Source organism: Desulfobaculum xiamenense (assembly GCF_011927665.1).
GTDB classification, from domain to species: domain Bacteria; phylum Desulfobacterota; class Desulfovibrionia; order Desulfovibrionales; family Desulfovibrionaceae; genus Desulfobaculum; species Desulfobaculum xiamenense.
Genome location: NZ_JAATJA010000002.1, coordinates 1 through 56,557, shown reverse-complemented (window position 1 = coordinate 56,557; position 56,557 = coordinate 1). Strand labels below are relative to the sequence as shown.

At 64.3% G+C, this 56,557-nt stretch carries 51 protein-coding genes (1 of these 51 cut by a window edge); 24 read left to right on the top strand and 27 right to left on the bottom strand.

What is annotated here, in order from left to right:
• Positions 1 to 224, top strand: partial view of a DsrE family protein gene (locus GGQ74_RS08205; RefSeq protein ID WP_167941092.1) — the 3' portion only. 169 nt of this gene lie to the left of the window's left edge; 224 of the gene's 393 nt are visible here — the last part of the coding sequence; its start codon lies beyond the left edge, outside the window; it ends in the stop codon at positions 222 to 224.
• 13 nt (positions 225 to 237) lie between these two features.
• Positions 238 to 576 carry a DsrE family protein gene (locus tag GGQ74_RS08200; protein ID WP_167941091.1) on the top strand — a complete coding sequence of 113 codons (339 nt, stop codon included), beginning with the start codon at positions 238 to 240 and terminating at the stop codon, positions 574 to 576.
• 610 nt (positions 577 to 1,186) lie between these two features.
• Here the strand turns inward: GGQ74_RS08200 and rfaE1 are convergent.
• Together rfaE1 and GGQ74_RS08190 are read right to left on the bottom strand one after the other, a co-directional pair.
• On the bottom strand, positions 1,187 to 2,236 hold the full coding sequence (gene rfaE1, locus GGQ74_RS08195; RefSeq protein WP_167941090.1) for a D-glycero-beta-D-manno-heptose-7-phosphate kinase: 1,050 nt from the start codon (positions 2,234 to 2,236) through the stop codon (positions 1,187 to 1,189).
• A 69-nt stretch (positions 2,237 to 2,305) separates the two neighbouring features.
• A complete protein-coding gene (locus GGQ74_RS08190) occupies positions 2,306 to 3,214 on the bottom strand; it encodes a ParB/RepB/Spo0J family partition protein (protein ID WP_167941089.1) in 909 nt (302 codons plus the stop codon).
• A gap of 92 nt (positions 3,215 to 3,306) precedes the next feature.
• On the opposite strand from GGQ74_RS08190, the gene GGQ74_RS08185 reads away from it, so the two are divergent.
• Complete coding sequence (locus GGQ74_RS08185) at positions 3,307 to 3,720, top strand: hypothetical protein (RefSeq protein ID WP_167941088.1); 414 nt, start codon at positions 3,307 to 3,309, stop codon at positions 3,718 to 3,720.
• A 96-nt stretch (positions 3,721 to 3,816) separates the two neighbouring features.
• Here the strand turns inward: GGQ74_RS08185 and GGQ74_RS08180 are convergent, their stop codons facing one another.
• The 8 genes from GGQ74_RS08180 to GGQ74_RS08145 form a co-directional block, all read right to left on the bottom strand.
• The gene (locus tag GGQ74_RS08180; RefSeq protein ID WP_167941087.1) at positions 3,817 to 4,587 is read right to left on the bottom strand and encodes an AAA family ATPase; all 771 of its coding nucleotides are present in this window, start codon (positions 4,585 to 4,587) and stop codon (positions 3,817 to 3,819) included.
• 54 nt (positions 4,588 to 4,641) lie between these two features.
• On the bottom strand, positions 4,642 to 4,932 hold the full coding sequence (locus GGQ74_RS08175; RefSeq protein ID WP_167941086.1) for a GAK system XXXCH domain-containing protein: 291 nt from the start codon (positions 4,930 to 4,932) through the stop codon (positions 4,642 to 4,644).
• Between the two features lie 92 nt (positions 4,933 to 5,024).
• Positions 5,025 to 6,032, bottom strand: coding sequence for an NAD-dependent epimerase (locus GGQ74_RS08170; RefSeq protein ID WP_167941085.1), 1,008 nt, complete (start codon positions 6,030 to 6,032; stop codon positions 5,025 to 5,027).
• Between the two features lie 143 nt (positions 6,033 to 6,175).
• Complete coding sequence (locus tag GGQ74_RS08165) at positions 6,176 to 6,934, bottom strand: slipin family protein (protein ID WP_167941084.1); 759 nt, start codon at positions 6,932 to 6,934, stop codon at positions 6,176 to 6,178.
• Between the two features lie 241 nt (positions 6,935 to 7,175).
• A complete protein-coding gene (locus tag GGQ74_RS08160; RefSeq protein ID WP_167941083.1) occupies positions 7,176 to 8,504 on the bottom strand; it encodes an NfeD family protein in 1,329 nt (442 codons plus the stop codon).
• Between the two features lie 675 nt (positions 8,505 to 9,179).
• Positions 9,180 to 9,968 carry a hypothetical protein gene (locus GGQ74_RS08155; protein WP_167941082.1) on the bottom strand — a complete coding sequence of 263 codons (789 nt, stop codon included), beginning with the start codon at positions 9,966 to 9,968 and terminating at the stop codon, positions 9,180 to 9,182.
• Positions 9,944 to 11,155, bottom strand: a complete 1,212-nt coding sequence (coaBC, locus tag GGQ74_RS08150) for a bifunctional phosphopantothenoylcysteine decarboxylase/phosphopantothenate--cysteine ligase CoaBC (protein WP_167941081.1) — start codon at positions 11,153 to 11,155, stop codon at positions 9,944 to 9,946. Before coaBC ends, GGQ74_RS08155 begins: the two co-directional genes overlap by 25 nt.
• 12 nt (positions 11,156 to 11,167) lie before the next feature.
• Positions 11,168 to 11,665 carry a hypothetical protein gene (locus tag GGQ74_RS08145; protein WP_167941080.1) on the bottom strand — a complete coding sequence of 166 codons (498 nt, stop codon included), beginning with the start codon at positions 11,663 to 11,665 and terminating at the stop codon, positions 11,168 to 11,170.
• Between the two features lie 222 nt (positions 11,666 to 11,887).
• Here GGQ74_RS08145 and queA point away from each other — a divergent pair, with 222 nt between their 5' ends.
• The 17 genes from queA (at position 11,888) to GGQ74_RS08060 (ending at position 32,211) form a co-directional block, all read left to right on the top strand.
• Positions 11,888 to 12,982: a tRNA preQ1(34) S-adenosylmethionine ribosyltransferase-isomerase QueA gene (gene queA / locus GGQ74_RS08140; RefSeq protein ID WP_167941079.1), complete on the top strand. Its 1,095-nt coding sequence runs from the start codon at positions 11,888 to 11,890 to the stop codon at positions 12,980 to 12,982.
• Positions 12,983 to 13,064: 82 nt separating this feature from the next.
• Complete coding sequence (locus GGQ74_RS08135; RefSeq protein WP_167941078.1) at positions 13,065 to 13,298, top strand: 4Fe-4S binding protein; 234 nt, start codon at positions 13,065 to 13,067, stop codon at positions 13,296 to 13,298.
• Between the two features lie 3 nt (positions 13,299 to 13,301).
• Positions 13,302 to 14,369: a 3-methyl-2-oxobutanoate dehydrogenase subunit VorB gene (locus tag GGQ74_RS08130; protein WP_167941077.1), complete on the top strand. Its 1,068-nt coding sequence runs from the start codon at positions 13,302 to 13,304 to the stop codon at positions 14,367 to 14,369.
• Position 14,370: 1 nt separating this feature from the next.
• Positions 14,371 to 15,132 carry a thiamine pyrophosphate-dependent enzyme gene (locus GGQ74_RS08125; protein ID WP_167941076.1) on the top strand — a complete coding sequence of 254 codons (762 nt, stop codon included), beginning with the start codon at positions 14,371 to 14,373 and terminating at the stop codon, positions 15,130 to 15,132.
• Positions 15,133 to 15,142: 10 nt separating this feature from the next.
• Positions 15,143 to 15,697: a 2-oxoacid:ferredoxin oxidoreductase subunit gamma family protein gene (locus GGQ74_RS08120; protein ID WP_167941075.1), complete on the top strand. Its 555-nt coding sequence runs from the start codon at positions 15,143 to 15,145 to the stop codon at positions 15,695 to 15,697.
• A gap of 404 nt (positions 15,698 to 16,101) precedes the next feature.
• Positions 16,102 to 16,938, top strand: coding sequence for a shikimate dehydrogenase (gene aroE, locus GGQ74_RS08115; protein ID WP_167941074.1), 837 nt, complete (start codon positions 16,102 to 16,104; stop codon positions 16,936 to 16,938).
• A 142-nt stretch (positions 16,939 to 17,080) separates the two neighbouring features.
• The gene (gene ftsE, locus GGQ74_RS08110) at positions 17,081 to 17,806 is read left to right on the top strand and encodes a cell division ATP-binding protein FtsE (protein WP_167941943.1); all 726 of its coding nucleotides are present in this window, start codon (positions 17,081 to 17,083) and stop codon (positions 17,804 to 17,806) included.
• The gene (locus GGQ74_RS08105) at positions 17,803 to 18,678 is read left to right on the top strand and encodes a cell division protein FtsX (protein ID WP_167941073.1); all 876 of its coding nucleotides are present in this window, start codon (positions 17,803 to 17,805) and stop codon (positions 18,676 to 18,678) included. The genes ftsE and GGQ74_RS08105 overlap by 4 nt, the downstream gene beginning before the upstream one ends.
• Before the next feature lie 375 nt (positions 18,679 to 19,053).
• Complete coding sequence (ilvD, locus tag GGQ74_RS08100; protein WP_167941072.1) at positions 19,054 to 20,718, top strand: dihydroxy-acid dehydratase; 1,665 nt, start codon at positions 19,054 to 19,056, stop codon at positions 20,716 to 20,718.
• 173 nt (positions 20,719 to 20,891) lie between these two features.
• Complete coding sequence (locus GGQ74_RS08095; RefSeq protein ID WP_167941071.1) at positions 20,892 to 21,641, top strand: class I SAM-dependent methyltransferase; 750 nt, start codon at positions 20,892 to 20,894, stop codon at positions 21,639 to 21,641.
• Between the two features lie 182 nt (positions 21,642 to 21,823).
• Entirely contained in the window at positions 21,824 to 23,074 is a 1,251-nt protein-coding gene (gene hisS / locus GGQ74_RS08090; protein ID WP_167941070.1) for a histidine--tRNA ligase, read from the top strand.
• Between the two features lie 77 nt (positions 23,075 to 23,151).
• Positions 23,152 to 24,969 carry an aspartate--tRNA ligase gene (aspS, locus tag GGQ74_RS08085; RefSeq protein WP_245168218.1) on the top strand — a complete coding sequence of 606 codons (1,818 nt, stop codon included), beginning with the start codon at positions 23,152 to 23,154 and terminating at the stop codon, positions 24,967 to 24,969.
• A 79-nt stretch (positions 24,970 to 25,048) separates the two neighbouring features.
• A complete protein-coding gene (gene def, locus GGQ74_RS08080) occupies positions 25,049 to 25,567 on the top strand; it encodes a peptide deformylase (protein WP_167941069.1) in 519 nt (172 codons plus the stop codon).
• The gene (gene fmt, locus GGQ74_RS08075) at positions 25,534 to 26,508 is read left to right on the top strand and encodes a methionyl-tRNA formyltransferase (protein ID WP_167941068.1); all 975 of its coding nucleotides are present in this window, start codon (positions 25,534 to 25,536) and stop codon (positions 26,506 to 26,508) included. The genes def and fmt overlap by 34 nt, the downstream gene beginning before the upstream one ends.
• Positions 26,509 to 26,614: 106 nt before the next feature.
• Entirely contained in the window at positions 26,615 to 27,475 is an 861-nt protein-coding gene (locus tag GGQ74_RS08070) for a DUF116 domain-containing protein (RefSeq protein WP_167941067.1), read from the top strand.
• Between the two features lie 10 nt (positions 27,476 to 27,485).
• Complete coding sequence (locus GGQ74_RS08065) at positions 27,486 to 28,817, top strand: RsmB/NOP family class I SAM-dependent RNA methyltransferase (RefSeq protein ID WP_167941066.1); 1,332 nt, start codon at positions 27,486 to 27,488, stop codon at positions 28,815 to 28,817.
• A 391-nt stretch (positions 28,818 to 29,208) separates the two neighbouring features.
• Positions 29,209 to 32,211, top strand: coding sequence for a DEAD/DEAH box helicase (locus tag GGQ74_RS08060; protein WP_167941065.1), 3,003 nt, complete (start codon positions 29,209 to 29,211; stop codon positions 32,209 to 32,211).
• Between the two features lie 236 nt (positions 32,212 to 32,447).
• Here the strand turns inward: GGQ74_RS08060 and GGQ74_RS08055 are convergent, their stop codons facing one another.
• The 7 genes from GGQ74_RS08055 to GGQ74_RS08025 all read right to left on the bottom strand — a co-directional run bounded on the left by GGQ74_RS08055 (position 32,448) and on the right by GGQ74_RS08025 (position 42,166).
• Positions 32,448 to 35,156: a sensor domain-containing protein gene (locus GGQ74_RS08055; protein ID WP_167941064.1), complete on the bottom strand. Its 2,709-nt coding sequence runs from the start codon at positions 35,154 to 35,156 to the stop codon at positions 32,448 to 32,450.
• A gap of 214 nt (positions 35,157 to 35,370) precedes the next feature.
• Complete coding sequence (locus GGQ74_RS08050) at positions 35,371 to 37,608, bottom strand: vitamin B12-dependent ribonucleotide reductase (protein ID WP_167941063.1); 2,238 nt, start codon at positions 37,606 to 37,608, stop codon at positions 35,371 to 35,373.
• A gap of 219 nt (positions 37,609 to 37,827) precedes the next feature.
• Positions 37,828 to 38,289: a DUF2721 domain-containing protein gene (locus tag GGQ74_RS08045; protein ID WP_209280137.1), complete on the bottom strand. Its 462-nt coding sequence runs from the start codon at positions 38,287 to 38,289 to the stop codon at positions 37,828 to 37,830.
• Entirely contained in the window at positions 38,280 to 38,951 is a 672-nt protein-coding gene (locus tag GGQ74_RS08040) for a CatB-related O-acetyltransferase (protein WP_167941062.1), read from the bottom strand. The genes GGQ74_RS08045 and GGQ74_RS08040 overlap by 10 nt, the downstream gene beginning before the upstream one ends.
• Positions 38,952 to 38,967: 16 nt before the next feature.
• Entirely contained in the window at positions 38,968 to 40,644 is a 1,677-nt protein-coding gene (locus GGQ74_RS08035; protein ID WP_167941061.1) for a hydantoinase/oxoprolinase family protein, read from the bottom strand.
• A gap of 98 nt (positions 40,645 to 40,742) precedes the next feature.
• Complete coding sequence (locus GGQ74_RS08030) at positions 40,743 to 41,492, bottom strand: hypothetical protein (RefSeq protein ID WP_167941060.1); 750 nt, start codon at positions 41,490 to 41,492, stop codon at positions 40,743 to 40,745.
• Entirely contained in the window at positions 41,489 to 42,166 is a 678-nt protein-coding gene (locus GGQ74_RS08025) for an acylneuraminate cytidylyltransferase family protein (protein WP_209280136.1), read from the bottom strand. The genes GGQ74_RS08030 and GGQ74_RS08025 overlap by 4 nt, the downstream gene beginning before the upstream one ends.
• Before the next feature lie 195 nt (positions 42,167 to 42,361).
• On the opposite strand from GGQ74_RS08025, the gene GGQ74_RS08020 reads away from it, so the two are divergent.
• From GGQ74_RS08020 to GGQ74_RS08010, 3 genes are all read left to right on the top strand, one after another.
• On the top strand, positions 42,362 to 43,594 hold the full coding sequence (locus tag GGQ74_RS08020; protein ID WP_167941059.1) for a glycosyltransferase family 2 protein: 1,233 nt from the start codon (positions 42,362 to 42,364) through the stop codon (positions 43,592 to 43,594).
• Positions 43,594 to 45,237 (top strand): glycosyltransferase family 2 protein, encoded by a 1,644-nt coding sequence (locus GGQ74_RS08015; RefSeq protein ID WP_167941058.1) that lies wholly within the window; start codon positions 43,594 to 43,596, stop codon positions 45,235 to 45,237. Before GGQ74_RS08020 ends, GGQ74_RS08015 begins: the two co-directional genes overlap by 1 nt.
• Before the next feature lie 123 nt (positions 45,238 to 45,360).
• The gene (locus GGQ74_RS08010) at positions 45,361 to 46,680 is read left to right on the top strand and encodes a histone deacetylase family protein (protein ID WP_167941057.1); all 1,320 of its coding nucleotides are present in this window, start codon (positions 45,361 to 45,363) and stop codon (positions 46,678 to 46,680) included.
• Positions 46,681 to 46,757: 77 nt separating this feature from the next.
• Here GGQ74_RS08010 and fliQ read toward each other — a convergent pair whose 3' ends face one another.
• The 10 genes from fliQ to era form a co-directional block, all read right to left on the bottom strand.
• A complete protein-coding gene (fliQ, locus tag GGQ74_RS08005; protein WP_167941056.1) occupies positions 46,758 to 47,027 on the bottom strand; it encodes a flagellar biosynthesis protein FliQ in 270 nt (89 codons plus the stop codon).
• Positions 47,028 to 47,041: 14 nt separating this feature from the next.
• Positions 47,042 to 47,839 (bottom strand): flagellar type III secretion system pore protein FliP, encoded by a 798-nt coding sequence (fliP, locus tag GGQ74_RS08000; protein ID WP_167941055.1) that lies wholly within the window; start codon positions 47,837 to 47,839, stop codon positions 47,042 to 47,044.
• Positions 47,778 to 48,218 carry a flagellar biosynthetic protein FliO gene (fliO, locus tag GGQ74_RS07995; RefSeq protein ID WP_167941054.1) on the bottom strand — a complete coding sequence of 147 codons (441 nt, stop codon included), beginning with the start codon at positions 48,216 to 48,218 and terminating at the stop codon, positions 47,778 to 47,780. The genes fliP and fliO overlap by 62 nt, the downstream gene beginning before the upstream one ends.
• Positions 48,219 to 48,222: 4 nt before the next feature.
• Positions 48,223 to 48,747, bottom strand: coding sequence for a flagellar motor switch protein FliN (gene fliN / locus GGQ74_RS07990; protein WP_167941053.1), 525 nt, complete (start codon positions 48,745 to 48,747; stop codon positions 48,223 to 48,225).
• A gap of 49 nt (positions 48,748 to 48,796) precedes the next feature.
• Positions 48,797 to 49,312, bottom strand: a complete 516-nt coding sequence (locus tag GGQ74_RS07985) for a flagellar basal body-associated FliL family protein (RefSeq protein ID WP_342448601.1) — start codon at positions 49,310 to 49,312, stop codon at positions 48,797 to 48,799.
• A 27-nt stretch (positions 49,313 to 49,339) separates the two neighbouring features.
• Entirely contained in the window at positions 49,340 to 50,074 is a 735-nt protein-coding gene (locus tag GGQ74_RS07980) for an OmpA/MotB family protein (RefSeq protein WP_167941052.1), read from the bottom strand.
• Positions 50,075 to 50,086: 12 nt separating this feature from the next.
• Positions 50,087 to 50,911 (bottom strand): OmpA/MotB family protein, encoded by an 825-nt coding sequence (locus tag GGQ74_RS07975; protein WP_167941051.1) that lies wholly within the window; start codon positions 50,909 to 50,911, stop codon positions 50,087 to 50,089.
• A 22-nt stretch (positions 50,912 to 50,933) separates the two neighbouring features.
• A complete protein-coding gene (locus tag GGQ74_RS07970) occupies positions 50,934 to 51,695 on the bottom strand; it encodes a motility protein A (protein ID WP_167941050.1) in 762 nt (253 codons plus the stop codon).
• Positions 51,696 to 51,710: 15 nt separating this feature from the next.
• A complete protein-coding gene (locus GGQ74_RS07965) occupies positions 51,711 to 52,427 on the bottom strand; it encodes a YggS family pyridoxal phosphate-dependent enzyme (protein WP_167941049.1) in 717 nt (238 codons plus the stop codon).
• Between the two features lie 161 nt (positions 52,428 to 52,588).
• Positions 52,589 to 53,506 (bottom strand): GTPase Era, encoded by a 918-nt coding sequence (gene era / locus GGQ74_RS07960; RefSeq protein WP_167941048.1) that lies wholly within the window; start codon positions 53,504 to 53,506, stop codon positions 52,589 to 52,591.
• A 194-nt stretch (positions 53,507 to 53,700) separates the two neighbouring features.
• Here era and topA point away from each other — a divergent pair, with 194 nt between their 5' ends.
• A complete protein-coding gene (gene topA / locus GGQ74_RS07955) occupies positions 53,701 to 55,983 on the top strand; it encodes a type I DNA topoisomerase (RefSeq protein ID WP_167941047.1) in 2,283 nt (760 codons plus the stop codon).
• Positions 55,984 to 56,557: the final 574 nt, after the last annotated feature.

Genomic DNA, 56,557 nt, shown 5'->3' with positions numbered 1-56,557 from the left:
AGGGCATCACCGAAGCCCTCGGTGCCCATATGGACGCCTCGCGCATGGCGGACCGCATCGCTGCGCTGGCCGCTCGTGGCGCATCGATTCACACCTGTCACACCACGGAATACGGCCGCGGCACCGAAGGCTGCGATTACCTCGATGGCGTGGCGCGCGGCAATGTCGGCGTGTCCCTCATGAAATTCTGGATGACCTCCGACGTCGCCTTCACTCTGGGCTAATGGGGAATCAATCATGATCAGCACCGCTACCATCATCGTGAAGCAGCCCATGGGCAACGAACGCGCCACCCTCGGCATCCGCACCGCGTACGCCGCGCAGGTCGGCGGCTACGAGACCACCCTCGTGTTCATGGACAAGGGCGTCTACAACCTCGTAGGCTCCCAGCCTGACTACCTCGGCAAGATGGTCTCCATGTTCGCCGAGAACGAGGGACGTATCGTCTGCCTCGACAAGTGTCTTGAAATGCGCGGCATCGACGCCGACAGCCTCAACGCAGAAAGCGTCGAAGTCGTCGACGCCGACGAGATCGCCGACATCATCGACGAGTGCGATTCCGTCAATATATTCTAGGGCAACAGTGAGATAGACAGAATCCTCCTCTGTCTGCCGGTCCGCCAGGTCCGGCGTGCGCGAGGGATGAGTCACCGTCATCCCTCGCGCTCACCCTTTTCTCCGTATCCAGCCGTTTCGTTCGTCTCCCTATGCAAACCGTAGGCTTCGCCGACCAAGGGGCCGCTGGCCCCCTGGACCCCCGATATGCGATGGGCGTGGGTGCCCTTGGCGTGTCTCGCGGCTTTTTGCGACGAAGCCCTCGTGAGGATTATCAAGGGGGCACCCCCTTGATCGGGTCCGGGCAGCCCTCGGCCGCCGGAGGCTCCTCCCCGCCCTTTTCCCTGTCATCCGTCTTAAAGCCCCTGAAAAAGCGTCCTTCATAAATCGCTTCTGCCGCGTTTTTAAGGCAAATCCGGGCCGTGGTTCATCAAGAAGATGAAAATCGCTCTGCGGTGGCATTCTGCGCGAAATTTGCCGTGTGCCTTCGCGTCGGCATGTGCGTCCCTTGGATGGGCCGGTGGCGTGGTCGGGCGGTGGCGTTTGGAACTGTGGTGGGATGAAAAAAAGGGCCGGATTCCCGATGCGGGAGTCCGGCCTTTTTGGTGGCGTTGGAATGATGGTGTGCGGATCAGGCTGTGGCCGTTTCGTCGGCCCAGACTTCCACAGGCGTGTCCTGATAGTTTTCGAGTGCGGCGCGCAGCGCGTCGGCCTGCGCGGCGGCGGTGCCCACTTCGGCGACGACCATGCCTGCCGCGTAGTTGGCAAGCGCGCAGGAGGTCAGCAGGTCGAGCCCTGCCGACAGCGCGAGGCCGAGGGTGGCGATGACCGTGTCACCCGCACCGGTGACGTCGAAGACCTTTCGTGCCGCCGTGGGAATATGGCGGACGCGGTCCGGCCCCTCGAAGAGGGCCATGCCTTCGGCACCGAGGGTGACGAGCAGATTCCGGTTGCCGAGCCTGCGGAAGATTTCCTGCCCGGCGCGGATGATGTCGTCTCGGGTGGCGGAGATGGGCATGCCTGCGCCTTCGCCCGCTTCCTTGGTGTTGGGGGTCAGGAGGTCCACACCTGTGTAGAGGTGGAAATTCCGGACCTTGGGGTCCACGAGCACGAGGGGACGCTTTTCGAGGGCGGCCAGCTCCGTTTCGAGGTGGGGCATGAACTCTTCGGTGATGAGTCCCTTGCCGTAGTCCGAAAGGATGATGACGCCTGCGTCGACGGCCTCGGCCCGCACGAAGTCCATGACCTGCGCGAGCACGGCGTCCGTCACCGGATCGGAGTTTTCCCAGTCCACACGCACCACCTGTTGGTTCTGGGCGATGATGCGGGTCTTCTTGGTTGTGGGGCGCTTGTCGTCGCAGACGACGTGGGCGGTGATGCCGTCCTTGCGTAGCAGACGGGCCATGCGCTCGCCTTCGCGGTCGCGCCCGCAGATGCCGATGATGACGGGGCTTCCGCCGAGGGTCTTGACGTTGCGCGCGACGTTGCCCGCGCCGCCGAGGATGTGCCGTTCGTTGCCGACTTCCACGACGGGGACGGGGGCTTCGGGAGAAATGCGCCCCACGGTGCCCATGACGTAGTGGTCGAGCACGAGGTCGCCGATGATGAGCACCTTCTTGCCCGCCATGGAATCAAGGGCGTGGACGAGGCTTGCGGCGGAAAGGGTTGTGGTTCGTTTCATTGTCGTTTCGGCTTTCGGCCACGTGGTGGGCCGGTTAAATTCTTCGTCGTCGGTCCGATTCCGTGCGGTCTAGTCCAGCGTCACGCTCAGGCCGAGGCGGTTCATGAGGTTCAGGAACTCCGCCTGATCCTTGTAGGTGACGGTGAGTCTGCCCTGTTCGGTATCGCCCGTGATCTTTACCCGCAGGTTCAGGCTGTCCTGCAGGCGGGTGTTGAGTTCGGTGATGACGGGCAGAATCTCGCGCGGCGCGCCCTTCTTTCCTGTGGGACGCGGGCCGGTGCCGTTGTCCGGCAGGTGTCCGGTGCGCTTGAAGTATGCGGCGAGTGCCTCGCATTCGCGCACGGAAAGGCCTTCCTCAAGAATGCGTGCACGCAGGGTTTCCTGCGCATCGACATTGTCGATAGCCAGAAGAGCGCGGCCATGGCCGGCGCTCATGCGTCCAGTGCGGATGTCGTCGCGGACGTCGTCGGGCAGCTGCATGAGGCGCAGCGTGTTGGCGATGGCCGGACGGCTCTTGCCGACGCGGGTGGCGAGGTCTTCCTGCGTGAGGCTGAATTCGTCCTGAAGGCGCTTGAGACCCAGTGCCTCTTCGATGGGGTTCAGGTCCTCGCGCTGGAGGTTTTCGATGAGCGCGATGGCGAGGCTTTCCTCGTCGGAGAGGCGCTTGATGATCGCGGGGATGTCGGCCTGCCCGGCGAGCTGCGAGGCCCGCCAGCGGCGCTCTCCGGCGACGAGTTCGTACATGTGCGGGCCACCCTGAAGCGGCCGGACCAGTACGGGCTGGAGCACGCCGTTGGCCTTGATGGATGCGGCGAGGTCTTCCAGCGCGCCGTCGTCGAAGTCGCGACGGGGCTGATTGGGATTGGCGCGAATCTTCCCGATGGGAACGAGCACCACCTCCGGAGCTTCCAGATCATCCTGAAAACCGGAGAGCAATGCGTCCAGGCCGCGTCCGAGTCCTCTCTGTAGTGCCGCCATTCTCGTACTCCTTGACATTGCGGGTGTTGCAATTCATCTCTGGGCGGTAGCCGGAGAAATGTCCGGTCAAACCAGATCCCTATGGAGGAACCATGTCCCGACTTGATGACAATCTGAAATTTGTTTTCGACGCGAAGGGTGAGTGCCTTGGCGTCTGGATCAGTCCCGAACTGTGGAACCGTCTCGATTCGGACATCATGCCGCTCGTCGAGCGTATCTACCCCGGCTGCGTCGAGGAACCCGTAAAGCCCGAGCCGATCAAGGAATGGGAGACCCTCAAGCAATACTGGGATTTCCCCTACCCCATCGACACAATGGTTCACTGCGATCTGTGCGGTGCCTCCACCGAGGATTGGGAGGCGGACGAGCCCCGCGTGTTCCGTCTGAAGTCCGCGAATCTCGGCGGACTGGCCACCTTCGAGTGTCAGCACTGCAAGGCGCTGGTCACGAAGCGGCATTTCAAGGACAAGATCACGTTCGAGTTCAAGGCTGCCGTCAAGAAATGATGCCGATGTCCGTACACGTGGAGCGTCTTCCCGGAAGAGGCTCCATCAGAAAGCCCCCGCCGCAGGTGGGGGCTTTTCTTTTGGAATGCGTATTCGTTAGGCCTGCGGCCTGCGAAGCACGACTTCCTTGGCCAACTGGAGGTAGGCCTCGGCACCTTTGGATTTGATGTCGTACCCCACCACGGGCTTGCCGAAGCTCGGAGCCTCGGACAGGCGAATGTTTCGCGGAACGATGGTTTCCAGCAAGTGCTCGGGAAGCGTGTTGCGGATTTCGTTTCGAACCTGCCGGGAAAGGCGGTTGCGCGCGTCGTACATGGTGAGCACGACGCCAAGCAGCCGGATGCCCGGGTTGAGTCGACGCCGCACGAGGCCGTAGGTCTGGAGCAGCTTGGCGATGCCTTCCAGCGCGAAGTATTCGCACTGGAGCGGGATGAGCACTTCCTCGCCCACGCACATGGCGTTGAGGGTAAGCAGACCGAGCGACGGCGGGCAGTCGATGATGATGAAATCGTACTCGTCCTTGAGCGGGAGCAGCGCTTCGCGCAGGAAGTATTCCCGGGCGGGCTTGCTCACCAGCTCCAACTCCGCAGCAACTAGATCCTGATGTGCGGGGATGATGGACAGGTACGGAATGGACGTCTTCTGGATGGCGTCCCGCGCAGAGGACGGATCGAGCAGCACGCTGTACGTGCTGGCCTGAACGTCATCCTGATAGATGCCAACGCCACTGGACGCGTTGGCCTGCGGATCGCAATCCACGACGAGCACGTTCTTTTCCATCACGGCCAGACTGGCGGCAAGGTTGATGGACGTGGTCGTCTTGCCCACGCCACCCTTCTGGTTGGCGACAATTATGATACGCGACACGCGGATACTCTCCTCCCCGGTGTTTCACGGGAAACATAGCCTCGAAAAAACGGGCTACATGCTGAACGTGCGGTGGCAATAATCCTTGGCGGCGTCGAGCGAATCAACGATCATGACCGCTTCCTGGACGTTGCCCCTCTTGACTGCCTGCTGCAGTTTCACCGCGAGGTGGGCGAAATCCTCGGCTTCGGCATTCCAATCTTCTTCTGCCTGAATGTGCAGGGTCCGACAGAGTCGGACGAATTCGGCGACGACGTCTGAGCCGGGCAGTTCGCCGTGGGTCGTGCTGTCGAGGATGAGCGCAAAATTCGTGTCGAGATCGTGTTTGAGTGTCAAGAAGTCCATGTCGAGCCTCGAGGTTCCTCCGTTGTGTGACAAAACGAATACCATGCCTTCCAGTTGCGATACTGGAAGGCATGGTTGTCTGTCAATGCGAATTAGATGTTGTGATACTCCTTGTACCACTCCACAAACTTCGCAATACCCTCTTCAATCGGCGTATTCGGGCGGAAATCGACGTCCTTGATGAGGTCGTCAACATTGGCAAATGTGGCGGGAACATCGCCGGGCTGCATGTCCATGTAGTTCTTGACGGCCTTCTTTCCAAGGCACTCTTCAAGGACTTCAATGTAGCGGCCGAGTTCTACAACGTTGTTGTTGCCGATGTTGTAGATCTTGTACGGTGCGCAGGACGTGCCGGGATCGGGATTCGCGCCGTTCCACTCAGGGTTCGGGGCGGCAGTGTGCTTGGTCACGCGGACCACACCCTCGACGATGTCGTCGATGTAGGTGAAGTCGCGGCGCATCTTGCCGTGGTTGAACACGTTGATGGGCTTGCCTTCGAGGATGGCCTTGGTGAACAGGAACAGCGCCATGTCCGGACGGCCCCACGGGCCATACACGGTGAAGAAGCGCAGGCCGGTGCACGGCAGGCCGTAGAGGTAGGCGTAGGTGTGCGCCATCAGCTCGTTGGACTTCTTGGTCGCGGCGTACAGGCTGATGGGATGGTCCACATTGTCGTGAACGCTGAAGGGCATGGTGGTGTTCAGGCCGTACACGGAGCTGGACGACGCGAACACGAGATGCTCGACACCATTGTGGCGGCAGCCTTCAAGGATATGCAGGAAGCCGACCGTATTGGAGTTGATATAGGACTTGGGGTTTTCGATGGAGTACCGAACACCTGCCTGAGCGGCAAGGTTGATGACATGGGTGAACTTCTCGCGCTTGAAGAGTTCAGCCACACCCTGTTCGTCCTCAAGGTCCATCTGCGCAAGGGTGAAGTTCGGGTTGTCCTGGAAACGGGCCAGGCGGTCCTTCTTGAGCTGGACGGAATAATAGTCGTTCAGGTTGTCGAGGCCGACAACGGTGTGCCCTTCGGCAAGGAAGCGCATGCTGAGGTGGGAGCCGATGAAGCCGGCTGCACCTGTCACAAGAATTTTCATTGATGCGTCTCGCGTGGTTGTGTGGTGAACGGACGGATGAAGCTGTGTCCGTTCTCATCCTGTGTCGGACACGGCGCAGAGCCGCGCAGCGTGGCGCGTCGGTTTTGACGTGCCCGCATGTTTCCCGTGAAACATGCGGAGGGTCATTCGTCCTCGGAGCGGTTGCGAGACTTCCAGTTAAACGAAAAAAAATCAAGAGGCAGCGGAAGCACCGTGGATGCGTGACTTTCGGCGGCCATCTCGCGCATGGTTTGCAGGAATCGCAACTGGAGCGCTTCCGGATGCTTGCTGATGATCTCCGCAGCCTCGGCCAATCGATCCGCCGCCTGATATTCGCCCTCGGCGTTGATGACCTTGGCGCGGCGCTCGCGCTCGGCCTCGGCCTGCTTGGCCATGGCTCGCTGCATCTCCTGCGGGAGGTCTATGTGCTTCAGCTCAACCGTGCTGACCTTGATGCCCCACGGGTCCGTATGCTGGTCGAGGATGGACTGAATCTGGTTGTTCACCGTGTCCCGGTGCGACAGGATTTCGTCCAGCTCCACCCCGCCGCACACGCTGCGAAGCGTCGTCTGCGCCAACTGCGACGTCGCGAACAGGTAGTCCTCCACCTCAAGGATGGAGCGCACCGGGTCGACAACGCGGAAGTAGACCACGGCGTTGACCTTGATGCTGACATTGTCGCGCGTGATGACGTCCTGATTCGGAACGTCCAATGCGAGGATGCGCAGGCTGACCTTTGTCATGCGGTCAATGATCGGAATTAGGATGATCAGCCCCGGCCCCTTTGCGCCGATCACCCGCCCCAGCCGGAAGATCACTCCGCGCTCGTATTCGTTCAGGACACGAAGCGAGGCCAGCAGAATCAGCAGAATCAGTCCAATCGCCGGTAACGCTTGAAGCATCGTCTTTCCTCCATGTCTGTCGTTATGGCCGCAGTTGGCGGACCGTGTCGTTCATTGCTCCATGCAAGCCGTAGGCTCCGCCGGCCAAGGGGCCGCTGGCCCCCTGGACCCCCGACATGCGATGGCCGTGGGTGCCCTTTGAGCACCGTGCGGCTTTGAGCGACGAAGCCCTATTGAGGATTGTCAAGGGAATCATCCCCCTGACTGGGGTCCGGGGCAAAGCCCCGGCCGCCGGAGGCCATCATTCTTGTACGCCCTCGCCCTCTTCTCCCTTTGGTTCCACGATGAGCGTCAGACCGTCGAGGTCGACGACGGTGACGCGTTGGCCCGGCGGAAGATCCTGCGCGGACGCGGAATGTGCGCTCCAGATTTCGCCTCGGATGAGTATCTGCCCTTCCGTGCTGTGCCAGGTGCGCACGGTGCCTGTTTGTCCCTTCAGCGTCTGCGGTCCGAGTCGTGGAGCGAGGCGTTGCGCTCGGGCGATGAGATACAGGCCCGCGCCGATGATGATGCCTGCTCCGGCCACGGTGGAAATGATGGTTGCCATGGGTAGCCCCGTGAAGCCGTAGTCCACGCGGAAGAGAATGGTGGAGCCAAAAAACAGCGCCAGCAGCGCGGAAATCGAGAGCAGCCCGTAGCTGGTAACGAAGATTTCGAGGATGAAGAGAAGCATGGCGAAGAGAATGAGGAGGATGCCAGCCGCGTTGGTGGGCAGAACCGAGAGCGCATACAGCGCGAGGAGAAGACACAGCCCGCCGAAAACGCCGGGGAAGACCGCCCCCGGTGTCGTCATTTCGAAGAAGAGTCCGGCGAGGCCGCCCAGCAGGAGCAGATAGGCGATTTGAGGGTTGAGCAGCCACGAGAGGATGGTGTGCCGCGCGCCGGGTGTGAAAGTGATGATGTCGGTTCGCGCGGGGTCGAAGCGGATGGTGCGTCCCTCGTGGGGAATGCCGCGTGCCGCAACCTGAGCGATGAAGTCGTTCACGTCCGTGGCGGCGATTTCAACCACGCCCTTGAGGACGGCTTCCTCACCCGTGATGCTGACACTCTTCTCCACCGCCTCCTCGTACCACTCGACATTGCGCTTGCGCTGTGCCGCAATGCCGCGAATCAGGCTCAGGACGTCATTCTTGACCTTGGCGGCCATGGTGCCGTTCATGTCGCCACCGCCAATGGATACGGGGCTGGCCGCGCCGATGGTCGCCGTTGGTGCCATGCCCGCCACATGCGATGCCGCAACGAGAAACATCCCTGCCGAGGCGGCACGCGCGCCCGCCGGGCCGATCCATATGGCGACGGGGATTGGCGAGTTCAGAATGGCCTGAACCATTTCGCGCATGCTGTCCCCAAGGCCGCCCGGCGTATCCATGGTCAGTAGGAGAAGCCCGGCGCGCTTCAGCCCCGCCTCGCTCAACGCATCCTCCAGCAAATCGCGCTGCGCAGGATTGATGGTGCCCTCAATGCGGGCATGCAGGATGCGGAACGGCGCGCCGTTCGGGTGCGTCTCGTTCGCCCACAATGGCGGTGTGAAGACAAGCAGGAACAGAAGCGCGAAGACGGTTCGACGCATGGCTCCTCCCGTGCGTTGGGTGCGAATCCTGCGCTCAATCCTACCAGAGGACGCGTTGTGAACACAAACAGTTATGGTGCGTTTCCCGTCTGTGCGACGCCATGGAACGAGCCGCTGCGCGGGGCATGGCCTCCGGCGGCCGGGGCTTTGCCCCGGACCCCAGCCAAGGGGGTGACCCCCTTGACAATCCTCACCAGGGCTTCGTCGTGCAAAGCCGCACGACACGCCAAGGGCATCCACGTCTATCGCATATCGGGGGTCCAGGGGGCCAGCGGCCCCTTGGCCGGCGGAGCCTACGGCTTGCATATGGCAGTGAACGACCCGGCCGTCCACTGCGCCATCAGCGAGAAGCCGCTGCGCGGGGCATGGCCTCCGGCGGCCGGGGCTTTGCCCCGGACCCCAGTCAAGGGGGTGACCCCCTTGACAATCCTCACTAGGGCTTCGTCGCTCAAAGCCCCACGGTGCGCCAAGGGCACCCACGTTTATCGCATGTCGGGGGTCCAGGGGGCCAGCGGCCCCTTGGCCGGCGGAGCCATCGGCTTGCATGTGCCGTGACCGACCCGGCCGTCCACTGCGCCGGGGCTGCGCGCTGCGCGCTGTGCGCGACATCAGACGCAAAAAAAGGGAGGAGCGGCGTGCTCCTCCCCTTGTGTGTCGTTTGTCGTGGGGCTGTGGTCAGTCTGCGAAGTGGTAGCTTTTGAGGGCGGCCCATGCTGTGCGTTTGGCCTGCATGTCACCGTCGAGCATTTCGGCTGGGCCGGGCAGGATGTAGATGCTGACGCCGCCCTTCTCGCGGATGCCGAAGTTGTGCGGCTCGCCGGGGAAGAGGACGTCGAAAGCCTGCCTGCCGAAGCAGAAGACGGTTTCGGCCTGTGCCTCGCGCACACCGCGCCAGAAGTGGCCGACGTGGGGCAGCAGGATGCCCTGATGTTCGGCGGACAGCGGCCAGAAGGTAATGGAGCCGCCGGGCCAGCCGAGGTGCTTGATGATGTTTGCGAAGAGACCGCGACGCGGGGCGCTGGGGGCGCTGCCGAAGTCGGTGCCGAGTTCCCAGTAGGTCCACACTGTGCGGCACGGGACGCGTAGCCGGGTGATGAATTCGTCCCACGGGAACTGCGGGCCGGTCATCTGGGGGCTTGGCTGCGGTGCGGGCTGCTCGGTCTGCGCGGCGATTTCCTTGCGCGTGAGCTTTTGGGGGCGCACGGGGGCCTGCGATCTCGTGGCGGATGTTTCATGGGAAACATTTCGGGGGCCGTGGTGCACGGATGGCGCGGCACTGCGCTCGCGAACGCGGGGTTCGGGGCGGGACCATTCGGTCTGCGCATCGGGCGCGACAGAGGGATGACCGCCCTGCTCTACCGTGTTGGCGGCGGGAAAGGCGGAGCGGAAGACAAGCTGAAGCCCGGCTTCGTACCATGGGCGCAGGCTTTCGCGGATGTCTAGAGCGCGAGCATCCAATCCCATATCCTCCATGCGACGTCGGGCTTGGGCATGGTGTCCCAGCACTCGGTGCGGCCTGTGGCGTCGTGGACGACGACGGCGTTGGTGGTCGTTCCGAAGCCGGAGCCCGCCTTGGTGACGTCGTTGCCGATGATCATATCGAGGTTCTTGCGGCGGAGCTTGCCCTGCGCGTTGGCTTCGAGATCGGCGGCCTCGGCGGCGAAACCGATGAGGCGCTGGCCCTCGCGCTTGTTCTGCCCGAGGGAGAAGAGAATGTCCGGATTGTTCTCGAAGCGAACTTCGAGACCTGTGGAGCCTTCCTTCTTGAACTTGCCGGTGCCGAAGGGAACGGGACGGAAGTCCGCCACGGCTGCGGTGAGGCAGCCTGTGTCGCAGTCCGGCCATGCTGCGGTGGCGGCCTCGAACATCTCGCGTGCGGTGGTGACGTCGATGCGCCGGATGCCCTCGGGCAGCCAGAGGGAGGTGGGACCGCACACGGCGGTGACCTCGGCTCCGCGCAGCCATGCGGCCACGGCGATGGACGCCCCCATGGTGCCCGTGGAGGGATTGCTCCAGAAGCGCACGGCGTCGAAGTATTCACGCGTGGGGCCGAGGGTGACGAGCACCTTGCGGCCGCGCATGTCCTGCGGGCTGAGGGCGCGCAGGATTTCGAGGTGAATGGTCTCGATGGCGGGGAAGCGCCCCCTGCCCTCGTCGCCGCAGGCCATCTCGCCGCAGCCGGGTTCGATGCAGATGTTTCCGCGATCCTTGAGCTTCTGCCAGTTCTCGCGGGTGGCGGCGGCATTCCACATGCGCGGATTCATGGCCGGGGCGATGACGATGGGGCCGGGAAAGGCCAGCGCCTGACAGGAGAGCATGTCGTCCGCCAGTCCGCAGGCGAGCTTGGCCAGCATGTTCGCGGTGGCCGGGGCCACCGCGAAGGCATGGGCGTCCTGCCCCGGTTCGAGGTGCCCGAAGGTGCCGGAGGCCACGTCGTGGACGCCGCCATAGACGGGAACAGCGCCGAGGGCCTCGAAGCTGAGCGGCGTGACGAAGCGCTGCGCGCCTTCGGTGAGGGTCGCGCCGACGTGGACGCCACAGCGTCCGAGGTCGCGGATCAGCTCAAGCGTCTTGAAGGCCGCGACGCTGCCGCACACGCCGACGTGGACGCGCCTGCCGCGCAGGCCGGAGAAGGCGAGATGTGGATACATGAATGCCATGCCCTACTGGGCCAGGTTTTCCTCAAGGGGCGAGGAGATCGGACGTCCGGGAACGTCGCCGCCATCCTGACGGGGGGCGACCATGACCTCGACCACGGTGTCGAAGGTGCCGTCCAAAATGTTGATGATGCAGTCCCTGTCGGGCTTCTCGAAGACCATGATCGTGCGGCTGTACTTCATCTTGCTGCGCAGGCGCCAGTTGTCCTTGGTGAGGTTGCGCTCGAAGAAGTTGGCGAGGTCCACGGCGTCCACGCTGCCCTTGTAGGTGACGATGCCGGTCTTGAAGTTGGGCGTTTCAAAGACGAAGGAGTTCTTCTGATCCAGCTTGAGATCATTGGGAATGAGGACGTCGTCGAACTCCTGATAGGAACTCATGGCCTTGGCGGCGGAGGTTCTCGTCTGCTCGGGCGAGGTGCTCCCGCGCTGCTGCAGGGCGGATTCGCACGAGCACAGGGTGAGCAAGGAAACCATTGCCAGGATCACGAGAAACGTTCTATGCATGTTGCCTCCAGAGTATCGGTGATTGCGGTGTGACGTTCGAAGGGCGGTCTCTTGCAAGCCAGTCGTACACCCTAACCGACCAGAAGCCAAACATCAATAAAGACGGGGCCTCCAGCCATGCCCGGCGGGCGTTCCCGCTCCTTTGCGAAGGTGCGGGACGGTGTCGTGTCGGCGTGCCGGAATGCGGCTGATACAGGTTCCCTCCCAGAGTCGTAAATACAAATGAAAGAGATACCAATCGAATACAGGCTGTCCTCCTACACCTACGAGCTGCCTGAGGACCGCATCGCGCAGGCCCCGGCCGAGCGCCGCGACGGATCGAAGCTCATGGTCCTGAGTCGCGAAACCGGTGCCGTGGAGATCGATAGCTTTCCGTCCATCGTGGAGCGCATCCCCGAAAACGCGCTCATGATTGTCAACAATTCCAAAGTGTTGCCTGCGCGCGTCTATGGCTCCAAAGCCTCGGGCGGCAAGGTGGAATTTCTGCTGCTGACGCCGCTACCGCTGGTCCTCGACGCCGTGGTCCCCGCCGCCGACGGCTGGAACACCGCCGAGGTGCAGGGCCTGTTGCGCGCGTCCAAGGCCCCGAAGCCCGGACAGGTCATCACCGTGTGTGACGGCTTCCGGCTGGAGGTCGTGGAGCGGCGCGAATTCGGGCACAGCACCGTGCGACTGTTCTGGAAGGGCGACCTTGCCGGGCTGTTCCGCGATCACGGGCACTATCCCCTGCCCCCCTACATCCGCAGGCCTGACACCCCCGAGGACGCCAAGCGCTATCAGACCGTCTACGCCGAGGACGAGAAGCTCGGCTCCGTGGCCGCGCCCACGGCCGGGTTGCACTTCACCCCCGAGGTGCGCGAGCGACTGGCCGCACGCGGCGTCGAGTGGGAAGAGGTTACGCTGTATGTGGGCTACGGCACGTTTAGCCCCGTGCGCGCCGAGGACATCCGCGAGCACAAAATGCACGGCGAGTACATCGAGGTCAGCGAACGCACCGCAGCCGCCGTGCGCGAGGCCAAGGCGCAGGGCCGCCCCGTGGTCTGCGTGGGCACCACCAGCGTGCGTTCCCTTGAGGGAGCCTATGCGGCGACCGGCGGCATCAACGCCTACACCGGGTGGACCGACATCTACATCTATCCGGGCCGTTCCTTCAATGTGTGCGACCGTATGCTGACCAATTTCCATTTGCCAGAATCATCGCTGCTCATTATGGTTTCAGCGTTCGCTGGAAGGGATGCCGTGCTCTCTGCGTACGCAACAGCGCTGGAGAACAAGTTTCGTTTCTTCTCTTACGGCGACGCCATGCTCATACTCTAGGACCGTCTGCCGCACGGGTTTAGCCGTGCAGAGCGGGCGGCGTTTTTGTCACGACGACCTCTGAATCAGCAAGGAGCTGCGTATGTCGAGAATCGAAATTCGGGAAGAGCGGTGCAAGGGATGTCTCCTGTGCACGACGGTCTGCCCGAAGGGGATCATCCAGCAGTCCGACAGATTCAACAAACAGGGGTACAAGGTGGTCGAAGTTCCTCTCGAAAAGATGGAGGAATGTACCGGCTGTGCGTCCTGTGCGAAGATCTGTCCGGACTTCTGCATCACGGTCTACAAGACCCCGAAGCACAAGGACGAGGAGTGAGCGATGACGAAGACTGCTCCTGAAAGAATTTTCGTGAAGGGGAACGAGGCCGTCGCCCATGGCGCACTCGCGGCGGGCTGCCGCTGCTTCTTTGGATACCCCATCACCCCGCAGAACGAGATTCCGGAATTCATGTCCAAGGCGCTGCCCGAGGCGGGCGGCGAATTCGTTCAGGCCGAGAGCGAGGTGGCCGCGGCCAACATGCTGCTCGGTGCCGCCGCCTGCGGCATCCGCGCCATGACCTCCTCCTCCAGCCCCGGCATTTCCCTCAAGCAGGAAGCCATTTCCTACATGGCTGGCAGCCAGCTCCCCGCCGTGCTCGTGAACATGAGCCGTGGCGGGCCGGGCCTTGGCGACATCGGCCCCAGTCAGGGTGACTACTACCAGTCCACGCGCGGCGGCGGTCACGGCGACTATCGCCTGCTGGTCATCGCGCCCGCGACCTGTCAGGAGGCCTATGATCTCATCATCGAGGCCTTCGATCTCGCCTTCAAGTACAAGAACCCGGTCATGATCCTCGGTGACGCCATCCTCGGTCAGATGAAGGAGCCCGTCACCTGCTGGAAGCCCGAAGGGCACAACGATCATGCCGAGTCCTGGCAGCTCGACGGCTGCAAGGGGCGCGATCCCCGCCTCATCAAGTCACTCTTCCTCGAAGAGGGCGCTCTGGCCGAGCACAACCTTGTGTTGCAGGCCAAGTACGAGGCCATGAAGGCCGAGGTGCGCTACGAGACCTTCGAGTGCGACGACGCGGAACTCGTGGTCGTGGCCTTCGGTTCCATCGGTCGCATCGTGAAGAGCACCGTGCGCAGCCTGCGGGCGCGTGGGCACAAGGTCGGCCTGTTCCGACCCATCACGCTCTACCCCTTCCCCAGCGAGGCGCTGGCGGAGTTGGCCGCGCAGGGCAAGCGTTTTCTGACCATCGAGCACAACCTTGGCCAGATGGTCGACGACGTGCGCCTTGCCGTGCGCAAGCATGGGGATTCCGATTTCCATGCCCAGATGCCCGGCACCCTGCCCAACCCCGACGACTTCGAAAAGCCCATCCTTGAGCGGCTGGGAGGGAAGTAGCATGCAGCCACAGGAAAAACTCGTCTTCAAGCCGTCCGAGGTGCTCGTCGACAGGCCCACGCACTACTGCCCGGGCTGCCAGCACGGCACCGCGCACCGCATCGTCGCCGAATGTCTCGAAGAGCTGGGCCTCGCCGAGAATGCCGTGTGCATCGGTTCCATCGGCTGCTCCGTCTTCATCTACAACTATCTGAAGGTTGACGCCGTCGAGGCGCCCCATGGCCGCGCCCCGGCGGTGGCCACCGGCGCCAAGCGCGCGCGTCCCGACAAGTTCGTCTTCGCCTATCAGGGCGACGGCGACCTCGCCTCCATCGGCCTTGCCGAGATCATGCACGCCGCCAACCGCGGCGAGCGGATCTCCATCATCTTCGTGAACAACACGGTCTATGGTATGACCGGTGGTCAGATGGCCCCGACCACCATGATCGGACAGGCAACTACCACCTGCCCCGCCGGACGCTGCGAGGACAAGGAAGGCATGCCCATGAAGATGGCCGAAATCATCTCCCAGCTCGGCGGCACCGCCTACTGCGCGCGCGTCGCCGTCAACAACGTGGGCAACATCGCCAAGGCCAAGAAGGCAGTGAAGAAGGCCTTCGAGGTTCAGCTGAACGGTCAGGGCTTCGGCTTCGTCGAATTCCTCGCCACCTGCCCCACCAACTGGAAGATGACCCCCATCGATGCCAACAAGCGCATCGAGGAGGAAATGATCCCCTACTTCCCGCTGGGCGTGTTCAAGGACCGCACGGCGGAAGAGGAATAAGGAGGCCGCTATGCTGTATCAGGACGTCATCATGGCGGGTTTCGGCGGGCAGGGAGTCATGCTTATCGGAAACCTGCTCGCCTACGCGGGCATGCATCAGGGCTTCAACGTGACCTATATTCCGGTCTACGGCCCTGAAATGCGCGGCGGCACGGCCAACTGCACCGTCGTCGTATCCGAGGAGGAAATCGGCTCGCCCATCATTCGCACGCCGAAAAGCCTCATCCTCATGAACCGCCCGTCGCTCGACAAGTTCCAGTCCCGTCTCGCCGACGGCGGCATTGAGATCGTCAACTCGTCGCTCATCGACGCCGAGCTGGTGGAGACCGGACGCATCCGCTCCATCCTCGTGCCCTGCAACGAGATCGCCGACCAGATCGGCAGCACCCGCATGGCCAACATGGTCGCCCTCGGCGCATACGTGCAGGCCACGGGCATCATGTCGGTCAAGGCCGTGCAGGACGCACTGCCGAGCGTCATCTCCAAGAGCTACGCGAAGCTCATTCCCAAGAACGCCGAGGCCCTGCAGGCCGGAGCGGACGTCGCCGCCAAGGCCATGGCCTAGCGGACGCACCCTTCACGGGATGCTCAAAGGGAGGGTGCCAAAGCGCCCTCCCTTTTTTTATCGTAGAGGCTGGCCGTATCGTTTACGGCCATATGCGAGTCGTATCGTTCATGGCCGCATGCAAGCCGTAGGCTCCGCCGGCCAAGGGGCCGCTGGCCCCCTGGACCCCCGATTTGCGATGACCGTGGGTGCCCATGGCTGGGCGTGCGGCTTTGCGTGACAACGTCCTAGTGAGGATTCTCAAGGGAATCATTCCCTTGAGCGGGGTCCGGGGCAGCGCCCCGGCCGCCGGAGGCCATTCTTCGCCATGCGTCGCGTGGCGAAGGCAAATCTCGGGAACCCAGCAACCACGCTGGCTGATAGGCAGTTGACCGCGCGTGCGCGCGGCCTGCGCAGGAGGGATGATGGAGACGAATTCGACGGCGCCCGAGAAGGCGGTGCATGGCATCATCGGCTGGCCGCTTGGGCACACCATGAGTCCGGTTTTGCACAACTGGGCCTTCGAGTCCATGGGGATTCCCGCGGTGTACAAGGCCTATCCGCTTCCGCCGGAGGATCTTGAATTCTTCATGGCGCACGTGCGGGAAGCGCCCCTTGCCGGGCTATCGGTGACCATTCCGCACAAGCTGGCGGTGAAGCCGTATCTGGACGGCTTTTCGGATGGCGTGCTGGCCGTCGGCGCGGTGAACACGGTGTACTGGGACGGCAAGCGACTCATGGGCGAGAATACGGACCTGTTCGGCTTCGTGTCTCCGCTGCGCAAGCTGCCGGTGCGTGTGGAATCCGCACTGGTGTTCGGCGCGGGCGGCGCTGCGCGGGCGGTGGTGGCCGGGCTGTTGCAGCTTGGCGTGCCGGATATCATCATCACCAACCGCAACGCGGACAAGGCCATGGAATTGGCCAACGAATTCCATGTCTCTGCGGCGGACTGGGACGAGCGGCACCGGATCGACGCCGAGCTTCTGGTCAACGCCACGCCGCTTGGCATGAGTGGTGACGGCGTGGGGCTATCTCCCCTGCCGGAGGGCATGCGCCTGTCGTCGCGCCAGATCGCCTACGACATTGTGTATAACCCCCTGCGCACGGTATTTCTGGAACAGGCCGCCGCGCGGGGCTGCCACGTCATCGACGGCCTCGATATGTTCGTGCATCAGGCCGTGGAACAGTTCCGCCTGTGGACGGGCAAGACCTTCGATATCGACGCGGCGCGGCGGCTTCTGGCCGCGCGGCTAAGTGCCTGATGTTTCCCGTGGAACGGTGGGCATCGTCGGGCGCTGGCAAGGCTGGTGCGGCGATTGCCCTTCCTCGGCAAACCGGATAGGTTCCCCATCCATGAATATGTCTGCAAACGGAGCGGGAATGAGCGTGGATTCCAACGGAAGCATGGTGCAGGTGCGGCGCGTGTCGCACAATTTTGGCACCCATTGGGCACTGAAGGACGTGAGCCTGTCCCTTGAGAAGGGCGGCTTCCTGTTTCTGACGGGCCCTTCCGGCGCGGGAAAGACCACCCTGCTTCGTTTGCTGTATGGGTCGCTGCCGCTGGTGCGCGGCGCGGCCGAAGTCGCCGGGTTCGACCTCAAGACCCTCAAGCCGAGACAGGTGCCGCACCTGCGGCGACAGGTCAGCGTCGTGTTTCAGGATTTCAAGATTCTGCCGGATAGGACCGTGGCGGAAAACGTCGCCCTGCCCCTTGAGGTGCGCGGCGAACGCCAAAGCGTCATCGTCCGGCGCGTCAACGCGGTGTTGCGCAGCCTGAACCTGTCCAACAGAGGTCAGAGCTTGTGCGGTAGCCTTTCCGGCGGCGAGCAGCAGCGCGTGGCCATCGCCCGCGCCATCGTCGTCAATCCCAAGCTGCTTTTGGCCGACGAGCCGACAGGAAACCTCGATCTGGACCTCGCCCTGCACCTCATGGACGTGTTCAAGCAGTTCAACACGTTCGGCACCACCATCATCCTCGCCACCCACAACCGCGAGATCGTGCGCTCTGTGCCCGCCGCCCGGCGGCTGGAACTGGCCGACGGGCAGGTCGTGGGAAGCTGGGAGCCGCGCGGCGCTTCGCGTGACTGCGGCGGATCGTTGCAGGACCAGGCGTGCGGAGGCGGCGAATGATCGGCGTCATTCTGCGACTCGTCCTGCGTGGCCTTCGCGATACGCTGCGCCATCCGCTCTCCCGGCTGCTCACTCTCGCCGCCGTGACCCTCGCCGCCTTTCTCGGGGCGCTGTTCCTGCTCGTGGTGGACAACCTCGACCGCGAACTTCTCGACGTGAAGGGGCGCTTTGCCTTTCAGGTCTACTGGGAGGCCGGGGCGGACATGAACGGGGTGCGCACAGCGTGGGCTGGCCTGCAGTCCCTGCCGCATCTCGTGTCGTGGCAGACCTTCACCCCGGACGAGGCCCTCAAGGACCTCTCCCGCACGTTGTCCGGCGTGGGCGGACTCGACCGCCTCGGTTCCGGAAATCCCCTGCCCCCTACGGCGCTTCTGCACTTCTCCCCGCCCGCCGACGAGGCCGACGCCTTTGCGCGCGATATGCTTGCCCGCTTGCAGGCCCTGCCCGGCGTGGCCGATGTGCACTACGACGCCCTTCAGATAGAACTTGCCCGGTCATGGGCCGTCTTTTCCCGCAGCGTGCTGTGGCCCGTCGTGGCCCTGCTTGCCCTCGCCGTCGCCTTGCTCGTGGGCAATACCATGAAGCTTTCCATGCTTGCTCGGCGTGACGAGGTCGCCATTTTGCACCTCGTCGGCGCGGCGCGCTGGTATATCCGGCTCCCCCTCGTGGCCGGGGGCGCGCTCATCGGCCTTGTGGCCGGAAGCCTCGCCCTCGCGTTCCTGCGCGGTGCGCAGGTCGCCCTCGCGCGCTTCTGCGCCGCTGCGCCCCTCTCCATCGACATCACCTTTCTCCCCGCCGAGCAGTGCGTGGCCGTCGTCGCTGCGCTGACCCTTGTTTGCATGTTCAGCGGCTGGGTCGCCGTTCGCGAATAGTTGGCTCGGGCACGCGTTGGCGCGATTGGCCGCTGCGCGGGCGAAGCCTCCGGCGGCCGGGCTCTGCCCGGACCCGGTCAAGGGTGTGACACCCTTGACAATCCCCACTAGGGCTTCGTCGCACAAAGCCGTACGGCTCGCCAAGGGCAGCCACGCCCATCGCATGTCGGGGGTCCAGGGGGCCAGCGGCCCCTTGGCCGGCGGAGCCTACGTCTCGCATGCGGCTTCGAACGATACGGCAGGCCACAGCCCAGTGCCCAGCCCACAGCACCGCGCCCTGCGCCACGTACGAAGGTGCTTGCGATGCGGGCGCAAGATGTCTAGGCTCCTGGTTACGCAACCAATCTGTTTCACGCATGGAGAAGGATACCGCATATGCGAAGCAAGAAGATGACCGAGGGGCTGGAGAAGGCTCCGCACCGTTCGCTGCTGCACGCGCTGGGGCTGACGCGCGAGGAGATGTCGCGCCCGCTGGTGGGCGTGGTGAATTCCGCCAATGAGGTCGTTCCCGGACACATCCATCTGGACCGCATCGCCGAGGCGGTGAAGGCCGGAGTGCGCATGGCCGGGGGTACGCCCATGGAGTTTCCGGTAATCGGCGTGTGCGACGGTCTGGCGATGAATCACGAGGGCATGCGCTATTCGCTGCCGTCGCGCGAGATCATCGCGGATTCCATCGAGATCATGGCCAGTGCGCATCCGTTTGACGCGCTGGTGCTCATTCCCAACTGCGACAAGATCGTGCCTGCCATGCTCATGGCGGCGCTGCGGTTGAACATTCCGGCGATTCTCGTGTCGGGCGGGCCGATGATGGCCGGTCCGGACGGGACGGACCTCATCAGCGTGTTCGAAGGGGTCGGACGCGCCAAGCGGGGCGAGATTACCGAGGAGGAGCTTTCGCGGCTGGAGGAATGCGCGTGTCCGGGCTGCGGCTCGTGCGCGGGCATGTTCACGGCCAATTCCATGAATTGCCTGTCCGAGACCATCGGCCTTGCCCTGCCCGGCAACGGCACCATCCCGGCCGTGACGGCGGAGCGCATCCGGCTGGCCAAGACGGCGGGCATGCGGGTGATGGACCTCGTGAAGCGCAACCTGCGCCCGCGCGACATCGTTACCGAGATGGCCGTGGCCAACGCGGTGACGCTGGACATGGCGCTTGGCTGCTCCACGAATACGGTGCTGCATCTGCCCGCGGTGTTCGCGGAGGCGGAACTGGATCTCGATCTTTCGATTTTCGACGAGGTGAGCCGCCGTACGCCGAACCTGTGCAAGCTGTCCCCTGCCGGACCGCACCATGTCGAGGATTTGCACCGCGCTGGTGGCATCCCGGCCGTGATGGCCGAGCTGGACCGCAAGGGGCTTATCAACCGCGACGCCATGACCGTCACCGGGCACACGGTGGGCGAGAATTTGGACGAATTGAAGGCGGCCGTGCGCGATCACGAGGTCATCCGCAGCGTGGACGAGCCGTACGCCGCACAGGGTGGCATCGCCATCTTGCGTGGCAATCTGGCCCCGGAGGGCGCGGTGGTGAAGCAGTCCGCCGTTGCGCCGGAGATGATGAAGCGCTCCGGCCCGGCGAGAGTGTTCGATTCCGAGGAGGCCGCCAACGAGGCCATTCTTGGCGGACGCATTGCCGCTGGCGACATCATCGTCATCCGCTACGAGGGTCCGCGCGGCGGGCCCGGCATGCGCGAGATGCTCTCCCCCACCGCCAACATCAACGGCATGGGGCTTGGGCATAGCGTCGCGCTGGTGACGGACGGACGCTTCTCCGGCGGCACGCGCGGCGCGGCCATCGGCCATGTCTCGCCCGAGGCCGCAGATGGCGGCACCATCGCGCTGGTTCGCGAGGGCGATACCATTGCCCTCGACATCCCCGCCCGCAGCATGGAGCTGCTGGTGGACGAGGCGGAACTGGACAGGCGCCGCGCCGAGCTGCGTCATCCGGAGAAGACGGTGACCTCGCCGGTGCTCCGGCGCTATAGCCGCCTGGTCACCTCCGCCGCCAGCGGCGGGGTGTACCGCAAGAATATCTAGGCTGCCCACGGGGCTGCACAGGGACCGCCGGTCCGCCAGAAGGCGGGCCGGCGGTCTTCTCGAACGGCTGCGCGGCAGGTGTGCATTGCGCTTGCGCAGTGGTTGTCATAGATATGCAGTGGTTGGGTTGGATCAGCGTGTAGCGGCCGAGTGGTGAAAGGAGCGCTTCGGACATGTCCACGAGATGGGACGGCGAATCGGTAGCCAGATACGAGGAGTGGTTCGAGACGCGCGAGGGGGCGTTTGCCTTCACGCAGGAGCGTCGTCTGCTCGAACGTCTGGTGTCCGCGTGGCCCCGGCGTGGGCAGCGCCTGCTCGATATAGGGTGCGGTCCGGGCATGTTCCTCAAGGCGCTGTGGGAGACGGGCTTCGACGTCAGCGGGCTGGACAGCAGCCCCGACATGCTGGGAGCCGCCCGACGCAGGCTGGGGCCGCACGCGTCCTACCACATCGGTCAGGCCGATCATCTGCCCTTCGACGAGAACGAATTCGAGTTCGCCGTGCTCATGACCGTGCTGGAGTTCTGCGACGATCCGGAGGCCGTGTTGCGTGAGGCCGCGCGGGTGGCCCGGCACGGACTCATCATTGGTTTCCTCAACCGCTGGAGCCTATATTGGTGGGCCGTGGGCCGCGCGGGGGCCAAGTCGCCCGAGGCCGGGCGGCTGGCGGCGGCGCACTGGTTCAGTCCGCTGGACATCCGGCGCATGGTGGGCCGCGCCATTGGTCTTCGCGTGGAGGAAGGCGCATCCGTGCTGCCGGGGCCGGTGTGGACATGGCGCGGCGACAGGCCGTGGGGCCTGTGTAATCGTCTGGTCTATCCCTTCGAGCTCGGTGCCTACTGCGCCGTGCGCATCGATTTATCCGGCGGCAAACCGCTGACCCCGCTTATGGCCTTCAGTGCCCGCCCGTGCGGAACGGGATGATTCGATTGCCATTCCAATCCGTGAGGGATGCAATACTGCATGGCGGGGACATGTCGCAGGCGGCGGCTTTGCGTGCTTTTGACATTTGCCCATCAATGGACTAACTCCTACCGGCTTAGCCCGCGTGCATCATCGGACGCGCGCGCTCCCCACGAAATCCTGAACGCATCGACGTCAAAGCAATGAGCAACATTCAGAAAATCAAAGGCGTTGCCGACCTCTTTCCGCCCGAGAGCGACAAGTTCGCCTTCATGGAACGTACCGCACGCGAGGTCTTCTCGCGCTACGGCTACAACGAGGTGCGCATCCCGATCATGGAGAAGACCGAGCTGTTCGCCCGGTCCATCGGCGAGGAGACGGACGTGGTCCAGAAGGAAATGTACACCTTCCCGGATCGCAAGGGCCGCTCCCTGACCCTGCGTCCCGAGGCCACTGCCGGTCTCATGCGCGCGTTCATCGAGAACAAGCTCTACGCGGCGCAGAACGTGTCCAAGCTGTTCACCTTCGGCCCCATGTTCCGCTACGAGCGGCCGCAGAAGGGCCGCATGCGCCAGTTCCATCAGCTGGACGTGGAGATGATCGGCGCCAACGAGCCGCAGGCCGATGCCGAACTGCTGCTCATGCTCTACACCTACCTGCGCGGTCTGGGCCTGCGCCAGCTGAGCTTCGAGATCAACTCCCTCGGCTGCCGCAACTGCCGTCCCGGCCATCGTCAGGCTCTGGTGGACTTCTTCGCCGGGTTGAACCGCGACGAGCTGTGCGATGACTGTCGTCGCCGCGTGGACACCAACCCGTTGCGCGTTCTGGACTGCAAGGTCGAGCGCTGCCGCGAGCTGACCGCCAACGCTCCCAAGATCACCGACCACCTTTGCGATGACTGCCGCACCTCTTTCGAGGTGATTCTCGGCATTCTTGACGCCATGAAGGTGGAATACGTCCACAATCCGCGTCTGGTGCGCGGTCTGGACTACTACGTGGGCCTGACCTTCGAGGTCACTTCCACGGATATCGGCGCGCAGACGGCCGTCGCTGGTGGTGGCCGTTACGACGGACTCATCTCCCAGTTGGGCGGTCCGGACGTACCCGCCACGGGTTTCGCCATTGGCATGGAGCGTCTCGCCCTGCTGCTTGGCGACCTCGAACACCCCGGTGTGGACTTCTACGTGGCCGTGCTGGACGATTCCTGCGCCACTCCGGCCCTGTCCCTCGCACAGGAGCTGCGCTCCGCCGGGCTGACCGGCGAGGCCGCTTTCGGTGCGGGCAGCCTCAAGAGCCGCCTGCGGGCGGCTAACAAGGTTGGCGCGCGCTGGTGCCTGCTCATGGGCGGGAACGAGCTTGCCGCCGGAGAGGTGACGGTGAAGGATCTCGCTGGCGGCGAGCAGGAGCGCGTGGCGCTCAGCTCCGTGCGCGAGTACATCGAATCCCGGAAGTAGTCCGGGCGACGGAAGCTTTCACGCCGCCGACGGTTCGGCGGATGTTTTTTCACGATAAGAGGGAAAGGAAATCTCCAATGCAAGAGACATCTGACATCCAGATGGAGCATCAGAAATACCTCGAGCCGCTGGACGGCTGGGTCCGTACGCACACCTGCTGCGAGCTGACCGCCGCCAACGTCGGCGAGGACGTGCTGCTCATGGGCTGGGCGCAGTTCCGCCGCGACCACGGCGGGCTCATCTTCATCGACCTGCGTGACCGCGAAGGCCTGACGCAGGTTGTGTTCTCCCCCGACGAAAGCCCCGAGGCCCACGAGAGCGCGCACATCCTGCGCACCGAGTACGTGCTGGCCATCAAGGGCCGCGTGCGTCCCCGTCCCGAGGGTATGGCCAATCCGAACCTCCACACCGGCGAGATCGAGGTGGTGGTGACGGGGTGGAAGCTCCTCAATACCTGCCGCACCACGCCCTTCGCCATTGAGGACCGCGTGGACGCCACCGAGAATCTGCGGCTCAAGTACCGCTACCTCGACCTGCGCCGTCCGAAGCTGGCCCGGAACTTCATCGTGCGCCACAAGGCCGCGCAGAACGTGCGCCGTTACCTCGACGGCCTCGGCTTCCTTGAGGTCGAGACGCCCATCCTGACCAAGAGCACCCCCGAGGGCGCGCGCGACTTCCTCGTGCCCAGCCGCGTGAATCAGGGTCAGTTCTACGCCCTGCCCCAGTCGCCCCAGCTGTTCAAGCAGCTTCTGATGGTGGCTGGCATGGACCGCTATTTCCAGATCGTGCGCTGCTTCCGCGATGAGGACCTGCGCGCCGATCGTCAGCCCGAATTCACCCAGATCGACTGCGAGATGAGCTTCGTCGATCAGGAGCAGGTGATGGAGATGGGCGAGGGCCTTGCCCGCGGCATGTTCCGCGAGGTGCTCGGCGTCGAGCTGCCCAATCCCTTCCCCCGCATGACCTACGCCGAGGCCATGGACCGTTACGGCGTGGACAAGCCGGACACCCGCTTCGAGTTGCTGCTCACCGACGTCACCGACGTGGTGGCCAACTCCGAGTTCAAGCTCTTCGCCTCCGCCGAGCTGATCAAGGCCCTGCCCGTGAAGGGCGGCGCGACCATGAGCCGCAAGGAGATCGACGAGCACACCGAGTTCGTGAAGATCTACGGCGCCAAGGGTCTCGCGTGGATCAAGATCAAGGAAGACGAGTGGCAGTCCCCCATCGCCAAGTTCCTCTCCGAGGAGGAGCGTGCTGGCCTGACTGAGCGTCTGGGCCTCGAAGTGGGCGACATCGTGTTTTTCCAGGCCGGCCCCGCCGACATGGTCAACGCGGCCCTCGGCAACCTGCGCCTGCGCATCGGCGAACAGCTCGGCCTCATCGACGAGGATCGCATCAACGCCCTGTGGGTCACGGACTTCCCGCTTCTGGAGTACGACGCCGAGGAGAAGCGCTGGGTGGCCCTGCACCATCCCTTCACCGCTCCGCATCCCGAGGATGTGGCCCTGCTGGAGACCGATCCCGGCAAGGTGCGCTCCAACGCCTACGACATGGTCATCAACGGCTATGAGGTGGGCGGCGGTTCCATCCGCATCCACAACCGCGAGGTCCAGCAGAGCATGTTCAAGACGCTCGGCATCAGCGCCGAGGACGCCCGCAGCAAGTTCGGCTTCCTGCTCGACGCACTGGAATTCGGTGCGCCGCCGCACGGAGGTATTGCCTTCGGCCTCGACAGACTTATCATGATCCTGACGGGCGCGAAGTCCATCAGGGAGGTCATTGCCTTCCCGAAGACGCAGAAAGGCTCCTGCCTCATGACCGAGGCTCCCAGCAGCGTCGCCAATGCCCAGCTCCGCGAGCTCGGCATCCGGCTGCGCGAGAATCCCACGACCTAGCCGGTTTCCGCCCCCGCCGTCGCCATGCGGCGGCGGGGGCTTCGCCCACAGGGCGGCTCGGCACCCCGGGTATCAGCACATGAAAAGAGAAATACTCGCCTATCCCGATCCGGTTCTGGCCCAGAAGGCCGCCGAGATCACCGAAGTCACTCCGGAGCTGCGACAGCTCGTCGAGGACATGGTCGAGACCATGTACGAGGACGACGGCATCGGGCTTGCCGCGCCGCAGGTGGGCGAAAGCATCCGCCTCGTGGTGATCGACATCACCGGACCCAAGCTGCGCGAAGACCTGCGCGTTCTGGTCAACCCGGTCATCACCTCCCGTGAGGGCGAGGTGGAGTCCGAGGAAGGCTGCCTGAGCGTCATCGGCCTGCGCGCCAAGATCACGCGCTCCGAGAAGGTTACCGTGGACGCCACGGACCTCGACGGAAATCCCGTGCATATCGACGCCGACGGCCTGCTGGCCATCTGCCTCCAGCACGAGATCGACCACCTCGACGGCGTCCTGTTCATTGATTACGTGAGCCGCCTCAAGCGCTCCCTCTACGACAAAAAAGTGCGAAAATGGGTCAAACAGAAACAGCGCCGCTCCGAGTAGTGTTTATGGGAACCCCCGAGTTCGCTCGGGTGGTTCTCGAAGCTCTTGCCGGATTTGATGGCTGCGAGATCGTGGCCGTCTACACCCAGCCCGACCGCCCCTGCGGTCGCGGTCAGGTCTGCAAGCCTTCCGAGGTCAAGGTCTTCGCCCTTGAAAAGGGTTGGGAGATCCGCCAGCCTCTCAATTTCCGCAACGAGGACACCGTGGCCGAACTGGCCGCCCTGCGTCCGGACCTGCTGGTTGTGGCCGCCTACGGTCTCATCCTGCCGCAGTCCGTGCTGGACATCGCGCCGAACGGCGCCATCAACGTCCACTCCTCGCTGCTTCCCAAGTACCGCGGCGCAGCGCCCATCCAGCGCGCCATCCTGAGCGGCGACGACTTCACGGGCGTGACCATCATGCAGATGGACAAGGGCATGGACACCGGAGACATTCTCCTCGCCCGCGCCACCTACATCGACATGAACGACACCGCCGAGACCCTGCACGACGACCTTGCCGCCCTTGGCGGCCGTCTCATCGTGGAGGCCCTCGAACGCCTGCGCGATGGGCGTCTGTTGCGCGTGAAGCAGGACGAATCCAAGGCCACCTACGCCGCCAAGCTCGAAAAGAGCGAAGGCGAGCTGGACTGGACGCGCCCTGCGCAGGAGGTGCACAACCGCGCCCGCGCCATGCATCCGTGGCCCGGTGCCTACTTCTTCTGGAACCCCGATGGCCGCACCGAGCCGCTGCGGCTGACCGTGGTTCCCGGCGAGATCGGCCCCGAACTGCCCGAGGAGAACCGCCCCGCGCCCGGCACCATCGTCGGCGAGATGGACGGCCACCTCGCCATCGCCTGCGCGGATCGCTACTACCTCGTGCCTTCGGTGAAGCCCGCCGGGAAGAAGGCCATGGATGCCGCCGCATTCAGTTGCGGCTACATGAGCCGCTGCCGGGACTAGTTCTTTCCATGGGGGCGGGCGCTTGACATTGCGCACGTCCCCTGATGTTATGCATGACAATTCATGCCCTTGCCGTCATTGCGACGGAGCGAGAACCGGACACCCCATGAGCGACGACAGTAAAAGACTGGCCGAATTCGACGCGCTAGACATCACCGTCCTGCGCGAGCGTAAGCGGCTGTTCATCGGCCTTATCACCCTGGCCTCGGTGCTGGTGTGCGGCCTGCTGTTCCTTCTGTGGTATGTGCCCTACATCGGGCTGACCACCATCCATCCGCTGGCGCCATGGTTGCTTGGCGCGGTGGTGGTCCTTGCCGTGTGCGGCGTGGGTTGGGCGGCCCTCGGGCTGGTGCTCAACATCCTCGTCGGCCGTAGCCTGCCCGGAGCGCGTCGCCTGCACGGGCTGACCATCAAGCTCTTCCTGCCGCTCATGGTGCTGCTCGGCAAGGCGCTCGGCATCTCCAAGCGCCGCGTGCGCTCCTCGTTCATCAAGGTCAACAACGAGCTTGTGTTGCACGAGGCCGGGCGCTACGAGGCGCGGGACATTTTGCTCCTTCTGCCCCACTGCCTCCAGAACAGCCGCTGCGAGATGCGCCTGACCTACGACATCAACAACTGCAAGCGCTGCGGCAAGTGCCCCATCAAGGCGCTCCTCGAACTTTCCGAGCATTACGGCGTGAATATGGCCATTGCCACCGGCGGAACCATCGCCCGACGCATCGTGGTCCAGACGCGTCCGAAGCTCATTCTGGCCGTGGCCTGCGAAAGAGACCTTGCCAGCGGCATCCAGGACACGTATCCCATTCCCACGTACGGAGTCATGAACGAGCGACCCCACGGTCCGTGTCTGGATACGCAGGTATCCACGGAACTGGTCGAGAAGGCGCTCAGGCGTTTCCTTGCAACACCTCCCGAACCAGCCGTCTCGCATCGGCCCATCAAGGCCCACGCGCAGGCGGGAATCTGAAACCACCGACATGAACAGGAAAAGATCCAAATACCGACCACAGTTGCCGCCGGCTCGACTGGCGGCCATCGAAGCTCTTGCCTCCTGCCTCGATAGAGGCGTGGACATTCAGGCCGCCCTCGATGCGGCACTCACCCCCACAGATGACGGCGACGTACCCGACCAACGGGATGCCGCGCTGGCTACCGAGCTGGCCTACGGCTATCTCCGCTTGCGTCTGCGGCTCGACTACGTCCTGAACGAGCACCTCAAGGCGCCGCACAAGCTGCCGCGCGCCATGCGGCTCGCGCTTGGCGTTGCCGCCTTCGAGATCCTCTATCTCGACCGCGTGCCCGAGTACGCCTCCGTGGATTGGTGCGTCCACCACATCAAGTCCGACATTAGCTCCCGCCTGTCCGGCGTGGCCAACGCCGTGCTGCGCTCCGTCGCACGCCTCGGTGCCGAGGCCAATCGTCACGACTACTACAGGCAGGACAAGCCGGACCGGGACGAATTTCTTTCGCGCTACTACTCCTGTCCCGTGTGGATGGTGAAGCTGTGGCGCAAGGCCTATGGCGAACGCAAGACCGTTGCGCTGCTTCATGCCTCCACGCAGGCTCCGCCGCTCGGGCTGCGCTTCGACTTCTCCCGCCCCGGCGCGCGAGAGGCCCATCGCCAGCTCCTGCTCGACGAGTCCTGCAAGGCGTCCACGGCAACCGGCGTCGCTCTTGCGGCCTCCACCCCCATCAGCATGGCCGCCGAACGTGACGGCTTCGCCGTGCGTCAGAGCCTTGCCGGGCAGGAAGCCCTGCTCGCCCTCGGCGCCGAGAACTGGGGACGCCCCCTGTGGGATGCCTGTTGCGGACGCGGGGGCAAGACGCTCCTCCTGCACGGCCTCGGCGGCGGGCCTATCACCGCCAGCGACATGAACGCCGAACGCCTGCGTGGGCTTTCCGCCCTGCTCGCCCAGCGTGGCATCACCGAGGATGTGGCCGTGGTTCGCGCGCGTGCTGACGAGCCTGCACCCTTCCAGTGGACGTTCCCGGTCATCCTCCTCGATGCGCCGTGCTCCGGCCTTGGCGTGCTTTCCCGTCGTCCTGACGCCAAGTATCGCCGCACCCGCAAGGACGTTACCGAACTCGCCGCTCTTCAGGCCCGGATTCTCGATAACGCATGGCGCGCCCTCGAACCCGGCGGATTGCTCGCCTACGTTACCTGCACCATGACCCCGCAGGAAAACGAGCAGCAGATCGACGCCTTCGTCCAGCGCACAAGCGATGCTTCCATCGAGACCACATGGCGGACTCCCGAGGACACCCCTCTGCGTGAATTCTTCTACGGAGCCGCTCTGCGAAAGGCTTAGTCCCCGCTGCGCGCTTTTGTGATTTCGTACGACCATGACGCCCGGCCCCGCTTCCGCGAGGCCGGGCGTTGTCGCATGGGCCTGGCGTATCGTTCGTCGATGGGTGCAAGACGTAGGCTCCGCCGGCCAAGGGAGCGCGGCTCCCTTGGAACCCCGATTTGCGATAACCGTGGGTGCCCTTGGCGAGCCGCGCGGCTTTGCGCGACGAAGCCCTAGTGAGGATTGTCAAGGAAATCATTTCCTTGACCGGGGTCCGGGGCAGAGCCCCGGCCGCCGGAGGCCTCTCTTCTCCTCTCGCCCCACGCGAGTGGCGAGTGCCGCGCGACGGTTGCAAGGCTTGGCGCGGCACGGTAGTGAATGTGGCCCGGCCTTGTGTCCGGGTGGAGGGTTCATGGCTGACATACGTGAATACATTGATGCGCTGAAGGATTCCAGACAACTGGGGCATCTGGTGGTGCATCACGAGAAGCTTTCCGGCCGCGAGGCAGAGGTGGCGCAGTGCCGCCGTCCTCTTCCGGTGACGGTGGAACGCCTTTTGTCGTGGCGCGGCATCGACGGACTGTATTCGCATCAGGCGCGGGCCATGGACATTCTGCGCAGCGGCCGCAGCGTGGTGGTGGCGACGCCCACCGCCAGCGGCAAGACGCTCATCTACAACCTCCCGGTGATCGAACAGATTCTGATGAACCCGGACAGCCGGGCGCTCTATCTTTTCCCGCTCAAGGCGCTGGCGCAGGACCAGCTTCGGGGCTTCAACGAGCTTGTTGCCCCGTGGCCGGACGCCAACCGCCCCGAGGCGCGCATCTACGATGGCGATACCTCGCAGTGGTTCCGCAAGAAGATTCGGGAGAATCCGCCGCATGTGCTGATGACGAATCCGGAGATGTTGCACCTGTCCATGCTCCCCTACCACGAGCAGTGGTCGGCGTTTTGGGCGGGGCTGACGCACGTGGTGGTGGACGAGGTCCATACCTATCGCGGGGTTCTGGGCTCGCACATGGCGCAGGTGTTTCGCAGGCTACGGCGGGTGTGCGCCCGCTATGGCGCATCGCCGAACTTCGCATTTTTGTCCGCAACGGTGGGCAACCCGGCGCAACTGGCGCACGATCTGACAGGCGTGGACGCACAGGCCATTACCGAATCCGGAGCGCCACAGGGGACGCGGCATTTCCTGTTCATCAATCCGGCGCTGACCATGGCCGAAAGCCCGTCGCAGGTGGCCATTCAATTGCTGAAGGCCGCGCTGGCACGTGGATTGAGAACGATCGTCTACTGCCAGTCCCGCAAGATGACGGAGCTCATCTCCATGTGGGCGGCGGAGCGCTCCGGGCCGTACCGCGAGCGCATAAGCGCCTACCGCGCGGGATTCCTGCCCGAGGAACGCCGCGACATCGAGGCGCGCATGGCTTCCGGCGAGCTACTGGCCGTGGTGTCCACGAGCGCGTTGGAACTGGGCATCGACATTGGCAGCCTCGATCTGTGCATCCTGGTGGGCTATCCGGGTACGGTGATGAGCACCTTGCAGCGCGGCGGCCGTGTGGGGCGCGCGCGACAGGAGTCCGCCGTGGCGCTGGTGGCCGGAGAGGACCAGCTGGATCAGTATTTCATGAAGAATCCGCAGGATTTCTTCGTTAGACCGCCTGAATGCGCGGTGCTTAATCCCGTGAATCCGGTCATCGTGGAAAAGCATCTGGTGTGCGCGGCGGCGGAGCTGACCCTGTCGGCGGACGAACCGTGGCTTCGCGAGCCGGGCATGCCCGAGCAGGTGGCGCGGCTGGAACGCGAGGGGCGGCTTTTGCGCAGCGCCGACGGGCGCGACATCCATTCCTCGCGCAAGCGTCCGCATCGCGAGGTGAGCCTTCGGGGATCAAGCCGGACATTCTCCATTGTCACCGGCAGCGACCGGTTGGACGACGAGAACGGCGAGGGCGAGACGAGCGTGGGCGACGTGGACGAGCATCGCGCCTACACCGAGACCTATCCCGGTGCCGTGTACCTGCATCGCGGGCGGACCTACGTGGTGGAGGACCTCGACATCGCGGCAGGCGTGGTGCGTGCGCGGCCCGCGCGGGTGGACTACTACACCCGCGTGCGAAGCGAGAAATCCACACAGATTCTGGAGATCACGGGCGTTCGCGCGGCGTATGGCTGCCGGGTCTTCCGGGGGCGGCTCAAGGTCACGCAACGGATTCAGGGTTACGAGAAGCGACGCATCCGGGGCGGCAAGCTCATGACCGTGGTCCCGCTGGACCTGCCGGAGTTGACGTTTGAGACCGACGGCCTGTGGATCGAGGTTCCACGTGAAATACAGCGTCGGGCGGAGGACGAATTTCTGCACTTCATGGGCGGTATCCATGCCGTGGAGCACGCGGCCATCGGCATCCTGCCCCTGCTGGTCATGACAGACCGCAACGACCTTGGCGGCATCTCCATCCCCTACCACGAGCAGGTGGGCTGCGCGGCGGTGTTCATTTACGACGGCATGCCTGGTGGCGTGGGGCTGACCAGTCAGGCCTTCGAGACAGCAGAGGAACTCATTGACCGCACCCTCACCGTCATCGAGACCTGCGAGTGCGAACTGGGCTGCCCGTCCTGCGTACACTCGCCCAAGTGTGGCTCCGGCAATCGCCCCATCGACAAGGGTGCGGCCCTCTACCTGCTGCGCGCCATCAAGGCCGCGCCGAGGCCGAAGGATCTGACGCCGCCCGAACTGCCTGTTGCGAGGGAGAATTCGACAGGGAATAGCCCTGATACGATTCGTAATACGAACCGTATCGAGGTCGCGGGCGAGGGAGCGGCTGTTGGCGTAGAAAGAAGTTCTGCCGCCGGGCGAGGCATTGCGGATGTGGAACGCTTCGCCGTGCTCGACCTCGAAACCCAGCTTTCGGCGCAGGAGGTTGGCGGCTGGGGCAATGCCCGGCGGATGCGCGTATCGTGCGTGTGCGTGTACGATTCCGCCACGGACGCCACGCGGGCCTATCTGGAGGCGGACATCCCCGCGCTGATCGATGATTTGCGCGCAGTGCCGCTGGTGGTGGGCTTCAATATTCGGCGTTTCGACTACGAGGTGCTGTCCGGGTATTCGGATTTCGATTTCCGGTCCCTGCCCACTGTGGATATGCTGGAACACGTGCATCGCAGGCTGGGCTACCGCCTGTCCCTCGACCATCTGGCTCGCGCCACCCTTGGTGCGCAGAAATCAGCCGACGGCCTGAAGGCTCTCGAATGGTGGAAGCAGGGCCGCATCGACGACATCATTGCCTACTGCACGCAGGACGTGGCTGTGACCCGTGACCTCTACGCCTTCGGTCGCGACAACGGCTATCTTCTCTTCACCAACAAGGCCGGAAACGCGGTGCGTCTGCCCGTGGATTGGAACGAATTGCCCGGCTGATCCTCTCTTCTTTTCTTCCCTTCGCAGACAGGGGGACACCCCTGCCCTGCCGCTGGCGAGTGCCGAGCGGATTCGCTGGCGTCCGACATGTAATCGTCCGCGAAAATGCCTGTGGCGCGGGAATTTTCATCATTTCCTTAATATATAGGCGAGTGTTTGCGTCGCGCGCGGGGGGGGCTTGCACGGGCGGGCGGACCTGTGGGGCGGATGGAGCCGATGGGAGTGGGCGGGACCGGTCAGCCCACGTTGGCCGAGGCCAGCAGTGCCGACGCCGCGTCGCGCTCCAGCGGGCAGGAGAAGAAGAATCCCTGCACGTATTCGCAGTCCAGACCGCGTAGCGCGTTGATCTGGTCCGACTCCTCCACTCCCTCGGCGATGACGTCCAATCCGAGGGTCCGGGCCAGTACGAGTACGGCGCGCACGATTTCCGTGTTTTGCGTGCCGGAGCACATGTCGGCGATGAAGGAGCGGTCCACCTTGAGGGTGTCCACCGGGAAGCGCTGGAGGTAGGCCAGGGAGGAATAGCCGGTGCCGAAGTCGTCGATGGAGAGCTGGATTCCCAGCGCCTTGAGCCGTCGCAGCATGACCAGTGCGCTTTCGGCATTTTCCATGACTGCGCTTTCGGTGATTTCGAGCTTCAGGCTGGAGGGGACGATGCCCGTTTCCTCGATGATGCAGGTGATCTGGTCCACGAGGCTCGGCTGGGCGAACTGCTTGCTTGAGATGTTCACGGACATGACGAGATCATTTCGGTGCGGGTAGGCTTTCTGCCATGCGGCCATGGTGGCGCATGCCTCGCGAAGCACCCAGAGGCCGAGGTCGATGATGTCGCCGGTGAGTTCCGCCGAGGGGATGAATTCGCCGGGGCCGACGATGCCGCGCACGGGATGCCGCCAGCGGCACAGGGCCTCGAACCCGATGACGTGGCCGCTACGCAGGGAAATGATGGGCTGGTAGAGCACGAAGAATTCGCGATTGTCGATGCCGCGCCGCAGGTCGTTTTCGAGGTGGAGCATGGCCACGGCCTGTTCGCGCATGCGTTCGGTGAACACCTTGATGCGGTTGTGGCGCGATTCCTTGGCCCGGTGCAGCGCGATGTTGGCGTTTTGGAGCAGCTCCTCGGGTTCGGAGTAGTCCGTGGGGCTGAGCACCACGCCGCAGCTCACGCTCAGGCGGACTTCCTTGTCACCCACGGCCAGCGGCCGGGCCAGTGCCTCGCGCACGCGGCGCACGGCGCTGATGGCTTCGCGCGGGGACTCCAATTCGTCCAGCAGGAGGATGAATTCATCGCCGCCGAAGCGCGACACGGTGTCGAGGCTGCGGACGCAGTGCAGAAGGCGCATGGCCGCCTCGCGCAGGACGGCGTCGCCGAAGGCGTGGCCGAGGCTGTCGTTTATGACCTTGAAGCGGTTGATGTCGAGGAAGACCACGGCGAAGTAGTAGTCCTCGCGGCGTTTGGCGCGTTCGAGCACCTGCCGCATGCGGTCGAGGCACAGCTCGCGGTTGGGCAGGCCGGTCAGCAGGTCGTGCAGGGCCTCGTAGCCCAGGCGGAGCTCAAGGGCCTTGCGGTCGGTGATGTCGCGCATGCTGCATCGTACGCCCATGGGCGTGCCGTCGTCGTCGGCCACGGCGCGGCAGACCACGGAGAGCCAACGCATGCGGCCGTCCTTGCGGAAGATGCGGAAATCGAGGGAATCCGAGCCGGTCTCGTGGCGGCATTCCATGTAGCTGCGCCACAGGGGCAGGTCGTCGCGGTGGATGAGCGATTCGACGAAGGCCGGGTCGTCGATGAAGATATCCGGCGTGAAGCCGGTGATGCGTTCGCAGGACGGGGAGACGTAGAGCAGACGCCCCTGCGGTGAGGCCCAGGTTTCGAGGTCGTGCGCGGAATCGGAGACCATGCGGTAGCGCGCCTCGGAACGGCGCAACGCGTCCTCCATGCGCTTTCGTTCGATGGACAGGGCCACCTGTCCGGAAATGGCTGAGAGGATGGTGAGGTCGCGCTCGGAGAAATGTTCGGGGTCCTCGTAGTCCTGCACGACCATTGCCCCCGTGATGCGCCCTTCCACCATGAGCGGGACGCCGAGCCACTGGGCGCACATGGTGCCGATGACGCCGGAAATGCCGTCGCGAAGGCCCACGCCCTGCTCGTCCACGTCGTTTCGACGCACGATGAGCGGACGGCCGCTGCGGATGACGTCGAGGGTGAGGCTTTTCGTCTCGGGATCGCTGATGTTGCCGATTTCGTAGTAGGTGTCGCGCTCGTCGGCGAAGTACGGAAAGGAGAGCCGGTCACGTTCGGCGTCCACGAGGGCGATGTAAAAATTCGGGGTGTCGATGTACTCCAGCAGGATGGCGTGGATGGCCGGGAACAGCTCGCCGAGGTCGCCGGACATGTTCACGGCGTTGGCGATGCGGTAGAGGATGGCGATGTTGCGCTCCTGCCGGGCGGATTCGCTGCGCGTGCGCAGACGTTCGGTCACGTCCTCCATCACGCCCACCAGCCGCATGCCGTCCTCGCCATCGTCGTGGCGCATGACCTCCGCGTCGAGCCAGTGGCAGGTGCCGTCGGCGGCATTGCAGCGTAGCAGGCCCCGCCATGGCCGCCCGGAGTGGAGCGTGCGCATCATGCGCCGTCGTTCCACCTGCGTGAGGGTGTTGTCCGCGGCGTATTCGAAGATGCTCTGGCCGGTCACGTCCTCGCGTGGCAGGCCCAGCGCGCCGAAGAACGCGGCATTGGCATATTCGATGAGGCCGTCGGCGTCCGTCGCCACCACCAGCGCGGGACAGCGCTCCACGACGCTTGGCAGCCATTCCGGCATGTTGGGGGTGACGGTTTCGTTGCGGATGAGATTGCGCAGGGCGGCGAGTTCGCGCCGTAGAGATTCATTCTGCTGTCGAAGGCGTTGCAGCTCCGTCAGCTCTGCGGCAATGCTGGGGGGCATCAGCTCTGGCGAGTTTTCTGTTTCCATTGCGTGTGTGCCGTATGAAAGGTGTGAGGAGGGACTGCACCTCTATACGACAAATGTGCCGTCTAATGCAATGAATTTCGCATGTTGCGCATTTTGCGATTAAGGAGTGCGTCTGGTGGTGTCAAAAAAGAGACGGGCGGAGGTATGATACCCCCGCCCGTCGGCATATGCAGTGATTGCGCGCGGGTTAGCCGCACTTGGTGTAGCCGCAGCCCGGGCATAGGAAGCAGCCTTCCTGGAAGGCGAGCTCCTGACCGCATTCCGGGCAGCAGGGCGCGCCGAGATCCTGCGGGGCGGCGGCCACGGGCAGGTCTCCGCCGAGGTAGCGCTGTTCCAGCACCCACGCGATGGCGTCGGGGATGGACATGATCATGCCCTTCTTGCGGAACACGGGGTGCTCGCCCCCGATGCCCTTGAGCTGCTGCACGACGGCGCGCACGGAAATGCCCGAGCGCAGTGCCAGCGACACCAGCCGTCCGATGGCCTCGGCCTTGGCGGTGATGGACCGGCCGGACTTGCCGATGGTGGCGAAGACCTCGAAGGGCTTGCCATCCACTTCGTTGATGGTCAGGTACATGGCCCCGAGACCGGTGTCGATCTTCTGGGTGAAGCCGTAGACCACGTCCGGGCGCTGGCGGACCTTCTGATCCGCGGCGGCGGCCTTGGCCGCTTCGCCTTCGCCGGTGTAGAGCACCTGCACGGCCTTGCAGCCGTCGCGGTAGACGGTCACGCCCTTGCAGCCCTGCTCGTAGGCCATCCAGTAGATGTCGTGGATGTCCTTCTTGGTGGCGGAGTTCGGCAGGTTCACGGTCTTGGACACGGCGTTGTCCGTGTATTTCTGGAAGGCGGCCTGCATGCGCAGGTGCCATTCGGGGGCGATGTCCATGGCCGTGACGAACACCCTGCGAATTTCGGCGGGCAGATGGTCCATCTTCGCGATGGAGCCTTTGCGCGTGATGTCCTTCATCAGGTTTTCGGACCACGCGCCAGCGTCGCGAAGGGCCTTCTCGAAGTGAGGATTGACCTCGGTGAGCTTGGCTCCGTCCATGACGTGGCGGGTGAACGACAGTGCGAACAGCGGCTCAATGCCCGAGGAGCATCCGGCGATGATGGACAGCGTGCCCGTGGGGGCAACGGTCGTCGTCGTGGCGTTGCGGTAGGGGCCGAGATTCTGCTCGCCGAAGACCGATTCCGCGTAGGCCGGGAACGGGGAGCGCTCCGCAGCCAGTGCCTTGGACGCGCTACGCGCCTGCTCGCGCACGAATTTTATGACGCGCTCGGCGAGGATCAGGGCCTCCTGACTGTCGTAGGGAATGCGCAACTGGAAGAGCAGGTCCGCAAAGCCCATGACGCCAAGGCCGATCTTGCGGTTGGTGCGCACCTTCTCCGTGATTTCGGGCAGGGGGTAGCGCGAGGCGTCGATGACGTTGTCGAGAAAGCGCACGGACATGTGCACCACACGCTTCAGCTCGTCCCAGTCGATTTCCGGCTCGTCGCCCTCGCGGACCATGAGTCCGAGGTTGATGGAGCCGAGGTTGCACGCCTCATAGGGCAGAAGCGGCTGCTCGCCGCAGGGGTTGGTGCTCTCCATGTCGCCCTGCGCCGGGGTGGGGTTGTCCCTGTTGATGCGGTCGAGGAAGATGATGCCGGGGTCGCCGGACTCCCACGCCTTGCACACCAGCCGGTTGAACACGTCGCGCGCCTTGAGGGTGCCGGTCACGTCGCCGGTATGCGGGGCCACCAGCTCGTAGTCCTCGTTCTTTTCCACCGCTTTCATGAAGCGTTCGGTGAGGGCCACGGACAGGTTGAAGTTGTTCAGTTCTCCGTCGCGTTCCTTGGCGGCGATGAATTCCATGATGTCCGGATGGTCGATGCGCAGGATGCCCATGTTCGCGCCGCGGCGGGTGCCGCCCTGCTTCACCTGCTCCGTGGCGGTGTTGAAGATGCGCAGGAACGACAGCGGGCCGGAGGCCACGCCGCCGGTGGAGCCGACCATGGCGTCCTTCTGCCGCAGGCGCGAGAAGGAAAAGCCCGTGCCGCCGCCGGACTTGTGGATGAGCGCCGCGTTTTTCACGGACTCGAAGATTTCCTCCATGGAATCGCCCACGGGCAGCACGAAGCACGCGGCCAACTGGCCAAGGCGCGTTCCGGCGTTCATGAGCGTGGGGGAATTGGGGAGGAAGCGGTACGAGGTCATGAGTTCGTAGAACTCGTTGGCCAGCGTGGCGACGTCGGCGTACGGGGATTTCTCGTACTTGGCCTCCTCGGCCGCGATGACCGAGGCGACGCGCCAGAACATCTGTTCGGCGTTCTCGCGGGGCAGGCCCTCTTCGTCCTTCTGGAAGTAGCGCTTCTCCAGGACGACGTGGGCATTCTCATTGACGACAACGGGCTTTAGATCGTCCGGCATGGAAGGAATATTCATGTGGATTCGCTCGGCAACAGTTTGAAATTTCGATGGAAAGGTCGATAGGGAACGGGACCGGGGAAATGTCCATGACTGGGGAACCTACACCAGCGTCGGCGACAAATAAACCCCTGCCCGGACGACGACGCCTTGCTCCATTCGGAATGCCTTGGCATTCATGGCAAAATTTCCCTGCCGCTATGTCTCCGGTCAGGCGGAAGCCGCCGGGGGGCAAAATCAGAACGAACCGTTGGAATCGTCGGAGGGCTTGCGCTTCGCGGCCTTTCGGCCCTTGCGCAGACTTGGCGCGCCGATTTCCATGTCCCGCAGGTGGATGTTCAGGGCCTGCACGGAGATGTGAATTTCGCGAAGCGACCACACGAGGGACAGCATGAGCAGTAGGAGGCTTGCGCCGAAGAGCGCCCGGCCAAGCGGCTCCTGCCCCGCGAAGAGCACCAGCATGCACGCCACGCACAGAAACAGGCTGAAGACGCCCATGGCCTGCATGTTGCGGATGAGGATGACACGCTTTCGCAGGCTGTCGATCTGTTCGCGCAGGTGCTCTCCGCCGCTTTCGGCGTAGGTGTCGTGCAACTGGCGGATGCGCGCGCCGAGCGCGAGGAAGCGGTTGGTGTAGGCCAGGAGCAGGAGCGAGATGGCCGGGAACAGGAGCGCCGGGGTGGTGACGGTTATCTGCATGGCGGCTCCCCGGTTGCGGGGTGGGTGCCGGATGCGGCATCGGGCCGCATTGCGAAGGTTCGTTTGTAGAGGGCCGTGATTTCCCCGCTGCACAGCAGGTCGAGGTTTGCCCTGATTGTCTCGTCGTCCCAGTTCCACCATGCGATTTCAAGGAGCATGCGTCTTTTCTCCTCGTCGAAGCGGTGGCGGATGAGGCAGGCCGGGTTGCCGCCGACGATGGCGTAGGGTTCCACATTTTTGGTGACGACGGCGCGCGAACCCACGACAGCGCCGTCCCCGATGTGCACGCCGGGCATGATGATGGCCTCGGTGCCGATCCAGACATCGTTGCCGATGACGGTGTCGCCGCTGGGTTTCCATCCGTCGCGGGCTTCGGCGAGGTCCGGCATGTAGTGGAACGGAAACGTGGCAGCCCAGTCGAGGCGGTGTCCCTGATTGCCTGCCATGATGAAGCTGGCGCCGGAGCCGATGGAGCAGAAGCTGCCAATGATCAGCCTATCCACGTCGTCGCGGGTGGGATGCAGGTAGCGGGCGCATTCCTCGAAGCCGTGGCCGTGATAGTAGCCGGAATAGTAGCTGCGCCGACCGACGGTGATGTTTTTGTGCTTCAGGCGGGGCAGGATTTCCTGCCCTTCGAAGGGACTGTCGAATTCGTTGGTCAAGATGTTCTCCACAGGATCAGTCCGGGCGCGGGCCGTCCACGCCGGGGCGCAGTTGGCACTTCACGCGGATGTTGCGCCCCGTGGTCACGGAGCCGTCCACCATGTTGAAGGATTCGGCCTCGGTGATCTCGGGTTCGTCGTCGGCTACGCCAACGCCCTGCGCGCGCAGGTGCTCCAGCAGGGCGCTTCGCGCATCGGCCTTGGCCTGATCGAGATTGTAGGTGCGCGGAACTTCGCGGTTTACGTCGAGGCACGGGATGTACATGCGCCCCTTTTGGGTGTCGGCGAAGAGTTCCACGTCGAGCGTGGTGCGGGTGAGTGCCGCGCCGATGGCGTTGGCCACCGGGTAGTGCCGGGGCAGGCGCACCTCGTAGCCAAGCGCCGCGCCAAGCAGCTCGCGCAGGGCCTCGGCCGGTCCGCCCATGGCGTAGGCGCGTCCGGGGTGGATGCTCTTGCCTTTGAGCAGCTCATAGATGGTGTACACGGGCTTTTCGTTGATGGCGTCTACCATGTCGTTCACGGCGTGGGCGATGCGCTCCACCGCGTAGGCCATGGCCTTGCGGGCGAGGCGCTCCGGCTGCATGTCCCGCTGGCGGGCGAGGCGCTCGATGCCCTCGCGCGACGCCGCGACGTCCCCATAGGCGCAGATGCCCAGCATGTTCAGGGCGTCGGTGAGGGTGGGCGTGCCGTTGTCGCGCGGGCGCACGGCCAGCGCCGGGCCCTGCCGGTCCGGCCCCACGGTCACCGCGTCGGAGGAGACATGCAGTGCGCTGTCGCCGCCGATGCCGATGGAGGTGACACGAAGCGCCTGCACCAACGTGGGGTAGGAGCCGACGGTCATGCCTTCGGTCTCGATGATGGGCGCACCGTCGGCGAAGACGGCGATGTCCGTGGTGGTGCCGCCGATGTCGAGGATGACGGCGTCCTCGCGCACGTCGCACAGGGACACGATGCCCATTACGCTGGCCGCCGGACCGGAGAGGATGGACTCCACCGGCTTCTCGCGGGATACCCCAAGGGGCATGGTGCCGCCGTCGGCCTTGAGGATGTTGATTTCGGCGTTCAGCCCGAAGTCTCTGGCGCTCTCCTCCACGGCCCACGCGAAGTCGTTGTACACGCGCCACACGGCGCTGTTGAAGTAGGCGGTGGCGATGCGCCGGGGAAAATTGAGGATGCCGGAAAGGGTGTGGCCCATGGTCACGCAGTCCGCCTGTCCGGATTGTGTGAGGGCCTGCGCCATGCGGCGTTCGTGCTCGGGATTGCGGGTGGAGAACTTGCCGACCACGGCGTAGGCGCGGACTCCGGCCTTGGCGCAGGCGGCCACGGCCTCGTCCAGCGCGGCCTCGTCCAGCGGGGTGATCTGCGTGCCGCGATGGTCCACGGAGCCGGGCAGCGGATAGTAGTGCGCGCCGGTGCGGTAGTATTCGGGATCAAGGCCCGGACCCGCCGCCAGCAGCACGCCCACGTCCTCGATCTTGCCCTCCACGATGGCGTTGGTGGACAGGGTGGTGGACAGATTGACCCGTCGCACCTGCGAGGAGTCCACGTCCGCGAGCACGCTTTCCATAGCCGTGCGGATGGTCTTGAGCAGATTGTCGTGGTCCGTGGGCGTCTTGGTCCAGGCCACGATGCGGGGGCCGTCCACGACCACCGCGTCCGTGTGTGTTCCGCCAACGTCGATACCTAGCAGCATGAGCGTGTCTCCGGGTCGTTATCCGTGTCGTGGTCCGCGCATCGTAGCAGCATTCATTGCGATGTGGAATGCGTGGCCGGGGGGTGCTCCGGCTGGCTTCACAGGCCGAGGCGTAGCCGCACGAGATCTAGCCGCGTGCGCAGGGGGCGGCAGGCGCGGGGAAATTCGATGACGGCCACGCGAAGCGTGTGCGGCGCGGCCATGGCCCGCTCCACGGCGCTTGCGCGGATGATGACCAGTGCGCCGTCCGGGGCGTGAATCGTCGGAAACTGCTGGCGACCGGCGACGACCTCGCCCGTTTCGGCGTTGAGGACGAGCCCTGTCGCGGCGTCCTCGCGCCATGGTGCGCCCTGTGGGACGTGGTGGCGGCGTATGTCGAAGCCGAAGCCGCCCTGCCCTCTCGGTGCGAGTGCCGGGGAACCGTCGGCCATGCGGGCCGTGAAGCCCTGACAGGGGTGGTCCTCCGGCTGCGTCGCGCTGACGAGCATGTCCGCTTCGTCGGCCATGGCGGCGAAGCGCTCAAGGGCCAGCGCGACGTGCGCGGCGTCGAGGCGCGGACTGCGGAGGTCTGTCACCAGAATATCCTGCCCGGTGGCGAGACGCAGGGCCTCGTGTCCGCCGGGGGGCAGGAAGCCTGGTGCCTCGGGGCTGGGAATGGCGATGTGCGCGTCCATGCCGTGGGCCGCCAGCATGTCCGCTACGTCCGGGGTGTCGGCAATGGCAATGTGCTGTGCGGCGGGAAGCGTGTCGCGCACGGCCATGCAGGCCCGGCGTGCGCAGTCGGCCAGAAGTGGCGATTTGCGAAGGATGTCGTCCGGGGACAGGCAGGCGCAGATGGCGGCGATCATGGTTCGTCCCCCGGCCACGCGAAGAGCCCTGCGTCGAGGATGGCCTCGGCGAGGCGCAGGTCGTCTGCGGTGTCGATGTCCGTGCAGTGCACGGGATCGTCGAGGATTTCGTACCACACTCCCCTGCCCTCGAAGCTGACGCAGGTGCCGTCGTACAGGCCGTACTGGCGGTACACGGGCTGCTCGGCCGCCGGGAGAAATCGCCCGGCCGCGACGTGGGCGCAGGGGCCGCAGTTGATGCGGCGCACCGGAACGACCACGGCGTAGCCCGCCATGTTGCGCTCCACGAGACGATCCACGAGACCCTTGGGCCGGAAGGGATGGGTGGGATACAGTGTGGCGGCCACGTCGGGATGCTCGCCCTGCCGGGCCAGTTCTGCCAGCGCATGGCGGGTGACGGCACCGAGGCGCGCCGTATCGCCCGAGAGTTCCGCCGGCCGCAGGAACGGGGTTTCGGCTCCCCACTCCCGTGCCACGGCGGCGATGTCCGGATCGTCCGTGGACACGATGACCCGCGAAATGCGCCGTGAGCGCAGCGCCGCGGCGATGGTCCACGCGATGAGCGGACGTCCGCCGAGCAGACGCACGTTTTTGTGCGGAAGCCCCTTGGACCCGCCGCGCGCCGGGATGATGGCCACCGCCCGCATGTCCTTGCGCAGGGGGTGTGCATGCATGGAAACTTGTGTCGCCATATCGGAAGCATAGCGCAGGTGCGCCGGGGCCGTCCATGCCGCAGGGTGCCACGCAGGTGAAAAGTTCATGGCGTGGCGGCGGGTTGGAGAAATGACGCGAAGATGTTTGTCTGCGCCGCGAACCCTGTGGTATGCTTGGATTCCCTCTCATTCCAAGCGCTCGGGCCGGAGGAGCAGATGCCGCACAGCAACCGCGATTCCCTCGCCAATCTGGCCGAACATTACCGCAGACGCGGTGACCACGAGAAATCCCGCTACTACGCCGAACGGCTCCGCGAGGAGGAAGCCGCCGACGGGGACTCCGGGAGCTTCCAAGCGTCCATGGCCGCCGCGGAGTGTGCAGCGAGGCTCTACGGTGAGGAACGTTTCGACGAAATTCCGGAGCGTTGCGCGCACGAGCGCAGCCCCGCCATGCTGGCCCCCCTGTGTGGGGCGCTCTTGCGGCTGGGGCGTTTCGACGAGGCTGTGAGTTTTCTCTCCGCCCTGCCCGAGACGCCGGATGTGCTGCTGCGACGCAGGAGCGCACAGCTCTTGCCCGCCATAGCCGAGGCTGCGGCGAAGGCCACGGGGCGCGTGCATGTGCTGCTTCTGGCCCACAACCGTGAGGAGTACGTCCGTCGCGCCCTCGAACAGCTCGCCGCCACCGGGTATGGCGATTACGCCGTGTACATGGCCGACAACGGTTCCACCGACGGCACATGGGAGGCCATGCGCGCCGGAGTGAAGTGCTTCCCGGTGGATGTGCCCGTGTCCATGGAGCGCCTGCCCACCAACATCGGGCGTCCAGCCGGGCACAACTGGCTGCTTTCGCGCTTCTCCCATGCCGAGGCGGACTACATCGCCATCGCCGACGACGACCTCGTGGAGATTGCGCCCTCGTGGCTGTCCGACATGATCGGCACCATGAGCCTCTTCCCCCGCGCCGCCGCCGTGGGCGGGCTGGCCCTGAACCCCGGCCTGCCGCGCGTCGTGCATGGCGGGATCCGACGGGTGACGGCCTTCGGGCCGGATCGGCTGGAGATCACCAACGAGTGCGAGGAGGCGGACCGGGGACAGTTCGCCGTGGTGGATCTGGTGGACCACGTCATAGGCTGTCTGCACCTGTACCGGCGCGAGGCGCTGGAGGCAGTCGGCCCCTTCGATCTGCGCTTTTCCCCCTGCCAACTCGTGGACATTGAGCACCACCTGCGGGCGCGGGTGCACGGCTACGACATCGTGTTCAACGGATTCATTGAGTTCCGCCACCTGCGCGGCATGGGCCGCGCTGCTGGGACGGACCGCGCCGGAGCCGGAAACAGCCTCGGCAACGTAGTGAAGCTGCTTTACAAGTTCGATCAGGGCGCGGTGCGCTCCTTCCTCAAGGCCGAGGAAGCCCGCTACGCCGATTGGCTGCACGGCGGAGAGCGGTGATGCCCGATCAGTCTTTCGACTGGGCCGCCCTGACCCCGGACATCGCCAGCGGGCTTGCTGCGGCCGGAACCGGGACCGCGCATTTGCTTGGCGTCGGTCAGCGCTGCTACGACAAGGCGGCCAAGGCTCCCGCGTATGCGTGGCTCTTCGGACTGGGCTTCGACGTCCAGCTTCAGGCGTGGGCGCTCTCCCCTTGCGACGCCGCTATCGCCGGGCATCTTCTGGCTTTGGACGCGCGGCTGTCGCGCCTTTCGCCTGATCTCTCCGCCATTCTGGAATACGTGTGCGCGCACGCGGCCGAACCGCAGGGCGCGGCCTACGTCGCCCGTCTGCACCGCCTCGGGGAGCGCGAGAAACTACGGACCATGATCGGGCGCGGCATCGCCACCGAGGGCGGCAACCTTTTCTGGTGGGCGCAGGCCAGACAGGCGGCCATCGAGGATGCGGATTGGGATTGGCTTCTCGCCCTGCCCGAGCCGGATGACGGGGATGTCATCGGCGCGGCGCTACGGCGCTTCGCACGGGCGGATGTCGCCCTTCTTGCCGGGAATGATGACGCGGCGCTCACGGCCTATGCGGCCCTGCCGTGGCCGGGGCTGGAGTTGCGGCGCGGCGAATGTCTGCTGCGCATGGGGCGGCGCGACGAGGCCCTTGCCCTGTGGCGCGACACGGTGCGGGCGCGGCCGTGGGACGTGACGCTCCTTATGCGCCTGCATGCCGAGGAGACGGGCAGCGCATCGCGCCTGTGCGCGCCGCAGGGGCGTACGGCGGTGCTCCTCTATACGTGGAACAAGGCCGAGAGCCTGCGGCGCACCCTCGATTCCCTCGCCCGCACGGACCTGTGCGGCGCGCAGGTCGTCATCCTCGACAATGGCAGTACCGACGCCACCCCCGGCGTCATCGCCTCGGCCGTGGGTAGTCTCGGGACGCAGGGTGTGACGCTCCTTCGCGCCCCGGTCAACGTGGGCGCTCCGGCGGCGCGCAACTGGCTGCTCCATTCCCCGGAACTGGCGGACTGCGAATTTCTCGTCTACCTCGATGACGACGTGCGCCTGCCGCGCGACTGGCTGCGCAGGCTCGGTGCGGGAAGCGAGCTGCACCCCGCCGCATCGGCATGGGGCTGCCGGGTCGTCTGCGCGGATGCGCCCCACCATGTGCAGCACGCGGACATGCACATCCTGCCTGCTCCCGCCGCGCAGCAACTGGACCTCGTGCCAGGCACGGCCACCTTCGCCCTCTCGCGTCCCTTTGCCGAGGAGCCGGATTTCGGCCAGTTCGCCTACGTCCGTCCCTGCACCTCTGTGACGGGCTGCTGCCACATGTTCCGGCGCGAGACGCTTGTTTCCGCCGGGGGCTTCGATCTCCAGTTCTCGCCCTCGCAGTTCGACGACCTTGACCTCGATCTGCGCCTTGGTCGTATGGGCGGCTACGCTGTCTATCAGGGGCACCTGCGCGTGGCCCACGAGCAGGGGACTGCGGCGGCGGTCTTCTCGCGTAGCGGTGAGATGCCCTACGGCCCGGCGGGCAACATCTATAAGCTCTACCGTAAGCACGCCATGACCGACATGGACCTCCTGCGCGGGCAGATGCTCGCCGTGGTCCTCGACGACATCGCGGCGCGGCGCGCGGCCCTTGGGTTGTGACGCCCCGCCCCATCCCTTTCTCCACCCGTATAGCCTTCGCCGGAATTGTTGACATTTTCCGGTGCACGTCGTCTCATGCGAGGATGCGCGGGCGCGGCGCCTGTGCCGATACCGGAGAACACCATGCTTGAAGCGAAGAACAGACTCGGCATCATCTTCTTTCCGGCCTTCGACTGGGCCATAAGCCCCACCCACCCCGAGCGCGAGGAGCGCCTGCTTTACACGCAGGACCAGCTGCGCGAGGAGGGGCTGTTCGACATCGACGGCATCACCGAGCACAAGCCGGACATCGCCACCCACGAGGACGTGGAGCGCGTGCACTTCTGCCTGCCGGACGTGACCTCCGTGGCCACCAAGAGCCACCTCATCTCCGCCGGTGGGGCCATCAAGGCCGCGCGGCTGGTCATGGAGCGCGAGGAGGAGAAGGCCTTTGCCCTCGTGCGTCCGCCGGGACACCACGCCATGAAGTTCGTCCACGGCAACCGGGGATTCTGCAATATCAACGTCGAGGCGGTGATGGTGGAGCACATCCGTGCCCACTACGGCCACCGCCGCGTGGCCATCGTGGATACGGACTGTCACCATGGCGACGGCACGCAGGACATCTACTGGCACGATCCAGACACGCTGTTCATCTCGCTGCATCAGGACGGGCGCACCCTATACCCCGGCACCGGGTTCCCCATGGACCTCGGCGGACCGAACGCGCTTGGTCGGACCATCAACATCCCCCTGCCGCCGCACACCAGCGACGAAGGCTTCCTGCACGTCATCGACCATGTGGTGCGTCCCATCCTCGACGACTTCAAGCCGGATCTCGTCGTCAATTCCGCCGGGCAGGACAATCATTTCACCGACCCCATCACCAACATGAACTTTTCGGCGCGCGGCTACGCCCTGCTCAACGAGAAGCTCAACCCGGATATCGCCGTGCTCGAAGGCGGGTACTCCATTCAGGGTGCGCTGCCCTACGTGAACCTCGGCATCTGCCTCGCCATGGCCGGGCTGGATTCCTCGGGCGTTCGCGAGCCGGACTATGATCCCGAGCGCTTGCGTCAGCCGCAGAAGGTCACTGACTACATCAAGAGCCTCTCGGACCGCATGCGTGAGCTGTACTTCAATCCGCCGCGCAGTTCGCTTAGGGGCGACATGGCTGACGGCTTCTTCGTGCGCCACAAGGATATCTTCTACGATACCGACGGCATAAGCGAATCGCAGGTGGAGTCGGTCATGGTCTGCGACAACTGTCCCGGCGTGCTCAAGATCGAGTCGTGGTCCTCGGTGAATCCGCTGTCCGTGGGGATCGAGATTCCGATCACCGCGTGCGAGCGCTGTCACGGCAAGGGGCTTCAGTTGTGGGAGGAGGCGCAGGTCAAGGGCAGCTACCGCTACATGCAGCTCATCAACCGCAAGGACGGATACTGTCGGCAGTTCGGATTCTAGGATGCGGGCGGCGCGGAGACGCGCCATTGAGGCATTTCACGGGGGCGGAATCGGAAGGTTCCGCCCCCGCGTCGTATTCAGCGGATGTATTGGGGAAGGTTCAGGAAGAGATTGGTGGTGTAGGTGGTCATCTTGTCGAGAATCCACGGGAAGGCCACGAGCAGCGCCACAAAGATGGCGATGATCTTGGGGATGAAGGTCAGCGTCATCTCTTGAATCTGCGTGGCAGCCTGAAGGACGCTGATGACGATGCCGACCACGAGGCCGATGCCGAGCATGGGCAGGGAGATGAGCAGTGTCATCTCGATGGCTTGCCGGGCGAAGCCGATGACGAATTCGGGAGTCATGGGGCTGGCCTCCGTCAGTAGTAGAAGCTGTTGACGAGTGACGCCGTGAGCAGGTTCCAGCCGTCGACCATGACGAACAGGAGCAGCTTGAACGGCAGGGAGATCATGACCGGCGGTAGCATCATCATGCCCATGGCCAGCAGGATGGAGGCCACGACCATGTCGAGGATGAGGAACGGGATGTAGATGAGGAAGCCGATGGTGAAGCCGGTCTTGAGTTCGCTAATAACGAAGGCCGCCACGAGCATGGGCGTGGGAACGTCGGCCTTGGTCTGCGGCTGTTCCTTGCCGGTGACGGCGTAGAACACAGAAAGGTCCTTCTCGCGGGTGTGCTTGAACAGGAACTCGCGCACGGGCACCTGTGCCTTGTCCAGCGCCTCGTTGAAGCCGATTTCCTCGTTGATGTAGGGCTGGAGCGCCTCGTCGTTGATGCGCGTGCCCACGGGCATCATGATGATGATCGTCATGAAAATGGCGAGGCTGGCCATGACCTGGTTGGGCGGCATCTGCTGCGTGCCCATGGCCTGACGCAGAAACGAGAAGACGATGATGATGCGCGTGAACGACGTCATGGTGATCATGATGGCCGGAGCCAGCGAGAGCACCGTGAGCAGGAACAGGATTTCCAGCAGCACCGAGACCTTTTCGGGTTCGGCCTGTCCTGCGGCGAGGTTCAGGGTGAGCTGGGGGATGGTCGGCTCGGCAAGGGCCAGAGCCGGAACGAGGAGCGCCGCCACAAGGGCAGCCGCGCTAGCGAGGGTCGCCTTGCGCCTTGTCGAGAGTCTGCGAGAAGTCTGGCTGAGTGTCGTCATCGCCGATTTCCGTTTCGGTTAGCAGATTGATGCTGGAGTCGGTGACCCCGAGCACCAGATGCTTATTCAAGAACCGGACCACGACGATGTTTTTCTTGGGTCCGATGGGCAGTTGTCCTTCGACCTTGAGCAGACCCCGGGCCTGCATGCCGAAGCCCGCCCGCGCGCCGAACCGCTTGAGGAGCCAGAAGCCCCCGAGCAGAATGGACAGCACGAGCAGAAGCCCGCCCACGGCGCGAAGCGACGCCGCGCCGAGGTCGGTGCCGGGAACGGGCACGGCGGCCGCGCTCTCGCCCGCCGCCAGAGCCGCCACAGGGGCGAGAACGGCGACGAGTAGCGCGCAGGCCGCGATGGGGGATGTGCCGGAAGTGCGTGTCATGGCGCTAGCCGAGCTGCTTGACCCGCTCGATGGGGCTTATGATGTCGGTGAGGCGCACGCCGAATTTCTCGTTGATGACCACGGCCTCGCCGCGCGCTACCAGCTTGCCGTTGACGTAGATTTCCAGCGGCTCGCCAGCCAGCTTGTTCAGTTCGATGACCGAACCCTGGCCGAGCTGGAGAAGTTCGTTGATGAGCAACTTGGTGCGGCCCAGTTCCGCCGAGACGTCCAGCGGGATGTCGAGGATGAAGTCGAGGTCTCGCTTGGTGCGGTCCGGGCGCGGAGCCTTGGCCTCGTCCGTCAAATCCTTGAACACCGCGTCAGAGCTTTGAGCGGAGAGCTGGCGCTGGGCCTGCTCCTGCTGCATGCCCGCCGCCTCGTCCTCGGCCAGCGCTGCGGCCCATTCGGCGGCCAGCGCATCGTCGTCGACGCCGGAATCTCCGCCGCCTGCGGGCTTTGACGAGCCGTCGTCCTCAAGCGCTGCGGCCCATTCGGCAGCCAGTTGATCCTGATCGAGTTCCTTTTCCATGCCTATCCCCTTGTGCGGATGAGAGATTGCCTGCCAGGTCGCCTTGCAGCTATTGGACCACCATTTCCGTGAAGTACACGCGCAGGATGGACGAGCCGCCCATGATCTGGTTCAGGCGCTTCACGATTTCGTCCTTCAGCTCCAGCTTCGCGTCGATGCTCGAAAGCTCGGAGAAGGTCTTGCTGGACAGGAGCAGGATGATGGCGTCGCGGACCTTGGCTTCGGACTTGCCGAGGACTTCGGCGGATTCCTTGTTGGCGACCTCCACGGACAGGGTGAGCTTCAGGTAACGCCTGCCCAGCGGGTCCGCGAGGTTGACCACGAAGGTCGGCAGCGTCACGAGTTCCGTCTCGCCGGGCTGGGCGGCGGGGGCCATGGGCTGCGCCTCGGTCTCCTGCGTGGCATTGGCCGGGGCCTCACCACCGAGGAGCTGGTTCTTGATGATGGGCCATGCGAAGAAGCCAGCGGCCACGAGGCCCAGAAGGACCACGAGGATGATGATCCACTTGAGCATGCCGCCCTTTTTCTTTTCGCTTTTCGGGGCTTCGAGTTGTTCGTCGGCCACGGTGTGCTCCTTTGGGGAGATTGGTTGTTACTGCGTGTACGCGCCGAGCCACGGGGTCGTCTTGAGAAGAATCTCCACGCGCCGGTTCTGGGCGCGGCCGTCCGTGCTGGCGTTGTCGGCGATGGGCCAGTTGGGGCCATAGCCGGATACGGAAAATCTCTCGCCGGGGATGCCCTGCGACAGGAAGTGTTGCAGCACCGCGAGGGCGCGCTCGCCGGACAGCCGGTAGTTGCCCGCCGCATCCCCGCCCACGCTGTCTGTGTAGCCGGAGACGTTGATCGGGGCGCTCATGTATTGCAGCACCTCTCCGATGGCGGTGAGGATCGGCCGTGCCTGCGGACCGAGCTGCGCGCTGCCCGTGGAGAACAGCAGCTTGTCCGTGAGCACCAGCGCCACGCCTTCCGGGCGTTCGAGAACGTGCAGGTTCTCGTTGAGGGTGCTGCGGCTCAGTTCCTCGGGTAGAATGTCGTCCGGGAATAGCAGATCCTTGATCCGCTGCTGCTTTTCGAGCACTTCCCATGGCTTGTCCAGCGCATCGATGATGAACTTGATGTGCTGGGGCACCCTGCCCGCGCTACGATAGGACAAGAATCCTATGTCATCGCTGAAGATGGTGATCCTCGACAGTGTGCTGCGATCCATGGACGCCATACTGAGCAGGAGCACGAAAAATGTCAAAAGCAGGGTGACGAGGTCGCCGAAGGTGATGAGCCATTCGTCGCCAGACATTCCGCCGCCGCCCTTTTTCTTCTTCTTGGCCATGCGCGCTCTCCCCTACTGTCCCATGCCCCGGCGTTCGAAGCGGAAGATGAAGTCCTTGTAGCGGAATTCGTCCGAGGGCGCGTCCTTGCGCGTGGGGCCGAGCCTGTCGAGCCACTTGGCGTTGCGCTTGTCGAGGATGATGTCTACGCGGCGGTTCTTACGCCGGTCTTTGGCCGTGAGCTCGCTGTAGCGCGGATGGTAGCGCCCGAAGGCCTCCACGCGCAGCATGGCCGGGTCCATGCCCGCCTCAATGAGGAAGCGGTAGATGCCCATCACCCGCGCGAAGGACAGCCGCCACGAATCGTCCATGGATTTGCCGCGATCTTCCACGCGGTAGCTCGTGCCCTCCTCGTCGCGCAGGGACGAGGTGTGCCCGGCCAGCAGGATGGGGTATTCCACCGAAAAGAGTACGGGCAGGGCGCGTTCGAGCAGTTGCCGCCCCTGCGGCTTGAGGATGGCTCCTCCCGGCTCGAAGAGCACGTCGTCCGCGATGGAGAACACCTGCACGAAGCGGTTGGAGGAGAAGTTCAGGTCCTCGTTGGCGTCTTCCCAGATGAGCGCCTTGAGCGGTTCGAGGTCGTCGGTGCTTTCGGTCTCGATGGGGCCGGGTTCCACGGAGCGCTTTTTGTCCTGCGTGGAGAGCACCTCGTAGCTGTCGCGCCCGAGGCCGAAGGTGCCGACGATGGAACCGAGCACCACCAGCTTGCGGCGCTCGTCCATGACGCTCATGCTCACCAGAAGCACGAAGAACGTCAGCATGAGGGTCATCATGTCGGAGAACGTGACCAGCCATGCGGGGACGCCTTCGGGCTTCTGCTCCTTCTTCTCTCGTGCCATGCGCGGCTCCGTGGTCCGTGGATCAACCCTCCTGCCGGCGATCTCTGGGCGGCAGGAAGCTGTTGAGCTTTTCCTCGATGATGCGGGGGTTCTCGCCCTTGGAGATGGAAAGGATGCCGTGCATCACCATTTCCTTGAGCAGCACCTCTTCCTTGCTTCTCGTCTTTAGCTTGCCCGCCATGGGGTTGAAGACGAGGTTGGCGAGCACTGCGCCGTAGAACGTGGTCAGAAGCGCCACGGCCATGGCCGGGCCGATGGTGCTCGGGTCGCTCATGGTCTGGAGCATCTGCACCAGACCGATGACGGTGCCGATCATGCCCATGGCTGGGGCGAATGCGCCGAGGGTGGAGCAGATTTCCGCGCCGATGCTGTGCCTGTCCTCCAGATAGGAGATCTCCGTTTCGAGGATTTCCTGAATGGTCTGCGGTTCGAGACCGTCGACCGTGAGCTGCAGGCCCTTCTTCAGGAAATGGTCGTCGATTTCCTTGATGAGCGGCTCCAGCGACAGGATGCCCTCGCGCCGTGCGCGGTTGGCGTAATCCATGAATTTTTCGATGATTTCGGCGGGGCTTTCCATGCCGGCGAAGAAGGTCTTCTTGATGACGCCCATCACGCCGAGGATGTGGCTGAGCGGATAGTTGACCATGGTCGCGCCGATGGTCCCGCCCACCACGATGAGCACCGAGGGGATGTTGACGAAGATGAGGGGGCTGCCTCCGGTGACGATGGCCGCCGCCACCAGTCCGAAGGAAAGCACGATTCCGATGAGCGTCGCAAGATCCATGGCGTTCGCCGGCTCCTACTGTTTGACGGGCCGTGGCCCGAAGATGCGCGTTCCCACTCGCACGATGGTCGCCCCTTCCATGACGGCCTCGGGGAAGTCGTCGGTCATACCCATGGACAAGTCCGGCAGCTTCGCGCCGAGGCTGGGCTCCAGCTTGTCCCGCAGTTCGCGCAGCCGCGCGAAGAGCGGACGGCGCTGCTCCGGCGTCAGGTCGAAGGGCGGCAGCAGCATGAGCCCGCGTAGCCGGAGCGTGGACAGGCCGAGAACCTCCTCGGCCAGAGCGGAAAGCTCGCTCTCCTCCACTCCCGCCTTCTGGCCCTCGCCCCCGAGGTTGACCTCGATGAGCACGTCCAGCGTGGGGGCACATGTTGCCGCAAGGCGTTTATGCAAGGCTTGGGCCAGCTTGGAGCCGTCCAGCGTATGGAGGAGGCCGAAGCGGTCGGGCACGAACTTGGCCTTGTTGCTTTGCAGACGCCCCGTGAAGTGCCACGAGATGTCGATATCCGCCAACTCGTCCTGCTTGGCCAGGGCTTCCTGAATGTAGTTTTCGCCGAAGTGGCGCTGCCCGCCCTCGTAGGCCGCACGCACCGCGTCAGCGGGGTGGAACTTGGAGATGGCCACCAGCGCCACGTCCTCGGGCCTGCGCCCGGAAACGCGTGCCGCCTCGGCCACGGCGTCGAGTGTTCCGGCCAGTCGATCGCGGATGCCCTGCGCCTCGATATCGGAAATCATGGGATGTGTCCTCGTTGGTCTGCGTGCGCCCCGTGTGCCGGGACGCCGCGCCGTCAAAAGATCGGCGGAGCATCGCGGATGCGCTCCCGCCTGATACGTATGCGGGGCGGACTTCCGCAGAAGCTCCGCCCCGTGGTGAATCGTCGTTGGCCGTGGGGGACCTAGTCCTCCATGCCGCCGGTCAGCCCGATGGCCTGCAGGAAGGAGACGTCCTCGGTCCAGCCACTGCGGACCTTGACCCACAGTTCGAGGTGAACCTTTTTCTCAATGAGCGTCTTCAGCTCCTTGCGGGCCTTCTGGCCGATGTCCTTGAGGTTCTGACCCCCCTTGCCGATGACCATGGCCTTGTGGTTGTCCCTGGTCACGTAGATCACGGCGGAGATGGTGACCATGTGGTCGTCTTCGCTCCATTCCTCGATCTCCACGGCGGTGGTGTACGGAAGCTCGTGGCGCAGGCCGAGGAACAGCTTCTCGCGGATGGTCTCCGAGGCCATGAAACGCAGCGGCACGGTGGAGACCTGATCCTCGGGGAACATGGGCGGGCACTCGGGCAGGCACTGCTTGACGCTCGCGAGCAGCCGGTCTACGCCTTCGTTCGTTGCGGCGCTCACCGGGATGATCTCGGCGTTGGGCCATGTGGAGGAGAAGAATTGCATGAGCGGCAGCAGCGCGGCCTTGTCCTTGACCAGATCGATCTTGTTGAGGGCGAGGAATACGGGCTGCTGCGTGCCGGCGACGCGTTTGACCAGCGGCTGCATCTCCTTTTCAAGCAGATACGGCTTCTTGGCGTAGAGATCCGCATCCGCCATGACAACCATCACGTCGGCGGATTCCGCCGCGTTCCAGGCCGCCTGCAGCAGAAAGCGGTTCATCCTGCCGGACAGGCGGTGTACGCCCGGGGTGTCCAGAAACATGATCTGGGCGTCCGGATCGGTGAGGATGCCGGTGATCTGGTTGCGGGTGGTCTGGGGTTTGGGGCTGACGATGGCCACCTTCTGGCCGAGGATGCCATTGAGCAGGGTGGATTTTCCTGCGTTGGGCGGGCCAAGAAGGACCACGGTTCCGAAACGGTGCGTCATGCGGTTTTGATTCTCCTTCAATGAATACTGTTCTGTTTCGCCCTGTTGTGGGCGTTTTTCTCGTCCAAGGTTGACTCGCCGGAAAGATAGTATACGTTAATCAGTCATGTTCCGGCACCGGAAGCGTCCACCAATTCAATCCGAAAAGCAAGGGTTGCCTTGCCCGAGCCGTTCGGCTACGGAACCTCGTCAATATGAGCAAGAATCTAATCATCGTCGAGTCACCGGCCAAGGTGAAGACCATCAAGAAGTTCCTCGGACGGCAGTACGCCGTCGAGGCCAGCGTCGGCCACGTCCGCGATTTGCCGGACAAAAAGCTCGGCGTGGACGAGGAATCCTTCGAGCCGGAGTACCAGATCATTCCGGGCAAGGAAAAGGTCGTGAACAAGCTGACCTCCGCCGCCGCCAAGGCCGAGACCATCTATCTCGCGCCCGACCCGGACCGCGAGGGAGAGGCCATCGCGTGGCATGTCGCCAGAATCCTGCGCGACAGCAACGGCGAAGCGACCATCCAGCGTATCCAGTTCAACGAGATCACGTCCCGTGCCGTCAAGGAGGCGCTGGAACATCCCCGCGAACTCGACGAGGATCTTTTCAATTCCCAGCAGGCGCGGCGCGTTCTTGACCGCCTCGTGGGCTACAAGGTCTCTCCCCTTCTATGGAAGAAGGTGAAGCGCGGCATCTCCGCCGGGCGTGTGCAGTCCGTGGCCCTGCGGCTGGTGGTGGACCGCGAGAAGGAACGCCGGGCCTTCGAGCCCGAAGAGTATTGGGTGCTCAAGGTCCGTCTCGCCGGAGACACGCCCCCGCCCTTCGAGGCCGACCTGTGGAAGGTGGGCGGCAAGCCCGCCAAGGTCGGCTCCGGCGATCAGGCAGCGGCCGTGGAGGCCGCCGTGCGTTCCGGCGCGTTCAGCGTGGAGTCCGTGGAAGAGAAGGAACGCCGCAGGCAGCCCTTGCCGCCGTTCATTACCTCCACCCTGCAGCAGGAGGCCAACCGCCGTCTCGGCTTCTCGGCCAAGCGCACCATGAGCACCGCTCAGCGTCTGTACGAGGGCGTGGACCTCGGCGAGCGAGGCACCACCGCGCTCATTACCTACATGCGTACCGACTCGGTGCGCATCGCCAACGATGCCCGCGACGCCGCCAAGGATTTCATCGTCGAGCGCTTCGGTGCGGACTTCTATCCGCCCAAGGCCCGGCAGTTCAAGACCAAGGCCTCCGCGCAGGACGCCCACGAGGCCATCCGTCCCGTCGATGTGGAGATCACTCCGGATGACGTGAAGGCCCTGCTGCCCGCCGATCAGTTCAAGCTCTATAAGCTCGTTTGGGAGCGCTTCGTGGCGTCGCAGATGGCGGCGGCGACCTTCTGGGATACCACCGTCACCGTGCGCGCCGCCGGAGAGGGCGTGGATGCGTCCATGGAGACCCTGTGGCGCACCAAGGGCGAGCGCATGCTCTTCCCCGGCTTCCTCACCGTGTACAGCCCGTCGGGCAACGGCGAGGCCGAGGCGGAACTGCCCAAGCTCGCGGCCGGACAGGACCTCACCCTCGAAGACTTCCAGAAGGAACAGAAGTTCACCCAGCCGCCGCCGCGCTACAGCGAAGCGTCACTGGTCAAGGAGTTGGAGGAGAAGGGCATCGGCCGTCCGTCGACCTATGCGGCCATCATCTCCACACTGCTGGCGCGCGAGTACGTGCAACTCACGGACAAGCGTTTCATTCCTACGGACCTTGGTGCCGTGGTCAGCGACCTGCTCACCGAGCACTTCGAGACGCTCCTCGACGTCGGCTTCACGGCCAGCATGGAGGAGAGCCTCGACCGCGTGGCCACTGGCGAGCAGGACTGGATCGCCCTGCTCAAGGACTTCACCACGGACTTCTACCCCACCCTCGACCGGGCGCGGGACAACATGGCCCGTGTGAAGACCGGTCTCCAGACTGAGATGCCCTGTGAGGTGTGTGGCAAGCCCATGGTCATCAAGTTCGGGCGCGCGGGGACTTTCCTCGCCTGCTCCGGCTATCCGGGCTGCACCAATACTAAGAACTTCACCCGCAACGAACAGGGCGACATCGAGATCATCGAGAAGGCCAAGGCCGAATCCGAGAAGCTCGGTCGCAAGTGCCCGGAATGCGGCGGCGAGCTTGTGCTCAAGCGTGCGCGGACCGGCAGCCGCTTCATCGCCTGCGATAACTACCCGGACTGCACCTATACGGAGCCGTTTACCACGGGCATCACTTGTCCCAAGTGCGGACAGGGCGAGCTGGTGGAGAAGTCCTCGCGGCGCGGCAAGCTGTTCTTCTCGTGCAGCCGCTACCCGGATTGCGACTACGCCCAGTGGAATCCGCCCGTGGCCGAGGCATGCCCGGACTGCGGCTTCCCCGTGCTGGAGCGCAAGAACACCCGAGCACGCGGCGAGCACCTGGCCTGTCCCAATAAGGACTGCAAGTATACGCGAGCCCTGACCGAAGAGGACGCCTAGCCTCGCGGTATCGTGGCGGATGGCGGGCGATGTCCTGTCATTTCGCCATGGTGCGCGGGAAGGCGCGATGGCAGGGAAGCCTTGTTTGGCGCGGGTTTTGGTGAAAAGATCGGTGAATGTTGAAAAAATCTTCTGAAACCTGTTGACGGCAGGGGCTGTTTTGCCTAGAACCGCCCTCCGCCGCACGGAAAAGGCAACAGCCACTCCGAAACGGCAATTTGAAAAAAGGTGAAAAAACGGGTTGACGACGACGGCTAAGCCGGTTAGTTCTGCCACCCCGCCGCACGGAAGGATCTTCCGACGCGGCGCCGAAAAAAAGTTGAAAAAAGAGGTTGACGGACGCTGACCCACGGGTTAGAGACCGCAACCCGCCGCACGAAGCGCAAGCTTCCGCGGCACTTGAAAAAAAAGTTTGAAAAGAGGTTGACGGAGCCAACGCGCTCCGATAGAAACGCCTCTCGCAACGCCAAACGGCGTTGGCGGATTTGGTCTTTGACAATTAAATAGCGAGTCGTGTCGATCTTGAACGAATTGCCTTAAAAGTCAGCTTTGCGGTTCGATAAAATCGGATCGC

Coding starts and splice junctions, on each gene's coding strand:
- GGQ74_RS08105 (WP_167941073.1), top strand. CDS start 17,803: ATGATCGGCGTCATTCTGCGACTCGTCCTGCGTGGCCTTCGCGATACG.
- GGQ74_RS08130 (WP_167941077.1), top strand. CDS start 13,302: ATGACGAAGACTGCTCCTGAAAGAATTTTCGTGAAGGGGAACGAGGCC.
- GGQ74_RS08135 (WP_167941078.1), top strand. CDS start 13,065: ATGTCGAGAATCGAAATTCGGGAAGAGCGGTGCAAGGGATGTCTCCTG.
- def (WP_167941069.1), top strand. CDS start 25,049: ATGAAAAGAGAAATACTCGCCTATCCCGATCCGGTTCTGGCCCAGAAG.
- rfaE1 (WP_167941090.1), bottom strand. CDS start 2,236: ATGAAACGAACCACAACCCTTTCCGCCGCAAGCCTCGTCCACGCCCTT.
- GGQ74_RS08065 (WP_167941066.1), top strand. CDS start 27,486: ATGAACAGGAAAAGATCCAAATACCGACCACAGTTGCCGCCGGCTCGA.
- GGQ74_RS08120 (WP_167941075.1), top strand. CDS start 15,143: ATGCTGTATCAGGACGTCATCATGGCGGGTTTCGGCGGGCAGGGAGTC.
- fliO (WP_167941054.1), bottom strand. CDS start 48,218: ATGACACGCACTTCCGGCACATCCCCCATCGCGGCCTGCGCGCTACTC.
- GGQ74_RS08025 (WP_209280136.1), bottom strand. CDS start 42,166: ATGCATGCACACCCCCTGCGCAAGGACATGCGGGCGGTGGCCATCATC.
- fliQ (WP_167941056.1), bottom strand. CDS start 47,027: ATGACTCCCGAATTCGTCATCGGCTTCGCCCGGCAAGCCATCGAGATG.
- GGQ74_RS08170 (WP_167941085.1), bottom strand. CDS start 6,032: ATGAAAATTCTTGTGACAGGTGCAGCCGGCTTCATCGGCTCCCACCTC.
- GGQ74_RS07975 (WP_167941051.1), bottom strand. CDS start 50,911: ATGGCACGAGAGAAGAAGGAGCAGAAGCCCGAAGGCGTCCCCGCATGG.
- GGQ74_RS08160 (WP_167941083.1), bottom strand. CDS start 8,504: ATGCGTCGAACCGTCTTCGCGCTTCTGTTCCTGCTTGTCTTCACACCG.
- GGQ74_RS08055 (WP_167941064.1), bottom strand. CDS start 35,156: ATGCCCCCCAGCATTGCCGCAGAGCTGACGGAGCTGCAACGCCTTCGA.
- coaBC (WP_167941081.1), bottom strand. CDS start 11,155: ATGTATCCACATCTCGCCTTCTCCGGCCTGCGCGGCAGGCGCGTCCAC.
- GGQ74_RS08165 (WP_167941084.1), bottom strand. CDS start 6,934: ATGCTTCAAGCGTTACCGGCGATTGGACTGATTCTGCTGATTCTGCTG.
- aroE (WP_167941074.1), top strand. CDS start 16,102: ATGGAGACGAATTCGACGGCGCCCGAGAAGGCGGTGCATGGCATCATC.
- GGQ74_RS08175 (WP_167941086.1), bottom strand. CDS start 4,932: ATGGACTTCTTGACACTCAAACACGATCTCGACACGAATTTTGCGCTC.
- GGQ74_RS07965 (WP_167941049.1), bottom strand. CDS start 52,427: ATGATTTCCGATATCGAGGCGCAGGGCATCCGCGATCGACTGGCCGGA.
- GGQ74_RS08035 (WP_167941061.1), bottom strand. CDS start 40,644: ATGCTGCTAGGTATCGACGTTGGCGGAACACACACGGACGCGGTGGTC.
- aspS (WP_245168218.1), top strand. CDS start 23,152: ATGCAAGAGACATCTGACATCCAGATGGAGCATCAGAAATACCTCGAG.
- GGQ74_RS07970 (WP_167941050.1), bottom strand. CDS start 51,695: ATGGATCTTGCGACGCTCATCGGAATCGTGCTTTCCTTCGGACTGGTG.
- GGQ74_RS08060 (WP_167941065.1), top strand. CDS start 29,209: ATGGCTGACATACGTGAATACATTGATGCGCTGAAGGATTCCAGACAA.
- GGQ74_RS08030 (WP_167941060.1), bottom strand. CDS start 41,492: ATGATCGCCGCCATCTGCGCCTGCCTGTCCCCGGACGACATCCTTCGC.
- GGQ74_RS08190 (WP_167941089.1), bottom strand. CDS start 3,214: ATGGCGGCACTACAGAGAGGACTCGGACGCGGCCTGGACGCATTGCTC.
- GGQ74_RS08200 (WP_167941091.1), top strand. CDS start 238: ATGATCAGCACCGCTACCATCATCGTGAAGCAGCCCATGGGCAACGAA.
- GGQ74_RS08185 (WP_167941088.1), top strand. CDS start 3,307: ATGTCCCGACTTGATGACAATCTGAAATTTGTTTTCGACGCGAAGGGT.
- ftsE (WP_167941943.1), top strand. CDS start 17,081: ATGGTGCAGGTGCGGCGCGTGTCGCACAATTTTGGCACCCATTGGGCA.
- era (WP_167941048.1), bottom strand. CDS start 53,506: ATGACGCACCGTTTCGGAACCGTGGTCCTTCTTGGCCCGCCCAACGCA.
- GGQ74_RS08010 (WP_167941057.1), top strand. CDS start 45,361: ATGCTTGAAGCGAAGAACAGACTCGGCATCATCTTCTTTCCGGCCTTC.
- GGQ74_RS08045 (WP_209280137.1), bottom strand. CDS start 38,289: ATGCAGATAACCGTCACCACCCCGGCGCTCCTGTTCCCGGCCATCTCG.
- fmt (WP_167941068.1), top strand. CDS start 25,534: ATGGGTCAAACAGAAACAGCGCCGCTCCGAGTAGTGTTTATGGGAACC.
- GGQ74_RS08015 (WP_167941058.1), top strand. CDS start 43,594: ATGCCCGATCAGTCTTTCGACTGGGCCGCCCTGACCCCGGACATCGCC.
- fliN (WP_167941053.1), bottom strand. CDS start 48,747: ATGGAAAAGGAACTCGATCAGGATCAACTGGCTGCCGAATGGGCCGCA.
- fliP (WP_167941055.1), bottom strand. CDS start 47,839: ATGACGACACTCAGCCAGACTTCTCGCAGACTCTCGACAAGGCGCAAG.
- GGQ74_RS08155 (WP_167941082.1), bottom strand. CDS start 9,968: ATGGGATTGGATGCTCGCGCTCTAGACATCCGCGAAAGCCTGCGCCCA.
- GGQ74_RS08050 (WP_167941063.1), bottom strand. CDS start 37,608: ATGAATATTCCTTCCATGCCGGACGATCTAAAGCCCGTTGTCGTCAAT.
- GGQ74_RS08145 (WP_167941080.1), bottom strand. CDS start 11,665: ATGCATAGAACGTTTCTCGTGATCCTGGCAATGGTTTCCTTGCTCACC.
- GGQ74_RS08070 (WP_167941067.1), top strand. CDS start 26,615: ATGAGCGACGACAGTAAAAGACTGGCCGAATTCGACGCGCTAGACATC.
- GGQ74_RS08125 (WP_167941076.1), top strand. CDS start 14,371: ATGCAGCCACAGGAAAAACTCGTCTTCAAGCCGTCCGAGGTGCTCGTC.
- topA (WP_167941047.1), top strand. CDS start 53,701: ATGAGCAAGAATCTAATCATCGTCGAGTCACCGGCCAAGGTGAAGACC.
- hisS (WP_167941070.1), top strand. CDS start 21,824: ATGAGCAACATTCAGAAAATCAAAGGCGTTGCCGACCTCTTTCCGCCC.
- GGQ74_RS07980 (WP_167941052.1), bottom strand. CDS start 50,074: ATGGCCAAGAAGAAGAAAAAGGGCGGCGGCGGAATGTCTGGCGACGAA.
- queA (WP_167941079.1), top strand. CDS start 11,888: ATGAAAGAGATACCAATCGAATACAGGCTGTCCTCCTACACCTACGAG.
- GGQ74_RS08095 (WP_167941071.1), top strand. CDS start 20,892: ATGTCCACGAGATGGGACGGCGAATCGGTAGCCAGATACGAGGAGTGG.
- ilvD (WP_167941072.1), top strand. CDS start 19,054: ATGCGAAGCAAGAAGATGACCGAGGGGCTGGAGAAGGCTCCGCACCGT.
- GGQ74_RS08020 (WP_167941059.1), top strand. CDS start 42,362: ATGCCGCACAGCAACCGCGATTCCCTCGCCAATCTGGCCGAACATTAC.